Below are 54464 nucleotides of genomic sequence, written 5' to 3'. Positions count from 1 at the left end.
ATCAGAACATATGATTTCAAACACTCAAGCCCTGTCAGCCCCCGGTAAGCAATGTGGGGAACTGAAAACTGATAACTGATAACTGATAACTCACTCCCATGTGCATCCAAACAGCCCTACAACAGAAAATAGCCAATCTCACCAACGACGGTGAGACCATAGCCATGTTCCTTGTGGACACCTTGCAAAGCGACAGCTATGCCATCAAGACCTGCCACAAGCTGGACGCCGCACGTATGCTAACTAAGTACGGCTTCGCGCAAGTCGAAGGCAAAGTCATACCCTTCGACCCAACCGGCGACGAACCATCAACCGACAACTCTGAACTGATAACTGATAACTCTAAACTGACACCCACGCTCAGAGACATCGTAGCCTACCCCATTGCCCGATACATCCGAGACCGCACAAACGAAGGCGAAACCCTAGTCGAAGCCCTCTGCGACATAATCCACGACGACGGAGAATACGACAGTCAAGCAGCGCAGGGCTTCGGATACGGTGGAGTCCGCCCGCCCGCAAAGCCACACCACAAGCTCGCAGCAGCAAGCGAACTCCTGCGCCGCGCATTCGGCGAGTCCGCCAAACGCCGCAGGTCCGCATCCTACGACCCCGAAGCGGACTTAGACGACGCAGCCCCCATCAACGGACACTTGGCAAAGCTAGTCCGAGACAAGACAAACGGCGGCACGGAAGCCGCAGAACTCCTCATACGCATAGCCGAAGACGACCGCAGCGATGGTGACTGGACAGCCGCGCACCGCGTAGCAGCCGCGCGTGAACTGCTCCACCGCGCCTACGACCTCAACTACGAAGCCGTAAGCTGGGAGCATGTGCAGGCATACAAGCAAGCCACCGACTTCGCAGACGAAGGCGCGACCCTAGAACACGCCCGCATTCAAGCCGGACGCAACGCGCTGCTCCGCGAATTCAACGAGGCATACGAGTCCGGCGACGAAGAGGCAGCACAAGAAGCCGAGGACAAGTACAACGCCTACAACCGCTACATCACCGAAGGCAAAAACCCCGAAGACGCAATGGCATTCGCCACCTGCGGTCCCAACGACCCCGACCCCGAAGACGAGCAAGACAAACTCGACGGCAATCTGACCCGCTACAACCTCGTAGGGGCGACCGGCCGATCGTCCCACACCGCCGCAGCCCAAATCCCCACTCCCAAACTAACCGTTCCCATCAACAATCGCAGCCCCTAAAAACGCTATCGCTCACGAGGCGATTTCACAAACCCTTAATGTTGTCATTCCGCGCTGTTTTTGTCATTCCGAACGCAGTGAGGCATCTAAAGTCGTTGCATGCAGACCTGTTTCCGACTTTAGATTTCTCGCTTCGCTCGAAATGACAAGGATAAATTGCATTTGTGAAATCGTCCTGCTCACAACCACGCCCTGACAAACTCATGCCCCTTGTGTTATACTTTGCCTAATTGGTGTGCATCGTTACGCTACGCATTGTTACGCAGCATGCGCCGCCCATCCCCTCGCTGCAATGACACACGGAGGAAATACACTTGGCTTATGTAACCTTACGCGAAGGCGAAGATCCCGAGGCGCTGCTTAGGCGCTTCCAGACTACTATGCAGCGCTCCGGCATTCTCCGCGAGCTGCGCAACCGGCGCTTCTTCCGCTCCAAGGGCGAGCAGACACGCCTCGATAAGCAGCGCAGCCTACGCCGCATTCGCCGCCGCCGCGTCCGATAGCCGCGTCTCCGCGACTACCACAACTGCATGCCAATACCGAGAATGTACTCGCAAAGCCGCCTTGTGTTTCCCCCTTGCACAGGGCGGTTTGCTTTTGTGCCTTCCCATTTATAAACTTTCATCCACACACACCCGCACGGGAGACTGCGCCATGACCGCCACGCCCACCGACCACTATATCGATGTCAACGGACTGACCATCCACTACCTCGACTGGGGCGGCGACTCGCCGCGTAACCTGCTGCTGGTGCACGGTCAGGGCGGCAACGCGCACAACTGGGACCACATCGCCCGCGAGTTGCGCAACGAATTCCGTGTCATCGCGCTCGACCAGCGCGGACACGGCGATTCTTCCCACACTCGCGAGGGATACGCCGTAACCGCGTTCGCCGAAGATCTCGCCGCATTCGCAGAGGCTATCGGCATCGTGCCGTGCGACTATGTCGGCGCATCGCTCGGCGCGCGCAACGCCATCCCATACGCCGGCGACAACCCGACGCACCTCAAGCACCTAATCTGCTTAGACTACGGTCCGGAAATGAGCACGGTGTCCGCGCAGAAGCAGATTGGCGGCATGAACCGCCGACCGCTCGGCTGGCGCAGCATCGACGAGTATGTGGAACACAGCATGCAGGCGAACCCGCGTCCGTCCGCGGAGTACTACCGCACCACCGCGCAGCACGGCTTTCGGCTCAACTACGCGGGTAAGTATGTCCCCAAGCAAGACCCCGACCTGTTCTGGATTAACGGCAGCTTCGGCGCGAACGAAGTGCCGCTGCTGTGGGAGAAATGGGCGCAAATTCGCTGTCCCATTCTGGAACTCAAAGGTGCCGAAAGCGACTTCCTCTCCCCCGAAATCGTGGCGAGAATGCGCGAATTGCAGCCGTCCCTGCAATTCATCGAAGTGCCGGACTCGGGACATCCCGTAGCATCCGACAACCCGAACTTCCTGCTAGCCGAACTGCGCCGCTTCCTGGTGGACTAGGCGGAACGCAGAAATTGCTTTCCCCAACTTCGCAGACAAATCTGTCTCAAAAAAGACTCTTTTTCGCTTGCGTATCAAGTACATAAGTGCTAATATCTCGGTAGTCCAATGTAGGAGCGCCTAATGGCTGACGCTATGTTTTACTGCCGTAGCAGTGAGCGAATGACAGAAATAGAAAATGACTCTATCGCTCTGACGGTGACCTCTCCACCTTATTGGAACGCCATCGAATACGATATTCATGCCAATGGAGATGGCAGCGAATGGTATCGTACTTGGAATTAAGATAATGATATGCTGTCAATCAAATCTCCTTGGGCAGACACCTTTGACAGATTCGTTGACTCAATCCAAGAGTCAGCAATCATAACTGCTCCGTTTATTACTCGTCAGCCTGTTGAACGGTTAGTTCGGCAATTGCGTAAGCCTCAGTCAGTGCAATTAGACTTACTAACCAATCTTGATGAACGCAACTTGTCTGGTGGACTAGTGGACAGCGCTGCTTTATCCTGGCTGTGTGAGCAAATTCCCCAAACCACTGTACGACATCTGCGCTATTTGCATGCCAAAGCTTATGTTGCAGACAACCATACCGCCATTGTTACGTCTGCGAACCTTACTTCTGGCGGACTATGGCGCAACTACGAACTAGGCGTTTCCATCACTGATTCGCAAGAAGTTAGAGAACTGTCGGACGATTTGCGAGAATACGGCGAATTCGGTGTATTAGTTCCGATGGATGCCTTGGTTGAACTGGATGCCCTGGCGCGTAGGGCTCGGCGATACAAAGAGGCTTCAGATGACACAGGTGATTCCATATCAGAATATGACAAAGCCATTGATGAGATTAGCGAGCGCCTGGCGGAGTTGCGAACCAACACTGAAGAATTCGCGGTCAACCCCAAAGCGTCCACCAATGCCAAGTTTGCCGATGCTGTAAGGTATATCCTGAAACGGAACGGTCCACTACCTACGGCTAAAATTAATCTTCTTGTTCAAGAATTGATGCCCGAATGGTGCGATGACAATGTTGACCGCGTAATTAGGGGTGTTTCATTTGGCAGAAAATGGAAGCATCAGGTTCGCAATGCCCAAGTTCAGTTGCGACGTGAAGGCGTCATCGTTCGGGAAGGCAAAGTCTGGAGGTTGGTATGATATGGGAGTAGCAAAAATGTCGCACCGAGAAATTACTCATTCACTCGTGGAGATAATCCACTATAGCTATTTGCATCCCGCAGACGAAGGTAAAGACGCCGTATATGCGTTCACACACAGTCAAGAGATAAACAACATATGCGCTGACATTTTGCCGCCGTATGCTGTAACTCCTGTGGACAAAGAAACCTTGAAAAATGCCATGTCTGCCTACGCCCAAAGGCGCAACATCAGCACGGAGGATGAAGCGCAAATTCGCGCATGGCTGGACAACATGCCTGAAGAAGTCGCCATTATTGAACGAGAGCCTTAGGCAACTGCGTGCCGCCAGTGAAGCCGTAACTATGGAAATACTGCAAAGAACGGCGGCGGGACGGGCGATTTTCCCTCGCTTGCGGATTTCATCTAAATATGATTATGAACGATACGAGCCACCGCAACCGTCGCCGCCTTCGATCGCACCTTCGGCACAATAATCTCGCCGCCGGATGCCAGCAGCGCCGCAGGTTCAGCCACGCCAACGATGCCCAGCAATCGCTGCGATGCGGACGCAGGCGACGGACCCGGCGTCGTGTTCAGCTCGTCGGCTTCGTAATGCAGCACGGGAACGCCCAGACGCTCGGCAAGCATGTTGATACCCGTCTCATCGCGCTTTAATTCTGCGGTGGCGATGCAGCGAATGCTCCCGATCGCCAGCCCTTGCGCCGAGAATGTGTCGCGCAGCAACGCATCGACTTCGGCGAAATCCACGCCGCGCCGGCTGCCAATCCCCACGACAAGACTGCGCGGCCTGTACACGACTAGCGTCCTGTGTCCCTGCGCCGCGACCTGCTCGGACACATCCACGCGGTCGCTTATCACGAGCGCATTCGGAAACGCCGCCAGCGCGTCTATCGTGTCGCAAACGGTTATGTTCGAAGGCAGCAGGCTGTTCGCGTCCCACCAATCACGCTCGCCGGAGTCTTGGTAAACTCCGACAGGTTCGCCGTTCACCACCGCCGCACTCGCCCGCGTAACCATCAGCGAACTCGCCTCGATGCGCCAGCCTAACTCAGCGCCCAGCAGGTCAACGGCTATGGTGTTCAGCGCATGCGACGCCGATGTGATGACCGCAGTTGCGTCAATCGCGCGCGCGACTTGCTCCGCAAGGATGTCCGCGCCGCCGACATGCCCGGACAGCAGACTCACCGCGAAACGGCCGCCGTCGTCCACGCACACGACGGCACAGTCCGAATGCTTGTCTTCGATGTGCGCCGCGAGCAGCCTGACCGCCGCGCCGACGGGCATCATCAGCACGAGCCGATCGCACTCGCCAAACAGCCGCGCCACCACTGGCCGCGCCGGCAAATCAAACGCCACGCCGCCATCAACATCATCCGCGAACCGCCGCGCCACATGCAGCACAGCGCCATCCCCTAGTGCATCTCGAATCCGCGCCGCAATCGCCGCGCCGCGCCGCGATATGGCAACTATCGCCGTGTCAGCCATTGCTCGCGCGATGATGCACCGCTTCGCTTTTGGCGAAATCTACGGCGCGGCGGTATAGGTGCGTGTAGTTGGACGAATACAGGTGAGATGTCGCTGCCGTGCCTGCCGCTTCGAGCTGCCGTATGTCCGTGTCGAACGCCGCGCCTACCAGCACCAGCGCTTGCAGCGTTATGCCCGCGCGCTTGACCTTCGGCGCGATGTCGCCCAGCGTTCCGGTGATGACCAACTCGTCCTCCCAGCCTACGCGATAGACCACCGCGACCGGCGTATCGTCGTGGTATGCGCCGCCCGCCTTCAGCTCACTGACGACCTTGTTTATACGAGTGATGCTGAGGAACAGTACCAGAGTACATCCGTGCGCCGCGAGGTCGCGCAGCTCCTCACCGCTTGGCATTGCCACTCGACCCTCCAGCCGCGTGAATATCACCGTCTGCGACACTTCCGGCACGGTGAACTCGGTCTTCAGCACTGCCGCCGCCGCGAATGCCGCGCTGACACCGGGCACTATTTCGTAGTCCACCCCCGCTGATTCCAACAGGCGCATCTGTTCCAACACCGCGCCGTAGATGGACGGGTCGCCGCTCTGCACACGCGCGACGAGCTTGCCCTCACGTGCCGCCGCTATCATCGTCTCGGTGATTTCGTCCAGCGTCATCGTCTTGCTGCCGATAATCCGCGCGCCGTGCTTGGCGCCATCACACACAGACGGATGCACCAGCGAATCCGCGTAGATAATCACATCCGCCGAGTCGATAATGCGCTTCGCCTTCAGCGTCAGCAGCTCCGGGTCGCCCGGACCGCCGCCAATAAAAAAGACCTTGCCTTCGCCCAGAATATCCATCCTGCCTAACCGTCCTGCCCATCCTGTTCATCGATGCTGGCTTTGCTGAGTATCAGCATCGAGAAGTAGTCCGTTTCCGATGGCGATATATCTTGCAGGCTGAACTCGACCCGCTCTCGTGGCGTGGTTGCCCTTCGCACGAACACGCAGCGGCTCAGCTCGCCGTCCGCTTCCAGTTGCGACACCGCTGCCATCGCCCTGCGGTTCACCTTCATCAGCACCACCGTGTCGTTGCGCGCCAGCACATCGCGCAGGTCGTCGATGCCGTACATCGCGGGCAGCACGGCGAGCCGTTCCGCATGCGACACGAGCGGAATCTTCGCGCGAGACGCGGACGCCGTGATGGATGTTACGCCCGGCACCACCTCGATCGGGATATCCGGATACAGCGCCTGAACCTTCACCATCACATACATAAAGGAGCCGTACAGCAGCGGGTCGCCCTGCGTCAGGAACGCCACATCCTCGCCGCCCAGCAGGTAGCCCGAGATGCGCTCGGCGGCTTCCGTCCACACATCATCCGACGTGCCGCCCATCACGACCTCGGCGTATATCAGCCGCTGCCACGATTCATCGATGTGGTGTCGCGCCACCGTGAGCGCGAGGCTATCCTCGCTGCCAACAGCCTGCGGCGTGAACACAACCGGCGAGTCCCGCAGCACGCGCACCGCCTTCAATGTCAGAAGTTCCGGATCCCCCGGCCCCACGCCAACCCCATACAAGCAGCCTATCTTATCCACCTTGCCCATCCTGCCTATCTATCTTGCCTATCCAGCCTGTTTATTCTGTCCATCCGTGTCAATCCCCGTAATGATAAACACCGGGTTCTGCGCCGCCATCCTCGTCGTGCCGTCGGGCAGCGCACTGCCACGCGACGCGCTTATCATCGTCGTTTCCACATCAAAGCCTAGCGAGACAAGGCAAGCCCGCGCAGTCTGCACGCGCTCGATTGCCGCAAGGTTAACCACTATACGCCCGCCCGCTTTCAATCGAGATACAGCGCATTCCAATATGTCCGCGATCTTGCTGCCTCCGCCGCCCACAAACACGCAGTCCGGCGCAGGCAGCCCGCCAAGCGCATCCGGCGCCTCGCCTACTTCCACTACGATATTCGAAGGTCCGAGATTCGCGATATTATGCCGCAGCATTTCCAGGCACTCGCCGTCTCGTTCTACCGCGTACACCGTGCCTTCGGACGCGATGAGCGCCGCTTCGAGCGCGACCGAACCGCTGCCCGCACCAACATCCCACACGACGCTGTTACGCCTCAATCCCAGCTTGTACAAGCTCACCGCGCGCACTTCCGACTTGGTGATGAGTCCACGAACAGGGCGTTTCTGCGCGAATGCCTCGTCCGGCAGACCGAGCGGACGATTTGCAGAACTATCGCCCGTAATTCTCGCGCCGTTGCCAGCGTGCGCCTTAGCCATCTGACGCAGCCGTGAGCGGAATGCCCGCCGCAGATGTGCTCGCCTTGCCAAGGATGCCGCCCTCGAAGTCGAAGCACATCGCGTCGATAATCAGGTCGTTCGCGCGGTCGCGTAGGTCGGCATCGCGGGAGTGCATCTTGTCGTTCAAGTAGCGGCGCGCCTCGTCGCACACGCGCTCGCACATCAGGTCGAACACCTGCATCGCGCCGTGTTCCAGCGCAATCTCCTGAAAGTGCCTGCCGCTTGCCGCATCGCGCATCAGCGCCTGCACATCGTCGCTCGCGCCGCACTCAGCCGCAAGCGATGCGAGGAACGCAGGATCGACCTTGTTGCCGGCAACATGCGTAACGAAGTAACCCATGGCAATCTTAGAGAACTTGCCAACCATGCCGACCAGCGTCGCGCGTGGGATACCGTTCAGCACGCACCGTTCCAGCGCCGAGCCGGTGAATATGCCCACATTCACATACGCCATATCTTCCAGCACGAGCCAGCGCTTGGCGAACAGCTCGGACTGCGTACCGGTGGTGATGACCATATGCGGTAGATTGTTCGCCGCCGCGACATTGATGGCGACATTCACGCTCGCCCGCCAAGCGGCAGTGGAGAACGGCTGCACCACGCCCGTAGTTCCGAGTATGGATATGCCGTCAACAATGCCCAAACGCGGGTTGTCAGTCTTCTTGGCGATTTCCCTTCCGCCTGGGACGGATATTTCCACAATGAACGAGTCCGCACTGCCCATGCTCTTCGCGGCATTCTGTACGGATTGCGTAATCATGCGGCGCGGCACGCGGGTTATCGACGGATCGCCGACAGGTATGCCCGTTCCCGGCTTCGTAACCGTGCCCACGCCCTCGCCGCCTAGCAGTGTTACGCAAGCGCCGTCAGCGCCACTCGCACCGTTCACACTTCTATTGACGCCTACACCACTCTCGCCACCTGCGCTGTCAATGCGACTTGCGGTGTCATCCGCCCAAACTCTCGCGCAAATCTCCGCGCCCGATGTTACATCCGGGTCGTCTCCGCCATCCTTTATCACGGAACAGGTCGCGCTGGACGCAGAACCGTTCTTGTCAATCTCGCACCGCTCAATCTGAAATGTGGCGTCCTTGCCGATGGGCAGACGGATGGTAACCTCGCTGACGGGTTCGTCGGATAGCAACGCTAGCGTGGCGGCTTTCGCGGCTGCCGCGGCACACGCGCCCGTCGTATAGCCGGTTCGCATGCCGCGCCTTCGCACCGTCGGGCGGCTGTAATCGCTTTCTCGCCTTGCCATCTTGCTATACCACGCTAATCGTATGCCGCGTCGAGGATGCGCCGTGCCGTAAGCTCAACCAGCCCATCGTCCACGCCGAGCGTTGGCGTAACGGCGAACCCAACGCCAGGATACTTCCGCTCCAGCGTCTTCACGCCACCGACGATGTTCCTCGTCAGTATCAGCCCGGGGAAGAAGATGTACGGCACGCAGGTGACGGACGCCGCGCCTTGCCGTTCCACCAAGTCCGCCACCGCCTCTTCCATCGTAGGCGGGCCGAAGTGCGACTGCGCCACCGCCACCGCAAAGCCCGCGCCGAGCTGCTCTTCGAGCATGCGCCCCATCTCGTACAGCCACAGGTGGTCTTCAGCCTGCGATCGTGTGCCGGCTTTGACTAGCATCACACCCATAGGTGCGCCTGTCGTGCCCGTTGTGATCGAACCTGCACTGCCGTTCCGCTGTGCCACTTGCGCCTGAACACGCTGCCTGATTATTTCCACCAGCGCCGGGTCAGCTCCGAACACCGCAGTCGCCTTGATGCGGATGTGCGGGTATTCTTCCAGCGAGCGTTCTATCCCTTCTGCGAGGTCTTCCGTGCTGTGCGTGCCTTGCCCAAGCAGGAATGGCATAACGGTAATGTCGGTGCAGCCGTCTGCCACCAAACCCGCGACTGCCTTGGGCAAATCCGGCTGGATGAACTCCATGCACGCCATCCTGACCTTGGCGTTATCTTCACCGAGGTGGGATTGCAGACGCCGCACCATCTCGCGCAGACCGTCTATCGTGTGGTTGCCGCGCTGACTGCCGTGAGCAAGCAGCACCACGCCCCAACCGGCGCCCGGCGATGCGCCGTTCCGTCTGCCGGATTTCATATTCTCAGATGTCATTTCGGCGGCTCTCGCGTTCCCTGTCTCGCTGGTCATATTGCATCTTCCATAGTCAAGGATAGCAGAGCATTCAGCGTCGCCGCCGCCGCGCTGCTGCCGCCGCGATTGCCCAGAATCGTGATATGCGGCACGGAGCGCTTGGCAAGTTCGTCTTTCGACTCGGCGCAAGCGACAAAGCCTACGGGCATGCCGATTATAAGCGCCGGTGTAGCCTTGCCTTCGTCCACGCAGTCTAGGAGTGCGAGCAACGCCGTCGGAGCGTTGCCCACGGCGACGACCGCGCCGTCAATCTGCGGTATCAGCTCGCGTATAGCGGCTGCGGAGCGCGTGATACCCTCCCGTTTCGCGCGCTCCGCAACGCTGGGTGCGTCTATCATAGTGGTAATCGGATTGCCGGTGCGTCTCAGCAGCGCTTTCGATGTGCCCACTTCAACCATACGCACATCGGTAACGATGGTGGCGCCGGCGCGGATTGCCGCCGTGCCTCGCTCGACGGCGCCGTCGCTGAACCGTACCGACCCGACAATCTGCGGCTCGCCCTCAGCGCGCACGATGCGCCCGAGCACATACCGCTCGCGCACCGTCAGATGCGGCGTCGGAGGCATAGCGTCTTCGACCATCTCAAGGCTGCGCCGGTCAATCTCATCCGGAGTAAGCCCAAATCGTTGCAGCAGCGTCAAATCTAACTCGCTCCGCCGGTCATCACGTCGCCAAGCGTTGTGCGTTGCCATCGTGCATCATCAATCGCCATCAAGCGCGCATCTCTGAAACTGCCGTACATAATATCACGCTTTCCCCCGCAAAACACGGAACGCGGAGGCAAGCGTGGGAATTTGATAAGTTATTCCCTGTCAATCCTATCCTGACTATCCTGTACATCAATGTTAATTTCCCTGTCCACTTTGACGCGCGACACGGCGAATAATGTAAAATATAAAACATGCTCAACCTACTACGCCCCAGACGCGACGAACAAGATAAGCGCTTCCATCCACCATCCCTCGTCGTCGGCTTGGGAAACCCCGGTCCCGAATACGCCGGCACACGACACAACGCAGGCTTCTGGTGCATCGACGCGCTGGCGAACAAGCATGGCATCACGCTTGAACGGCGGCACAGGTCGTCTATCATCGGCGAGGGCGAGATTGACAGCCGGCGCGTCATTCTGGTCAAGCCGCGTACATTCGTCAACCGCAGCGGCGCGGCTGTCCGCTATCTGACGGCACGCTACAGTATGCCGATGGACAAGCTGCTGGTTGTGTGCGACGACATTAACCTGCCGCCGGGCAAGATCCGCATGCGGCGCAAGGGCAGCGCGGGCGGACACAACGGCATCAAATCCATCATCGAAGCGACAGGATCCCAAGATTTCCCGCGTCTCCGCATAGGTGTAGGTCGCCCGCCCGAAGGCGCAGGACACGCGGGGCAGATTGAGCATGTCATAGGCACCATGGAAGCCAACGAACGCGAGGTCGTGGACGGAACCGTAGCCCGCGCCGCCGACGCCATCGCCTGCCTGCTATCCGAAGGCATCGACGAAGCGATGAGCCGGTATAACTGATGGGCAGGATGCGTTCAGTTTGACAAGATAGCGACGAACTACAAACCACGATAAAGGACAGTGAATTGAAATTCGGCTTGTTTTTGGAATGGCCCAACCCGACGCTGCGCAATTGGAAGACGCTCTTTGAGGAGGGCGTGCAGCAGGTGCAGTACTCGGAGGAGATGGGCTTCGACTACTGCCTCATTGCCGAGCACCACTTCACGAATTACGGCAACTCGCCCGCGCCACTGATGCAGGCGCTCTACATTGGGCAGCGCACGCGGCGCATCAAAGTCGGCACCGCGTCCGTTATCCTGCCCGTGTGGCAGCCGCTGCGCCTCGCCGAAGAGATCGCCGTGCTCGACAATCTCATCGACGGCAGGCTTATGTGCGGCATCGGCAGGGGCTATCAGGGTTACGAGATGGCAGGCTTCGGCAGTGAGCTCGGTGAGTCGCGTACTAAGTTCCAAGAGACATTCGAGGTGCTGCTGAAGGCGTGGACATCGGACGAATCGTTCACATACGACGGTGAGTATGTCCGCATCGAAAATCCGATAACCGTGTTCCCCAAGCCGATGCAAAAACCGCACCCGCCGCTGTGGATTTCCGGCACGAGCGTGGAATCCATGCAGCTCGCAGCGCAGCACGACATGTTGCCATTATCGTCGAGCAACCTAGGCATGGATGGCGTGAAACGGCAGCTCGGCTCGTATTTGCAGGCTCGCAAGGCGGCGGGAAAGCCGCTCGGAATTGCAGCAGATGGCAGCACATCGCTCGCCCTGCAATGCATGACGCATGTCGCGCCGACTGACGAAGAGGCGCTCGAGGCGCTGCCCTATGTGCGCTGGCAGACTCGCGCCCAGCGCGGCTTAAACCGCCACGATGTGACGAACGGCAAGGCGGACGCAAGCCCATTCGACGGCGAGCTAGACGATGATGCGTTCTTGGACAGGCTGTATTTCGGCAGCCCTGAGACGGTCATCGAGAAGTTCCGCCGCGCCGCGGACGCAGGAGCGACGCACATCAGCAATTGGATGATGTTCGGCGGCATCGAGCACGAAAAGCTGATGCGCTCCGTCCGCCTGATGGGCGAAGAAGTGCTACCCGCCCTGCGAGACTACCATCCGCCTGTCACCCTCTACGCCGAGCTCCTAGAGCAGCCACCCATAACCACCGAAGAACTACAACGCGCCCGCTTTGCCCCCGGCAGCACACAGAGGTAGAGTCCCGTCCCTCTCAAGGCGAAGGTAAGAGCCTGCCCTCGCGAAAGCGGGGGATGGGGACAGGACTGCATAACTGGATGGATGATGTAATTATGTTAAAAGTCGGCACAATAGCCCCAGACTTCACTCTGACACTAGACTCCGGCGACACCTTCATCTTGTCCGAACATCGCGGTCAAAATGTCGTGATATTCTTCTTCCCGCGCGCAGGCACACGCGGCTGAAGCATAGAAGCCGCGGAGTTCCGCGACAGCCACGACAACATCGCGCAATCCGATGCCGTCGTCCTAGGCATCAGCACGGACACGTCCGCCGCGCTCGACGCCTTCGCACGCGAACTCGGCTTGCCATATAGCCTGGCGTCTGACCGTACCGGCGAAGTACGCCGCCTCTACGACGTCCAACGCCGCTTTGGGCTAGGCACATCCCGCGTAACCTATGTCATAGACTCTTCTGGCAAAATCCAAAGCGCCCACCACAACGAATTCGCCATAAAAAGCCACGCCCACCACTCGATTGAGATATTGCAGGCGCTGCGCGACGCCTAGCCGCACGCTCATCAAGATAGAAGGCACGGGATGCAAACTGACAGGCTGCATGATAAACGGGATGAACAATATAGATCAAAGCCAATCTCATCCCGTCATATCCTGTACATCAAGGGCTTTCGGCTATTGTGTTCCTCCGCTATGTTATTTCTCGCTTCGATAAATCTGAAATCGCTGACTATGGGCTGTCTTGCTCACACAGCGATTTTAGACCCTTCACTTCATTCAGAGTGCCATCGAAAGCCCCTGTCCTGTGCATAGATTTAAGTGCCCTGTGTGCTAAAATGTGAGGCAAATACCCGCTAGGAGATTTGCGATGACAATTGGCGAACTGAACGATACCGCACGCGCGCTTGTCGCGCCTGCCAAGGGCATTCTCGCCGCAGACGAGAGCACCAACACCATCAAGCGCCGGTTCGACTCCATCAATGTCGAATCCACCGAGCAGAGCCGCCGCGACTACCGCGAGATGCTGTTCCGCACGCCGGGAGCGAACGAGTACATCAGCGGCGTCATTCTGTACGACGAAACGCTGCGACAGCGCGGCGCGGACGGCACGCCTATAGTGGACGTCCTGCAAGAGCAGGGCGTCATACCCGGCATAAAGGTTGACCGCAGCACCAATCCGCTCGCCAACACCGAGGGCGAACTCATTACCGACGGCTTGGACGGCTTGCGCGACCGACTCGCCGAGTACTACGAAATCGGCGCGCGCTTTACAAAGTGGCGCGCGGTCATCACCATCGGCAACAACATCCCCAGCCAATACTGCATCGACGCCAACGCGCACCTGCTCGGGCGGTTCGCCGCGCTCAGCCAAGAAGCCGGGCTTGTGCCCATCGTCGAGCCGGAGACGCTGATGGACGGCGAGCATAGCATCGAACGCTGCCACGACGTTACGCTGAACGCGCTGCACGCACTATACGACCAGCTCGCGCGGCAGCGTGTCGATTTGCGCGGCACATTGCTGAAGCCGAACATGGTCCTGTCCGGCAAGGACGCCGACGACCGCGCGAACGCCCAAGAAGTCGCGGAGCGCACTCTGGACTGCCTTATGCGCGAAGTGCCGGCTGCCGTGCCCGGCATCGTCTTCCTGAGCGGCGGGCAGAGCGACGACGAAGCCACCGAAAATCTCGACGCCATAAACCGCGCCGCAGCCGGCATGAACACGCCGTGGGAACTCAGCTTCTCATACGGACGCGGCTTGCAGGCGGCGCCGTTGCAGGCGTGGGGCGGCAGCGCGGCGAACACGGAGGCGGCGCAGCAAGAATACTACCGCCGCGCGATGCTAACCAGCGCAGCAAGGCAAGGCAAGTACACGCCCGACATGGGAAGCTAGCCCGATGCCCAAGTTCGACCCGTCCGATGCCGCAGCCCGCATAGCCGCCGACATAGACGCGCTGCCAAGCAAGACGACCGCAGCCGTGCGCAAAGTTCGCCACGAACATAGCCGCGCGCTGAAGACGGTGGACGCTGCGGTTGTCATTGATGTCACACGCACGCTATTGGCGCGAGACGATCGTGCGGATGCCGTTGCGGATGTCAGCGCAAACGGTGCAGCGGGCAGTACGACGCATGTTGTGCGAACAGACTTGAGCGGCAGGCGGAGGTGGATTGCTTATGAACTCATCCGCAACCACAAAGCCGCGTTCGAGAGCGTTGACGATGCGCTGCTTAATGAAATTGGCGCAGGCATTGACACATGGGACAGCGTTGACGCATTCGCGCGCACTCTGGCAGGACCGGCTTGGCTGCAGGGCTTGGCGAGCGATGCGTTGATATGCGAATGGTCGCTGTCCAATGACCTTTGGTGGCGCCGCGCCGCGCTCGTGTGCACGGTCGCGCTAAATATGCGCTCGCACGGCGGCACGGGCGATACGGGACGCACGCTTGCGATATGCAAGACGCTCGCCGCAGACCATGAAGATATGGTGGTAAAGGCGCTGTCGTGGGCGTTGCGCGAACTGGTGTGGCACGATGCAGCCGCCGTCCAAGCGTTCTTGGACACACACGCTGACCGCCTCGCCGCCCGCGTGAAGCGTGAAGTGCGCAACAAACTTAGAACAGGATTGAAGAACCCACGACGATGACCACGGACAAACTGCTAATCGCCACACACAACAAAGGCAAGCTCGCCGAACTGCGAAAGCTGCTGCGAGACGTGCCGTTAGAACTGCTTTCGCTCACGGATGTGGGCATAGACTTGGATGTTGACGAGACAGGTGATACGCTGGAGAAGAACGCCGTGCTGAAGGCGACCACCTACGCGCGGCTCGCCGGCATTCGCACGCTCGCGGACGACTCAGGCTTGGAAGTGGACGCGCTGGGCGGCGCTCCCGGCGTGCACTCCGCGCGATACGCAGGACCCGGCGCGACCGATGCCGACCGCATAGCGAAGATGCTCAGCAATCTTGCTGTGCATCCGCAGCCGTGGACAGCGAGATTCCGTTGTGTCATAGCAATCGCCACGCCGGACGGCGATGTCGAATTGCATGATGGCGCGTGCGAGGGCGTCATCATATCGACCCCGCGCGGCGAAAACGGCTTCGGCTACGACCCGGCGTTCTTGCTGCTGGAGCAAAATCGCACAATGTCGGAGCTGTCAGATTCCGAAAAGAACGCCGTCAGCCACAGAGGGATTGCCGCGCGCAAGGTTGCAATGGCATTGAATTAGCATGGATGCGCAGGATAAGACGGGCTTGCGGGCGTAGGGTATAATGTCATTATGACCACTATTACTGACACCCATACTGACACACAGACAATTGCCGTGCTGGACAAGTTCCGGCGGCCCCTGCGCGATTTGCGGATCTCGGTTACCGACCGATGCAACTTTCGATGCACATACTGCATGCCGGCTGAGATATTCGGCGAACGCTACGAATTTCTGCCGCGCGCGGACTTGCTGAGTTTCGAGGAGATAGCGCGGCTGACGCGAATCTTCGTGAGTCTTGGCGTTGTCAAGGTGCGACTGACCGGCGGCGAACCGCTCGTGCGCGCCGAGATAGAGAAGCTCGTTGCGATGCTGGCGAACATCGATGGCATCGGCGACCTGACGATGACCACCAACGCCTACCTGCTGCCGCAAAAGGCGACCGCGCTGCGCAACGCGGGCTTGCACCGGCTCAGTGTGAGCCTCGACACGCTGGATGACGCGATATTCCGCGAGATGAACGGTCGCGGATTCGGTGTGGCGCGCGTACTGGAAGGAATCGCCGCGGCAGAGGACGCCGGCTTCCGTCCCATCAAGGTTAACGCCGTAGTGCAAAAGGGAGTCAATGACCACACCTTGGTGGACCTGGCGCGCTACTTCCGAGAGCATGGCCACATCATGCGCTTCATTGAGTACATGGATGTGGGCAACCTCAATGGCTGGCGTCTCGACGATGTGGTGTCCGCAGAAGAGATTGTCGCGCGCATAGACGCCGAGATGCCGCTCGAACCGGCAGAGCGCAACTATCGTGGCGAGGTCGCCAATCGCTACCGATACAAGGACGGCGGCGGCGAAATCGGCGTAATTGCCTCAGTAACGCAACCCTTCTGCGGAGATTGCACTCGCCTGCGCCTTTCGCCCGAGGGCACGCTCTTCACATGCCTGTTCGGCGTCAACGGCACGGACCTGCGAACTCCCATGCGTGATGGCGCGGATGACGCCGAACTCACCAACATCATTCGTGGCACATGGAGCGTCCGCACCGACCGCTACTCCGAAGAGCGCTCCTCCATGACCGACGAACTCAGAACCCTCCGCAAGAAAGTCGAGATGTACCACATCGGCGGATAGTGGTCACATCCAGCGATTCTATGTCAGACAGAGTTGTCATCTATACGGACGGCGCATGCTCCGGCAATCCGGGGCCCGGCGGCTATGGCGCCGTACTGCAATACGGCGACAGTAGCAAGGAACTCAGCAGAGGATTTCGCAAGACCACAAACAACCGCATGGAGTTGCTTGCCGTCATCGAAGGATTGAAGGCGCTCAAGCGTCCCTGCGAAGTGACCGTATTCAGCGATTCCAAGTACATCGTGGACGCTGTGAATAAGGGCTGGGCGCGACGCTGGCAGGCGAATGGCTGGAAGCGCAACAAGAGGGAAAGGGCGCTCAACCCCGACCTATGGGCGCAATTACTGGACTTGTTGAACACGCACGATGTAAACCTGCAATGGGTAAAAGGGCACGCCGGCAACCCCGGCAACGAGCGCGCCGATGCCCTAGCCGTAGCCGCGTCGCGCGGGGATGTCTTGCCTATAGATACGGGCTACGAGTCAGGGAGTTAAGACAATGACCGAACGACGCCTAACCCACATTGACCAAAGCGGCAACGCGAGTATGGTTGATGTGAGCGCCAAGCCGGACACCGAGCGCATCGCGATCGCTGCAGGCAGCGTGGTGATGCGGCCTGAAACGCTGCGCCTCGTCGCCGACAACGCCTTCGACAAGGGCGATGTGCTTGCTGTAGCCCGAATAGCGGGCATTATGGGCGCAAAGCAGACATCGACTCTCATCCCGCTCTGCCACCCGCTTCCCCTCAGCCGCATCGCCGTCGATTTTGAATTAGACTCGGACGCCAACGCCGTGAACATCACCGCCGAGGCTAAGACCACCGGCAAAACGGGCGTCGAAATGGAAGCGCTAACCGCCGTCAGCATAGCCGCCCTGACCATCTACGACATGTGCAAAGCAGTAGATCGCGCCATGCAAATCGAATCAGTGCGCCTAATAAGAAAGAGCGGTGGGCAGAGCGGCGACTTTTACAACGAATAAGCCCGCAGCCAGTCGCTTGAAAACACGCCGTCCGGGTCGTACTCCCTCTTCTTCGCCAAGAATTCCGGGAACTGCGGGTAGCAGCGTGCAAGCTGCTGCTGCGTAGCGAACTTGTTGTATGTCAGGAAGTAGCTGCCGCCACGCTCGGTGGCTAGGTCGATTAGCGCTCGCAGCGCGTCCGCCGTCTGCGCTATGCCCGCGTCGGTGTGATCCACATGCAGGTTGAATACGACGCAGGCGTAATGCCGCCTAGCCCAATTCAGAAATGTCTCGTCGTCGCGCTCGATTAGCCGTATCGTGCCATAGATGACATTCGCCTTGCGCCGGTTCAATTCTCGCGCGGCGGCGTCCATGAAGTCCGCTAGAGACGGCAGCGGAACATACAGCTCGGTGATAGTCTCGGTGCCCTTCACCGGCGAGTTCAAGATGGCGTCCAACTCGCGGTGATAGTCGTCTATGTACTGGCTCAGCTGGAATGTGTCGCTGTCGTATGTCTGCCCGTCCGTGCTCATGTAAAAGCCTGCGTACTGCTCAAATGCGCGCGCCTTGTCCGCGTGCGACAGATACAGTAGCCCGCGCCAATCCTGTTCGCTGAGCATATTGAGCGGCTGCGGCGCGTCCAACTCCGGCTTCGGCGCATCATATTCCGGCATGGGAATGTAGCACGACATCACGCCGTCGCGCAGGAAACACGGCGATGTCTCGTCCGTCTTGTACTGGAAATCGCCGTATGTGAAGCCGTCCGCGATGCGCTGCCTGAACAGCGATTCGAGCCTGTCGATGGTCGTAATTTCCACGACGCGGCGCACTCTGTGGGCGAGCTGTAGCCGCAGCGTAACCTCGTATATCACGCCGAACAGGCCATAGCCGCCGATGGCAAGACTGAACAGCTCGGCATTCTCCGCGCGGCTGCAATGGCGCAAGCCACCGGCCGCGTCCACCACATCGAACGACTCGACATCCTGCACGATGGGCTTGTATGTCAGCCCGCGACCATGTCCATTTGCCGCCAGCGCGCCGCCGATGCTCAGCCTGTCCGCGCCAGTCTGCTTCTGCACGATGCTCCAGCGCCGTTGCTGCCCATGCTGCATATCGCGCAGTCCGCTCACGAGGTCCGACCACATGATGCCCGCTTCAACACGCAGCAATCCGCGTTCGGAATCCAGAGAGATAATGCGATTCAAGCCGCGCATATCCAACAGCGTGCCGCCATCAAGGAACTGCTGCCCGCCCATGGCATGCCGCCCGCCGGCAACACTGAGACTGCCCCCTTCATCCCGCACAGCAGCAACCACCCGCTGCAACTCCGCAGCCGACCCCGGCCTCACTACCCGCCGCATCTCCGTCTCATTCAGCTGCGAGTGAACATCATTCACTATCGGCATCGCCTATTCCTCAAAACTACCTGAACGATTCGTACCATGGATAATCGTTGCCGGAGATACGGAGGAAGAGGTTCGCACGCTATTCGCAGAGGCGGTGGAGATATGGGAAGAAGGAGAGCGGAAGGACGCAGAGCGAGCCGCGAAAACCGACGCCCATGAACGCGCCGCATCCACGTAGCCTGTGGCGCCGTCCAACCCCATTATCCTCTCCATCATGCCCATCGATGTCAGTCCACTCATGCTATACCGCGCAGTTGCTTTTGGGTGACGAAAATGCCGGCGGTTACGGCTACTAATCCTATGCCCATCATACCGACTACGGCTTGGCCGCCCAGATAGTCGATCATCAAGCCGGCCGGGAATGTGCCTAGCGGCATGAAGCCGAAGTTCAGCATGAAAATGCTCATCACGCGGCCGCGATATTCGTTGTCGGACAGTTCGATTAGCAGTGCCTGATTCAGCGACATCCGCCCTGCGTCTCCGATGCCCAGGATTACCATTATGACGGTGGCGGCGTAGTATATCGGGATAGCTGCGACCAGCAGCAACCCGATGCCCGACAGCAGGCTGGATAATATCAGAAGCATGCCGCGGTTCTTCCTGCCGATGGCGGCGACATACATCGCGCCCGCCATCGCGCCGAAGCCCATTATAGCCGTCAGCAGACCCATCGAGTCCGCTTGCTGCTTGTAAATGTCCACCACGAACACGGGCAGAATGAAGCGGAACGGCATCGCCAATATCGTCGTTAACAGCCCGACTATCAGAAGCACGACCAGAATCCGCCGCTGCGATATATACGCTATACCGTCCCAAATGTCGCGCACCATCGCCGTCTGCTTTTTAGGCGCGGTATCGCGCGGCGTGTTGATGAGGCTCGTCAGCACGACCGCGATGAAGCTGAGCGCGGCGATGACATAGTACAGGTTCCACGCGCCTGCCCAGTCGTATAGGAAGCCCGCTCCGGCCGGCGCCGCCATGGACATCGCGCTCATGCCCGCGGCGTTCAGCGCCATCGCGTTCGTCAGGCGGTTCTGCCCGACGAGCTGCGGGATGATTGCCTGTCGCGCGGGCATCATGAACGAGAACAGCGCGCCTTGCACCATCGACGAAATCATCAGGTGCTGCCACGCGATAACCTCGGTGTCTATCATCACGCCGAGCACGAGCGCCAGCAGCGCCGCCACAAGCTGCGCGCCCTGAATCAGAAGTTTGCGGTCGATCTTGTCCGCGAGCGCGCCGCCGAACAGCGGCACCGTGAGCAGCGGCACGGCGATGCCCAGGTTGATGATGCCGAGTATGGTGCCGCTGCCGGTGATTTCGTAGGCGAGGTAGCCCTGCGCGAGCATCTGCATCTGCGTGCCCGCCATCAGGAAAAGCATGCCCACCCAGAGCAGCGCGAAGTTGAAGTTGCCGAGAGACTCGAATGTGCGCCGGAAACCTGCCGAAAACGCCTGTGTTCGCGGCGTTACGGCGGGACGCCTGATTGCAATCATGTAATGCCGGCCTAGGAAGGCTACGGACGAGGATGACGCAGCGCGCCGCCCTCGTCCGTGCCATCGGTCTGGTTCGAGTTATTCTTCGACTTCTTCGTCTTCTTCACCCTCTTCCATCTCTTCGTCTTCGAGCTCGTCAATGCCGAAGTCTTCCGCTTCGACGCGTGGCGCGGCGACTCTGGCAACGAACTCGTCGCTATCGGTGAGGATCGCAACATTATCGCCGACCGAGATATCGCTGACGACGATGGATTTGTCGAAGTCGTCCAAGCCGCTGATGTCCGCCTCGATGGACACGGGTATGTCCATCGGCAGTGCCTCAACAAGCAGGCTGGTGAGCGATTGCAGCAACGTGCCGCCTTGCTGAGTAGCAGGCGCGCTGCCCACGAGCGTGATGGGCACTTCCGCGCTGATGGTCTGCGTAACATCCACGCGCATAAAGTCGATATGCAGCAGGTCTTCGGTTACGGGGTGTCGCTGCACCTCGCGCACGAAGCAGATATTCTCTTGGTCAGAGCCTTCGACCTCGATGGACACGGGGACGTTCGTGCCCACTTGCGGCAACAGGCGGCGAAGTTCGCCGGCCGTGCCTTGCAGCGACTGAGCATCAATGCCGCTGCCGTACATATGCACAGGCAATATGCCCTGCCTGCGCAGCTGCTTGACCTTCTTGCCCGTCACAGTACGCTGCGACAGGCTTAGGGAATGCACATCCATCATTTTGCGGTGCTCCTGTGTGTGTTTGGTGTGTCAGTATTTCAGCTGTTCGGTAAGTCAGTGCTGGCGGTATCGCCTAGTCTTGTGGTCGGCTGTGTCCGTTCAATTCGTAATCGTTGATGAGGTCAACCATGCGTTGGACATAGTTGCGGACAACGGGACGGTCAATAGCCATTTGATAGTCTTCTAGGTCGCCATGATGAAAGTGAACATGAAACCTTTCGGCGATGCCGAACCCTGAAACAAGCGATTCGTCGTCGTACTCAGCTGCGAGCCGCTGTGTGGCGTTCTTATTGGCTCGGTGCGAGCGGTATCCCCATCCGCGCTGCTTGGACGCGGCTATGATGGCTTGTGTCGCCGCGCCATATAGCTTCTCCGCGCCTTGCCGATCGTCTCCGCTGTCGAACTCAGCGTCCGACTGCGCCAGGAACTTGAGCGCCTGCGCCGTGTAGTCTTCCACGCTTCGTCCGTCGTTTGTGGTCATTGAGAACCGCACTTCATCTTGTTAGACATAAGGCTATCGTCAATTCGATTCATGCCCATCATAACTGCTCTCCAAGATGTTCCCATAAGCGGAATGGAGAACGGGGAGATAAACGGCAAATTCCTCTACATCAACGACATCCAATTGTAGCACAGACAGGGCATTTGCTGCCGAAAATCGCCGTCTCGCAGGCGTTCGGAATGACAAGATACTTGGGTGATTGTATAAGTGTCTCTCTACATCACACGATACGGCGCCAGCGCTGCGAAGTTAGGAGTGAAGCCGAAGCCGGGGCGGTCGGGCGCTTGCACATGACCCTCTGCGACTTCGAGTTGCTCTTCGAAGACTTTGCCGTGCATCGGGTCGAACGCGCCCGCATAGTATTCCAGTATCAGCCCGTTCGGTATCGCCGATACCAGGTGGATGTGAACTTCCTGCTTGCCATGCGGCGCGATGGGTAGGTCGTGCGCGGAAGCCAATGCCGCGACTTTCATGAACTCGCTCACGCCGCCCATTATCAGCGCATCCGGCTGTATTATCGCGGCGCAGCGGTTATTGATAAGGTCGCGGAATCCGTATCGCGTGTACTCGTTCTCGCCGGTCGCAACCGGGATGGATGTTGAGCGGCTGATGAGCCGATGACCTTCGTAGTCGTCCGGGTTCACCGGCTCCTCGAACCAGAAGACATCGTAGCGTTCCGCCTTACGCGCCAGTTCAATTGCTTCATAGTAGCGATACGCGCAGTTGGCGTCCATCAGCACCTTCACATCAGGTCCGACAGCCTCGCGCACCGTGCGGATGCGCTCCACATCTTCGTTGATGGGAGCGCCGCCTATCTTCATCTTCACCGCGTTCGAACCCATCTCGACGGCGGTCTCCATCTCGGCTGCGAGTTCGCGCAAACCTTTCCCTTCTTCGTAGTATCCGCCCGCGATATAGACGGGTATGCGGTCGGTAAAGCCGCCGAGCAACTTGTGCACGGGCGTGCCGGTCGCCTTGCCCTTGATGTCCCAGAGCGCGATGTCGATGCCGCTGATGGCTCGCGTGGACACCCCGCGTCTGCCGACGAGCTTAGGCTGCCACATCTCGTCCCAAATACGCTCGTTGTCGAACGGGTCCTTGCCGATGACGAACTGCTTCATATTGTCGAACACGCCCATCGTCATCTCGTCGGTAACATGCTCGCCGCCCATATATCCGTACCCGGTGAGGCCCGCGTCCGTCTCAATCTTGATAAGATTAAGCGCGACGGTCGGGTAAGTGTACATCCCATTGCGAATAGGCACAGGCCTGTCCCAGCGGTAAATCTCCATAGAGGCATCAGTAATTTTCATATCGTTCTCCTTCGTAATTATTCTGAAACGGTAATGCGCGCGTAATCCATCTATCTTATAGCGTTTCAATTGGAAATGCGCGTCAGCCCGAGGAACACGAGGAATTAGGCAGGATGAGCCGCTATCCGGTCATCTTGCCCATCCCGCCCATCCTGTATGTCGACGTTTGCCCGCGCCGCCAATTTCTTGCTTACAGCATTATCGTCTGCTATATTATCGTTACCTCTGGCGGGCCGGACCCAACGGCTTGCAAGCGCAGGTGGGGCTGTAGCTCATCTGGGAGAGCGCTTCAATGGCATTGAAGAGGTAAGGGGTTCGAGTCCCCTCAGCTCCACCATCAGAACGGACATGAACCGCATAGTAGACGGGGAAACGACGACTTGCTCAAAGAGCTGAAACTTGTGGCAGAGCAGTTCAAACTCATGGGAGAACTGCTCTATCTGTACACCCTGAAGTTTTTCCTAGTCATCGCAAGAGACCTGCTCGGCGGAATCGTCGCCATCGGCTATGCCAGGTCGGTGATGATATTTCTGATTGCTACGACAATCCTCGTATGGTACCTGACTCTTCTGACAAATTGATAGGAAGTGACTTCTTATCACATTCCTGAGCTTCCCGCATAACTGTCCTCATCACTTACGAGGGATGCCGATTAACCTAGAAGACCGGCAAGAGTTGAGATAGCAACGCTGCGGGAGCGCCTCACCGTGGACTTAGATGCATCCAGTCTCCGGCACAGGGCGTCGCGCGCCTGTTGACCAGGGCCAGCCGGGGTGGCCTCAACGTCATTCGACGATGTGGGGCAGGCTTGTGATCTCATTTCGAGGGAGATTCCGAACTGCAGCCCCTCGGGCCGCCGTTGTACCTAGAGGCTGGGTCCTCTGGCGCCTAAGCGAAAGTACCGAAGCAGGTTGCCGAACTACTTGCTGCGGGTCCTCTTGCGTTTAAGTGCTGGGCAGCCAATCCGCGCCGGAACGGTGAACCTACAGTGTAATTTCCCACGGCTATTTCTGACATATCGAAGTTAGCTCTAGGAACGCCCGCCACACTGTCCGCGCTGCACCCCAGGAACTAGCCGGAGCAGGCAGGGTCCCTCCACTACCTGCTCCTTTGCGCTCTTAGGCGCGTGATTATCTGGCTAGCCCCGTCATTCGCAGGTCTGCACTCCGCCCGGCTTGTCGGACACCGTGTCCAGCCAGTCGCTGAACGCCTCGGTGTTCGGGGCGCAGAGGCCCGTGTTCGCGATGGCAAGCCGTTGCAGGTTCGCCAGGTTCACGAACCCTGACGGCAGCGCGCCGCTCAAGCCCGTGTTGTCGTGCAGCGACAGCCGGGTGAGCGGCAGGCTACCCAACCCGGACGGGAGCGATCCGCTCAGGTTGTTTCTCGCCAGTCCGATGATGCTCAGGTTGGACAGGCTGCCCAGACCCGACGGTATGGCCCCGGTGAGGCTGTTGCGATTCAGCGCAAGGCGGGTGAGGTTCGACAGGTTGCCCAGTTCGGCGGGCAGGCTGCCGACCAGGTTGTTCTCGTCCAGCGCCAACTGGGTCACCTGCCCCTGGCCGTTGACGGTTACGCCGTGCCACTGGTCCAGGGACCGGTTGCTCAGCCAGTTAGTGTTGTTCGTCCAGTCGCTGCCGCCGGTGTAGAAGTAGAAGTCCCGCAGGACCTCGCGCTCGCTGTCGTCGTCGGCTACGCTGACGGCCACGGAGTCCACGGGGATGCCGTCGTACTCGTCGGCGCCGCTGGCCGCGTGGCTGATGACGGCCGAGTCGTCCACCCGGTCGTCGTCCTCGCTGACGCTGACCGTTACTGCCTGCGCCGTCTGCTAGTTGTCCGTGGTAAAGGTGAGGCTGGCCGGCTCCACCTTCACGTCGGGATTGTCGCTGGACACCACGATGACCACGTTCTCCGTAGGCTCAACGTCCAGCGTTACCGTGTAGCCAGTCGCGGGATCCCCCTCGCGGGTCGCGATGCCCGTCGTACAGGCTCACCTGGTAGTCTCCCGAGGGGAACAGGTTGCCCGCGTGGTCCTGCAACGGGCTGAGGGTGTCCACGTGATGGTAGGTCACCACCACCCGCGCCGCCCCCTCCGGCACCGGCCGCGACAGCTCCAGCAGCACCTCCGTCCAGTCGTGGCCGGTGCCGTGCCAGCCGATGGCGAGGAACACCACCTCCGTCACTTCCTTGCTGCCGTCCACCAGCACGGTGAAGGCCCCGATGTCCGGTTGTTTGAACCAGCTGATCTCCTCCCAGAACCGCAGCACTATGTCGCCGCTGGGGTCCACGGTTGACGACTCCAGCACCGGCGCCTGCGTGTCCACCACGATGTCCCAGAAGGACGGATGCACCGCCGGGTGGCCCGTGTTGCCCGCGGCATCGGTGACCGCTATCGAGCAGCCGGAGTATTCCCCGTCCGGCAACTGCGGGTAGGTGAGCCAGGTATCCGTGTCCGCCGTGGCGATTGCCGCCGGCGTTGCGTCGCCGCAGTTGCCGCCGTAAACCACGGTTCCGGGCTCCGAGGAGGAAATCACCACCTCGGGGGTGTAGTCGTTGGTGGGGCTCATCACCAGCTCTACCGGAGTCACCTCCGGCGCTATCCGGTCGATGCTGAACTGGTAGTCAACCTCGGCGGAGCGCCCGTCCTCCATGCTGGCCGCCACGGCCACCGTCACCGCGCCCTCTGGCAGGGAGTCGGCGGGTATGACGACGCTCCACTCCCCGGTCTCCGGGTCGGCGGTGGTGGTGGCAAGTACCTGGCCGTCGTAGCTCACCGAGACGCTGGCGCCCGGGGTTGCCTTGCCGGTCAGCGCGATGCCGTCCTCCGCTTCCGCAGCGTTGATGAGGGTGTCATACCCTTCTCCAATGGCCGTTTCGGTGACCGCCACCGGCTCGACCTCCACCTCGATGGTGAAGGTCAACTCGGCCGTCTCGCCGTCGTCGTCCGTGGCGGTGTAGGTGTACTCCGTCTCCGCTTGGGACTCGGTAGGCGTGCCGCTGATAGTGCGGGCCGCCGCGTCGAATGCCAAGCCCGCAGGCAGGTCGAGCGTCAGCGCGTAGGCCAGCGCCCCGTCGCCGCCTGTGGCTTCGGGTAGCGTCAGCGTGCCAACGTCCGCGTTCTCGGTGTAGCTCTGGGCATCGATGGTTGCCGCGCCGAAGACCGGCGGGTTGTTGGCGATGGCGATGGTGAAAGTCAGCGATGCCGTGTCATCGTCGGCGTCGAAGACCGGCCTGTTTTCCGCCACTATGGACGCCTCATTGGTCACCTTGTAGGTGTACTCTATGGCGTCCTGCGGCTCCGACGGCGTGCCGCTGATAGTGCGGGACGCTGCGTCGAACGAGAGGCCCGCAGGCAACTCCGGCGTCAGCGAGTAGGTCAGCGGCGCGTCGCCGCCTGTGGCTTCGGGCAGCGTCACCGTTCCAACGTCCGCGTTCTCGGTGAAGGTCTGGGCGTCTATGGTTTCCTCGCCGAAGCCCAGCCTGTTTTCCGCCACTATGGACGCCTCATTGCTGCGACGGGCTTCCCCACCGTTCAGCAACAGGACTACCTGATAAGCGTATTCCTTCTTGTCGGTCAGGCCTGAGTCGGTGTAGGAACGGGAACTGCCGTCATAGTCCGTAACCGCCGCGCCGTCCCGGTAAAGAGCGTAGGAAACCTCCGGAGTCTTCGTCCATGCTGATTCCGTTATGTCCGGCCAACTTAGCAAAGCTTTCCAATCGTTGGAGGCCATTGCGCTCAAGGGCAGCAGCTTGCGGACCTGGTAGCCGAACTCCTGCCAGGTGGGGGTCTCGTCGCCGTTGAAGTCCGCCTTCAGGGCCGGATACTGGGACGCCGTGCCAAAGTCCCACGGGCTGTCGGGCTGGGAGTCGCCGTCCAGGTCCAGGTTCCAGCCGGAGTAGATGCCGGCGTAGCCGGTGGGGGGCATCAGCTCAGAGGTGGTCTTGCCCTCGGCGCCGGCGGTGGCGGTCTCAGTACCGTCGATGGCCCCGCTGTTGTCGGCGTCGTCGTTGCCCACGGCAACCGCTAGCCCGGAGGTCTGGGTGTCGAAGTAGCTGGCGCTGATCGTTCCACTGTTCCGTCCGGCTAGGCCGCCCACGTTGTTGCGAGTGCCGCTGACCGTTCCCGTGGCGTAGCTGGCGCTGATCGTTCCACTGTTCCGTCCGGCTAGGCCGCCCACTTGGAGAGTGCCACCGACCGTTCCCGTGGCGTAGCTGGCGCTGATCGTTCCAAGGTCGTTGTCTCCGGCCAGGCCGCCCACGTTGTTGCCAGTGCCGCTGACCGTTCCCGTGGCGTAGCTGGCGCTGATCGTTCCACCAAAGGAGTTCCATCCGACCAGGCCGCCCGGGTAGCCAGTGCCGCTGACCGTACCCGTGGCGTAGCTGGCGCTGATCGTTCCACTGTTCCGTCCGGCTAGGCCGCCCACTTGGAGAGTGCCGCTGACCGAACCCGTAGCGTAGCTGGCGCTGATGGTTCCACTGTTGTTGTATCCGGCCAGGCCGCCCACCGCGAAAGCTCCCGTAACGGATACGCCGGTCAGCCCCAGGTTCCGCACCTTGCCGCTGCTGCCAACTATGCCGAACAGGCCCACATAATCTCTGGTGGAGCGGTTGATGAACAGGTTGGCGATGGTGTGGCCGCCTCCATCGAAGACGCCGGTGAATCGGGAGTAGTTGCTGCCGATAGGCTGCCAACCCTTGCCTCTGTCGTAGTAGGCGTCGTCGGTGCGGTCGCCGGCCGTGCCGGTGTCAAAGTCCAGGTCCGCCGTCAGCTCGTAGCCGGTGCAGGTGGCGCCGCTGGGGCAGACCGAGCCGCCGTCGGCAACCGGGAAGGCGGCGGCGTAGGCTGTGTTGCTCGACGCGCCGTTGCCGTCCAGGTCGTAGCGGACGGCGTCCAGTTGCGTCAGGCTGCCTATCTCGATCAGGCCGTCGCCGTCGGCGTCGTAGTTGGACGGGTTGGTTGACGTCTGGGCCGCCGCCGGCGCGGGCAGGGCCGCCAGTCCGGCGGCAAGCAGGCCCAGGAGGAGAGCCGCCACTAGCGGCAGGGGCCTTCGCAAGAAGCTCACCCTCCTGATTTTCAGGGGTACAAATGGGCTGAATGGCAGGTTCCTTCTGTTCATCTTCATCCTTCTCTATTCCTAGTGTTCAGAGCACGGGCGGCGTTCCTAGTGGCTCCAATGCCAACGGCGACGCCCCTTCCGGTTGCGCCCGCTTGAAAATCAAGCGTTGGCCTCCACTGTTACAAACCGCCGAGGTACTGTACCACCATTCGCGCAATCTATATGTTATATTATGTTTCATTTGCATTACTTCTTATGACTTTTCCGAGATTGCGCCATAATTGCCCCCGATAGCTCGAAAATCTGAGGGCAGAGACGATGGACGTTCCGCACCTACGGAGGTGACCGCTTGAACACAGAAGACCACCGAGATGCGGAGAATGCAGCGCTGCGGGAGCGCCTCTCCCGCCTGAGCCAGGCAAGCCTGCGCATCACCGAGGACCTGGACCTGGACGCCGTGCTGCAACGGGTGGTGGACGGCGCGCGCCTGCTCACCGGGGCAAGTCGGGGAGGCCTCACAGTCATAGACGACGCGGGGCAGTTCCAGGCCTTCTTCACCTCGGCCTGACCGAGGAGGCACACCGGAACTTCACGAACCTGCCCGGAGGACCGGAGCTGTTCACCTATCTGAGCGGCCTACCCTCTGTCAGTGCCGCCGGAGCAGCAGGTAGGCGAACATGGCGGCGCCCCCCAGTGCCACCAGTGCCAGTATGATGAGCAGAGTGAGCCGCTGGCGGGGATCAGTCACCAAGCTGGCCAGGGCATCCCTGACGCGGGAGGAGAACGCGCTGTCAACCGACGGGGCGCCGGGGGCATCCAATAGCACTGCAGCCAGGGTGGGCGTCCCCGTGGCGGTGGGCGAGGGTTCCGGCGGCGCCGTCGGTATGGGCGTCGCCGTGGACGTCGGCGTGGGCGCGGGGGCGGAGTCCTGGCGCGATACGGGCGCGTCTGTCGGCTCGGGGGTGGGTGTTGCCGTAGGCGTGGGTGATGTCGTAGGCGTCGGTGTTGGTGTCGGCGTGGACGTCGGCGTTGCCGTAGGTGGCGGTGTTGGCGACGACATCGGCTCCGGGGCGGAGTCCTGGCGCGATACGGGCACGTCTGTCGGCTCGGGGGTGGGTGTTGTCATAGGCGTCGGTGTTGGCGTTGCCATCGGTGTTGGCGACGACGTAGGTGTCAGTGTCGGCGTTGCCGTCGGTGTTGGTGACGACGTGGGCTTCCGGTCGGACTCCCGGCGCGATACGGTCGTGGCCGTCGGATCGGGGGTGGGCGTTGCCGTAGGCGTCGCGGTTGGTGTCGGGGTAGGTGTCAGCGTGACCGTCGGTGTGGGTGTCGGCGTGGCCGTAGGCGGCGGTGTCGGTGTCAGCGTTGCCGTAGGAGTGAGTGTTGGCGACGACGTGGGTGTCGGTGTCGGCGTGGCCGTAGGTGTCGGTGTCAGCGTGGCAGTGGGCGTCGGGGTAGGTGTCAGCGTGACCGTCGGTGTCGGCGTTGGCGACGACGTAGGTGTAGGTGTCGGCGTGGCAGTGGGCGTCTGGGTAGGTGTCAGCGTGACCGTAGGGGTGGGTGTTGGCGACGGCGTAGGTGTCGGTGTCGGCGTTGCCATAGGTGTTGGTGGCGGTGTGGGCCTCGATGTCGGCGTTGCCACAGGTGTTGGTGGTGGTGTGGGCCTCGATGTCGGCTCCGGGCTGGGTACGGGCGTGGACATGGTCGTCACCGTCCCGCAGGCTATCACGCCCCGCAAATAAGGATACTCGCTGGCTTTGCCGAAGTTCCAGACGCTCGCGCTCCAGCCGGCGTAGATGCCGCCGTTGGTAGTGGGCGTTTGCAGCTCGGCGGTGGTCTTGCCGCTGCCTTCCGGCACGTCGCCCTGCCCCGCGCCGTCGGTCTGGCCCGTGGTCTCGGTGTCCCAGTAGCTGTTGGTCACCGTGCCGGTCTGCCAGCCGACGAGACCTCCGGCTGAGGTAGGGAACTGAGAGGTCACCCTGCCTGTGGCGTAGCTGTTCTCCACTCTGCCGCTGCCATTGTTCCAACCCACCAGGCCGGCTGCGTGCCCATCCCCGGTAACGCCTCCCGTGGCGTAGGTATTCCTCACCGCGCCGTAGTTGAGACCCACCAGGCCGGCGGTCCGCACAGCGGTTAACTGCTCGCCGCCGGAAGCCCGAGCGGTTGTTCCCTTCACTTCGGCTTTGGAGTAGCTCTTCTCGATGGTCCCGCGGTTGCTGCCCACCAAGCCGCCCACGTGGGCGTTGCCGGACACGCTGCCCGTGACACAGGTCCCGGTTATCGTGCCGCCGTTCCGGCCCACCAGTGCGCCCGACTCGGTGCGGGCGGATAGGTTCACGTTCACCAGACCCAGGTCGCGGATGACGGCTCCGCCGCCGATGGCACCAAACAGGCCCACGTACTTCCGGTCGCCCAGGCTGACGCGCAGGCCGGAAATGATGCGACCGTTGCCGTCGAAGATGGCGCGGTACTCCGCGGGATCGAAGAATTCCTCGTGATGCAGGTTCCCGCCGATGGGCGTCCACGAACCGGATAGGGTGATGTTGTTCAGCAGCTCGTAGCCCTTGCAGGCGCCGGAGCACATATCGCCCATAATCGGGGGGAAAGCCCGGGCGTATGCCGCCTCGTCAGCCTCATCGTCTGCCACGCCGTTGCCGTCCAGGTCGTAGCGGACGGCGTTCATCTGCTCCCGATTGGTGATTTCGATGAGGCCGTCTTTGTCCATGTCGTAGATTGGGGCCTCGCCGGAGGTGAGGACGGTGATGTTGAAGGGCAGTGTCACCACTTCATTGTCCTCGTCCGTTGCGGTGTACTGGTATTCGGTCGCCGTCTGCGGCGTGGTCGGCGTGCCGGAGAGGGTGCGCGCGCTGGCGTCGAACCGCAAGCCGTCCGGCGGGTCCGGCGTCAGCGTGTAGGTCAGCGCGCCGCTGCCTCCGGTAGCCGCCGGCAGGTTCAGCGTGCCGATGTCCTCGTTCACGGTGTAAACCTGGTCATCTACCGTTGCGTCGCCAAAGGTTGGAGGCGATGCGACGGTGATGGAGAAGGTCAGAGTGGCCGTATCGCTCACCGGTAAATCGTCATCCCCGGTTTGGTAATTCGGGTGCGGGTCGCATTGCACAAACCGATCGCGGTCGGAATCTCTTGCCGTCAGTATGTATTCAGTCTGCCCCAGGGGCTCGCCCGGCGTGCCCGTGATTTCCCGCGCATCCGAGTCAAACATCAGGCCCTCCGGCAGGCCGGGCGTCAGCGTGTAGGTTAGCGCGCCGTCGTCGTCCGGCATCCAGTCGGTTGCGTCGGGACGGGTTGCGGCGGGAAGGGTCAGCGTAGTAACGGGTGTGCCGACCACATAGCTCTGATCCATTACCTGCTCAGTGCCGAATGACGGGGACGTGTCGGGGACATCTTTAATCGTTACATCCGTGGTGACCAAGCGCTCCCCAGCAGTGCCCTCGGTGCCTCCGGTAATCCAAGTGTTGAGAAGGTTCACATCAGCCTGCACCGGCACTGTTTCAGCATCTTCCATATGATCGTCGTATTGCGTAATGATTTCGAAAGTGTATGTCTCCGTACCCGGGTCCAAAGTTTCGGTTTCAGCAAAAGTGTTTTCATTCTGTTGTTTGCTAAAAACCGGAATTTCGCAGAAGTCAAGAGACCCTTGTGCCAGGCCAGGACTCACAGTCTGAAAAATGGTCCGGTAAAACAGGGTCGTTTGCTGCATCACCCCGGGATGGAAGCTGACCACCACTTCGGCGGTCTCCCCCTCGTTCACCGTGTCACCCTCAATCGTCATCTCGCTGGGCCAGGGCGCGGTCGTCTGCTCGCCCAGGACCTGGGTTTCCTCTCCGCCGATCAGCACCACAACCACCCGCACCGTGTAGTCCGTACCGCCTTGCAGCCCGGTGATGTCCTGGGTGTAGGTTCCGGTATTGGGGTCGTTATCGGTTACGGTGTGCTGGTGGCTGCTGTCGTAGGCCTCATTGCCCGACTTCCACTGCACGTTGTAGCTGGTTGCATCCTGAACGTCTGTCCACGACACGACGAGTTTCTGGAGCCGATCGGAGACCGAGCCCGTCGCCGGCCGCGTCACCGTCACCTGCATCCCGGGCGGCGTTTGCGCCATGGAGACACCGAACCACGCCGGAGCCAGGAATACGGCGAGGACCGCCACGGCGGTCAGGATGATGATGGCGGGACGGAAACGGTTTATGTTATGGGACACCGTCCACTTTATTGGGCGCATTGGCTTTCTCATACGGGCCGCCTGTCCTCTGGGAGGGGGTCAGTTCGGGTGGCGTCAGTGGCGGCGACACCCCCTCCGGCTGTGCACGGTTGGAAAGCACCTGTTGTCTTCCATTACCAGCAGAAATCTACGTGAAACTATATCACCGCATATGCGACATATGGGTGATATAGTGTGATATTTCTATGATGTCTTGTAACATATCGGAAATTCTGGCATAATTGCCCTCACTAGCTCAGAATCCTGCGGGCTGAGCATGCATGCCCGCACCTACGGAGGAGACCGAATGAACCCAGAGGAACGGCACTACACGGAGATAGCAGCCCTGCGGGAGCGCCTCTCACGCCTGAGCGAGGCAAGCCTGCGCATCACCGAGGACCTGGACCTGGACACCGTCCTGCAACGAGTGGTGGACTGTGCGCGCCTGCTCACCGGTGCAAGCCGGGGCGGGCTCACCGTCATAGACGATGCGGGGCAGTTCCAGGCCTTCTTCACTTCGGGCCTGACCGAGGAGGCACACCGGGATTTCGTGAACCTGCCCGGAGGATTGGAGATCTTCGCCTACCTGGGCAGCCTGCGCGAACCCCTGCGGATAGCCGACTTCTCCGCCTATACCGAGGCGCTGGGGCTGCCGGTAATCGGTCCGCCGCTGGAACCGCTGGGCAGCTTCCTCAGCGCGCCCATCAGTTTCGAGAGCGCACGGGTGGGCAACCTCTACCTGTCGGACAAGCATGGGGAGGAGGGATTCAGCCAGGAGGACGAGGACACGCTGGTGCTCTTCGCCTCCCAGGCGGCGCTTGCCATCGCCAATGCTCGCCGCCACAGCGAGGAGCGCCGCGCCCGCGCCGACCTGGAGGCGCTGATAGACACCTCACCCGTGGGCGTTGTGGTCTTCGACGCCCTAACGGGAGCCCCTAAGTCCATCAACCGCGAGGTGAGGAGGATAGTGGACATCCTGCGGGACCCGGACCAGACGCCGGAAGACCTCTTGGAGGTGGTGACCTTCCGGCGTGCCGACGGGAGGGAAGTCTCACTGAAGGAGTTTCCCATGGCCCAGCTTCTGAGCGCCGCGAAGATGGTGCGGGCCGAGGAGATAGTCCTGCGGGTCTCCGACGGGAGACAGGTCACGGTGTTGCTCAACGCAACACCCATTCCCGGGCAGGATGGTACGGTCGAGTCGGTGGTGGTCACCATGCAGGACATGACGCCGCTGGAGGAAGTGGAGCGGCTGCGCGCCGACTTTCTGGCAATGGTGAGCCACGAGCTGCGCGCGCCCCTGACTTCTATCAAGGGCTCCGCCGCCACGGTGCTGGGTTCGACAACGGACATGGATCCCTCGCTGGTACGCCAGTTCTTTCGGATCGTAGATGACCAGGCCGACCACATGAACGAACTGGTCTCCGACCTGTTGGACGTGGCGCGCATCGAGACGGGCGCGCTGCGGGTCAGCCCCGAACCGGCGGAGGTGTCCCTGCTGGTGGACCGTGCCAGGAGCGCATTCGGCAGCGCAGGCGGCGGCAACCGCCTGGAGATCGACGTCGAGCCGGGCCTGCCTCTGGTGATGGCGGACCGGCGGCGCATCGTGCAGGTGCTGGTGAATCTGCTGACCAACGCGGCGCACCACTCCCCGCCGAGCTCGGTCATCCGGCTGGCTGCCGCGCGGGAGGAGGTTCACGTGGCGGTTACGGTGTCAGACGAGGGACGGGGCATACCGGCGGAGCGGCTGCCGCACCTGTTCCGCAAGTTCTCCGGGGGCAGGCCGGAGGAGCCGGGCGGGGACACGGGCTTAGGACTGGCAATCTGCAAGGGAATCGTGGAGGCTCACGGGGGCCGCATCCGTGCCGAGAGCGACGGCCCTGGACTTGGCGCGCGCTTCACATTCACACTTCCCACTATCGGGGAAGTCGGTAGCAGCGCCCCTGACCCGGTATCGACCCGTTCATCGCAGCGCAGGGCGGTGGAGACGGGAGGGCAGGTGCCGGTGCTGGCGGTGGACGACGACCCACAGGCACTCGCCTATGTCCGCGACGCCATCGCCGCGGCGGGCTACCGGCCGGTGGTGACCGGGGACCCGGAGGAGGCGCTGCGCCTGATGGAAGAGGAGCGGCCCCGGCTTGCCCTGCTGGACCTGATGCTGCCCGATGCCGACGGCGTGGAACTGATGGAGGCCATCCTCAAGGTGTCGGACGTGCCGGTCATCTTCATCTCTGCCTATGGGCGGGAGGAACTCATCGCCCGCGCCTTCGACCATGGGGCCGTGGACTACGTGGTCAAGCCCTTCTCTGCCACTGAGCTTGCCGCCCGCATCCGTTCTGCCCTGCGCCGGCGTGAAGTGTCCGAGCCGTCGGAACCCTATGTGTATGGAGATCTGACCGTTGACTTCGCACGGCGCAGGGCGTTTCTGGAGGGACAACCGGTGCCCCTGGTGGCGCTGGAGTACCGGCTACTGGCCGAGCTTGCGGCAAACGCCGGGCGTGTGCTGACCTACGAGCATCTGCTGGAGCGGGTCTGGGACAGAAAGAACAGCGAGGACGTACGGCCGATACGCACCATCTTGAGTAAGCTGCGCCGCAAACTGGGTGACAACGCGGACCGCCCCACCTACGTCTTCACCGAGCCACGTGTGGGCTACCGGATGCTCGCGGGGGAAACGCCGGGTGAGGAACCTCAACGCCCTGAACCGGACGCCCTTACTTCATAACGACAACAGAGCGCGCCGGGCTTTCCGCTGCGAGCGTTACTAGCGGGTGGGCGGGTCGTCGCGGCACCCCGGCAGCAGCTCGCACTAGTCGTTGTCCACGACGGTCAGCACCGCCTCTCACACTATCAGACAGAAAGCGAATTCACTGCCCTAGAAACAACTTTTCTGTCATATCTTGATTAATTGCCATTACTCTGTGTAACATTGCCCAGAGGTGCAGCCTATAGAGTTTATGACGTCCTGCTCGATGAGGGTCTTCAGTTATTGCCGAGCGTAGCTGAAGATAATCTTGAAGATGCCACACCCACAAGCGGGACGTAGCGGAATCAGATGCATAACACTTGGCAATATAACTCCCCTTGCAGTTCCACTGCTGTGCCGGCTCCTTTCATCGAGGAGTCCGCGATGTCAACTGTCGCTAACCGCGTTCTCACGCGCTGCGCAAACCCAGAGCGCGACTTTGAGAAGTCCATAATGAAGTAGCCGCCGGTCAACGACAAATACTCTGGCCGCTCCTGCTGCCTAACCGGATTATGTAACCGTAATTTTCCTGGTTCTTCTGCATATGCTCCACTTAAAGAAAGCCCTTACAACAACTGTAATTACAGCCTTGTCGATTGCCCTGATGTTAGGGGCGATGGCAGGGCTGAATGGCGTTGCGGCGCAGTCGGCGGTGGATTATGACGCGGACGATGACGGGCTGATTGAGATCGAGTGGCTGGAGCAGTTGGACGCGGTGCGGTGGGACTTGGATGGGGATGGCGTCGTGGATGATGGGGGCAATGCGGAGCGATACTTCGCTGCGTTTCCGGATGCGGCGGAGGGGATGGGCTGCTCGGAGGGCTGCCGGGGCTATGAGCTGGCGCGAGACCTGGACTTCAAGAGCGCGGGGAGCTACGCGGCGGGCGCAGTGAACAGTAAATGGACGAGCGGGAATGGGTGGCTGCCGATTGGACTCACGGTTAAGGAGGCCTTTAGAACCACTCTTGAAGGCAATGAAAGTACGATTAGACATCTGTACATCAATCGGACGGGAAATAACAGCCCACCGCTTAGTGGCCTTATTGGTCTTAATCAAGGGATCATCGGGCGAATAGGATTGGTGAACGTTGATATAACAGGCCGACAGATCGTTGGTAGTCTTGTTGGATTCAATCATTACCGCGGCACAATCACAGACCGCGGTACCATCACATCCAGTTATGTGACTGGTAGGGTTTCGAGCGACGGCGATACAGTTGGAGGGCTTGTAGGAATAAACGATGGCAGCATCACATCCAGTTATTCTACTGCCACCTTATTAGGATCAGGCAGAGGTGTCGTAGGTGGACTTGTGGGAAGTGGCGGCGGCGACATCGCACACAGTTACTCTACTAGTAGTGTCTCGAGTGGAGACAATGGCGCTGCAGGTGGGCTTATCGGAATAAATAGTGGCAGCATCCTATTCAGTTACGCCGCGGGTGACACGTCAGGGGGAAAGAGTGTTGGAGGTCTTGCGGGGAGCAATCACGGAAGTATTGAGTCTGCTTACGCTGTCGGTAACATTAGCGGAGTATCAGGTGCATGGGCTGAAATTGCTGGCGGACTTGTTGGGAATAACGGCGGTCGCATAGCAGCTAGTTACTCAATCGGTGATGTTTCCAGTAGTGAGATTTCTGGAGGGCTTGTAGGGAGGAACCGTGGTAGCGTCGTCTCAAGTTACGCCACTGGGAAAGCTACAGGTATCGTCTCTGGCGGACTTATAGCCGTCAATAGTGGAACCGTCGCGTCGTGCTACTCTGCGGGCAGTGTTTTAGGTGAGTTTGAAACAGGTGGGTTTGTAGGCAGCAATAGTGGTGGCATCAGATTCAGCTTCACCACGAGTGATGTGAGTGTATCTGGTGAAGCCGACATTGAGTTTGTGGGCGGGTTCGTCGGGCGGAACGTGGAAGGAAGCGCCATCACGGCCAGCTATTGGTTGAGAGAGTCCTCTGTCAAATTGGCGGCCGTGGGTGAAGGGTCTGCGGTTGGCATTATGGCTATGAGCGCCGAACAGTTGCAATCGCCAACGGACTACACTGGCATCTATGCCGACTGGCTCATAGACTTGGATAACTCCGATGAGGACTACGACGAAACGACGGGTGTCGATGATGTGTGGGACTTCGGCACTTCAATCCAGTATCCAGCGTTAAAGGCCGACTTGGACAATAGCGGGCATGCGAGTTGGTGGGAGTTCGGACCGCAGCACGGCAGGCCGCAGCCGACTGCAACGCCAACACCGATTGCTACCGATACGCCGACTCCGACCGCGACGGCCACGCCGAGCAGCACACCTACGATTACTCCGACACCTACGCAGACTGCGATACCTACGGAAACATCGACGCCTACTGCGACAGCGACGCATACACCTACGGCTACTCCAACTGAGACTCCGACTATGACGCCGACGCCTACGGCTACTCATACGCCGATGCCTACGGACACTCCCGCGCCGACATCTACGCCGGAGCCTACGGCGACGCCCGCGCCGCCTACGCAGACGCCGCAGGTTGTGGTCGTGGTGGTGACGGCGACGCCGGGGCCTGATGCGGATGCGCGGCAGGATGATGCGCCGACGGGCGGCGGGTGCAATTTGGTGGGCGCGGTGCCTGCGGGAGCGGGGGCCGCGAACTTGATGCTTTTGCTTGCGCCGCTTGGTGTGATTGGGGGTGTTAGGTGGCGTAGGCGACGGTGGAATTAGAATGTAACGGCAATGCCAATAGTGGCAACGCTACGGAAGGATATTCAGCGAGAAATTCATACTTTACTTGGCAAAAGGAGACGATATGCTGTTGGACAAAAACTTTCGTAGGTTTGTAGTCGCTATTTTTGATGGCGATGAACCTTCAAGTTCGGAGCCAATAGGGTCTGGGTTCTTGTACGCAGTTCGTGATACGGGTGTTCGTGAGTTGCTAGGATCTGATATTACGTCGGAATCAACTTGGAATGTATGGCTAGTTACGGCTAAGCATGTATTGGAGAATCAAAATGTAGGCTCGATGATACAAACTAGAAACTCTATACGAGTGCGAATTTATGTCGACCTTGATTACGTGATAGACGTGGATGATGATAACTGGTATAGGCATACTGATGCTGATGTGGCAGTCTATAAATTAAACTACCCTTTAAGTAAGGATGAGTTCTACAAGTGGGCGGTAGCAGGTCAGAATGACTGTCTTCGGGAAGAGATGCAAAAATATCAACTGGAAGAGAGTCAACAAGTAGTCCTTATGGGCTTTCCTTATGGTTGGGCTGAGGTAAGTCAGGATGACCCTGTGGTTCGGTTAGGAGCGATAGCACAGATTCAAGGATGGTTTAGAGAGGAGATGGACTATTTCTTAGTCGATGGGCACGGGTTTCCTGGAATGAGCGGCGGCCCCGTTGTGTCGATTCCGGACTGCCTGCATATCCTTGGTGAGTACGGTGATGATATGTCACTTAATCGCAATGTGATTGTGGGGATGATTAGCGAAAGAACATTCTCTCAGATTGAAGGTGCCGAGACGAGTGATGGGTATTCACCCCACATAGAAGAGTCGGGAGATTTGGTGCGAGTCGTACCTATGGATACGATATTCGAGACAATCCAGATGGCCATATCCGAGCTGATGTAAGTTTGCGCGATGTTTCTTGATGGCTATGACGCAGGCGAACCGCTATACGCGTACTAGGGACGAGATGCTGTCGTGTGCGGAGGCGCGATGTATCTGCATTTCGATTGCGGATCGCAAAGAATCACACTTTGGCAACTTCGCCCCTGAGTTCCGTGTCCTGTTCGCGCTGTATCATCAGCACTAGCGCGGAATAGATCAAGATGTCCAGAACCAACCCACCGAGCGCAGCGAACTCCATGAGGAAGAAGCCGAATGCCTGCGTGAGGAATATGCTTACCAGAACCGCCCGCTGGAACCAGCGAAACATCGTGAGCCTGGACCGGTGGGAGCGCCACACTCCCACTGCCACCAGTGCGGCGGAAGCGCTTGCCGAGCCGACATGCACCCATTCCATGAATGTCAGCATGGCGGCCTGAATGTCGAACGCGAATGCCGCCAATACCAACAAGATAGTAACGGCGAGCTGCGCCACCGCAAAGGCAACGAAAAGAACAATAAGCCCCGGAGTGAACCAGCGATGCAGAGCTATACGCCCGTAAAGGCGAAACAGCGCGTCCCGTACCGAAAAGTACCAGCCGGCTTCCGCCCCGCTCTTCTCAGGCGCGCTCTGCACGTAAGAGTGCAAGACACGCGCAAGTGGGCTAGCGGCATCAGACATCCGTAGCAGCTCAAGAGCTTCGCGCCTGGTTTCGGCATCAAGCTTGCCATCAGTCGAAAGCTCCAGGCGATTGAGGGCATTGGCAAGCGCTACGTCTGGACTTATCGATTCACGGCGCTTCAGTGCCTTCAGTGTCAGGAAGATTGCGATGAATATGATGTATATCAGCCCAATAGTCGGCTGGTAGAAGTAGTCGTTGTCGCTCGTAATGAACTTGCCTAGTTCGTCGATGAATGTGCCGAAGCCGATGCCCGCCAGGATGGCAGCGAACCTTTGCACTGCCTGTCCGAGACTGGAGAACAGCAAAAGCAGCGCCAAAGTCATGAAAAGCCCGCCCCAAAGCATGTGCGCGATGTGCAACCCGTCTCCACCTATCTGTGGGTATCCGGTGAGCGCCAAGAAGGCGCGTATCCCCAGCACGGACACCACACCGGCAATCAGGAAAAGCTCCAAGAGCTCGGGAGCGTTAGTATTGGCAATGTAAAAGTGACGTAGGCCCATATCTCACTTCCAACTGTGTTCAGAATTCGGGATTGCACTGAAAGTCCTTTCCAGAAGTGAAGGAGATGCTGGACTTACGGCACCTGTTTCTTAGCTGTGACGCATTCTTTTCAGCGAGTTATTACGTTCATATATTGACCAACCGCTGGAGCGCAGACCTATTCTCAGTCAAGATAACACAATCCCCGCCTGACCCCTGTTACACATCAACCACAGATGCCGGCCTGCTGCTCATCAGGAAGTGTTACTAAGATTCTTGTGATTCCAAGTGTGTCGCCTATTGGTATAGTGTCGCCTGGGTCAGTCTTGTTCGGTTCATTCTCTTCGGCAGAAGCGTACACTGACTGCCTCACCCAAACGATGCAATATTGGCGAAAACCACGTTGAAGCGTTCGCAACTGACGACTGCTGTTGCGGTATGAGCTGGACGCAGGGGCCATCCAAACTCGGCATGCTAGAATAACCATTGAAAGCACGCTGCGACAATCCGCCGTCGATTGGCGGGATGATGCCCAAAGCGATTAACATGACTCCACTTCGCTTGCGTCCGTTCACCGCTTATGCCATCCTATGTGGCGTGATGGTTCTTTCGCTTGCCGCCTGCTCCTCTGGTGCCGCTTCGCCGAAAGCATGCACCGACGGAAGCCGTGTTCTCAACGTCGGCTTCTACGCCTTCTTCACTCCCGTCAGCTACAGTGCCGACGAAGATCCCAATTCAGAGGGATTCAACACTCACGTCGGCTACGAGGCGGACCTGCTCACAGCGCTCGAGGCCATGAAGGGCACGGGGCTTTCCTTCTCCCGTCGCGGCATCGCACCTTGGGATGACATCTGGCTGCAGTCTGCGGGCCCAGATTACGACATTGTTGGCGAAGGCATCACGATTCTCGACTCCAGGCGACGCGACGCCGCAGGCAAACAGGTAGTCCTATTCACCTCCGGCCACATCGCCTTTCGCCAGTCGCTACTCGTGAGGGCAGAAGACTCGGAACGCCTAGCCTCATATGCCGACCTGACCAGTGACGTCTGAATTGGCGCCCTTGCAGGCACTACAGGAGAATTCCGCCTTCTGGAGCTTGTGGGACTTGTGGGGAAGGATGGCGTTCTCTCGCCTGGCGTGCAGGTTGACACACCGCACGGCGCGGTGGTCGCAGACGGCAGCCAGGACTACGTCATCACTTTCGCCAATGAGTCTGCCAATCTAGCGGAAAGGTCCATCATGCGTCCTCCCTCGGAGAGCATGCCCCAGGTTGTCTATCTCGGAAGTGAGACAGGCGAGGCCGACCTACTCGAAGCGCTCAGCGTGAGTTCGCCCTCGCTTGTGGCGGGACCGTCCGCGATAGGCTGTCCGGCCTCCACGCGATGAAAGCGGTTGACGATAGGACGCTGTCCTATCCATTGAAGGCGTTCGACCGGATGGCACTCTGCAGTTCGTAGCGTTGCATTCCACCACCGCTGTCGGGCATCACCTCGATGCGACCGGCGGAAACTGACATCACTGTGCCGTTGGCATCGGCTCTAACCTAATGACCACTGTCGCGAGCCACATCCACCTCAATCCCGGTGGCGACCAGAGCCGTCTGTGGATGCAGCAGAGGAACCGCCTGTCGCTGAATGTTGCAGCCCATGAGAGCGCGGTTCGCGTCGTCATGTTCGAGAAACGGAATGAGGGCGGTGGATGCGCTAACTATCTGGCAGGGAGTGAGATCGATGTAGTCGAGACGCTCTGGAGGGATCAGGAGCCAGTCCTCGCCGCACCTTGCCGCCACCTGCTCTTCTACGAACTGTCCGAGTTCGTCCAGTTCAACGGTGCATTGAGCGATGGTCAGCCGGGCCTCCTCGTCCGCGTTGAGATACACGACGGCCGCCGCGGCGTCCGATATGTAGGGACGGACTGCTAACCTGCGTTCCGGCATCGAAGAGAGCCTTTTCACCAGTTGCGGTGTCGCAATGCTGCCCTCTCTCACTAGCAGTTCTGCTTCGGCTCTTACATCCTGCCTCAGCTCACGTCCCGTCAACCCCTCGTCACGGCTGGAAATATTCTTCATCACTCGGCGCACGGGCGTAGTGAGAAGCCCGTGTCAGTCGATCTGCGCTCCCGTCGTAAGGGTGGACAGCAGTCCTATGTTCTGCCCTTCAGGCGTCTCGATGGGGCAGAGCTTTCCGTAGTGAGTGTGATGCACGTCCCGAGGGTCCACACCCGCGTTTTGCCGGTTCAGTCCTCCTGGACCGAGAGATGTCACGCGCCGCTTGTGCGTCAGCTCGGCTAGTGGATTTGTCTCATCCAGTACCTGGCAGAGCTTTGAGCCGTTGAAGAAACCGTCAAGACGCTTCATCAGGGGCGTCGTGTTCAGCAGATCCGAGGGACGCATCGGGTGGTTTCTCCCCAGTTCCAGTCGTTGACGCGCAGCCTTGCTGACCTCGTACAATCCAGTCTCGAACTCTGACTGCACCAGTTCTGCAGCCGTCCGCACACGCCTGTTAGCCAGATGGTCGATGTCGTCTGCCTCCGCGCGCTCCAGTGATACCTTGATTACATGCCCGACGATTCGCACCAGGTCGTCGCACGTAAGCAGCAGGCCTGTTTCGTCGGTTCCAAAGCGGCGGTTGAGCATGTGTCTCCCGACCGCCGACAGGCTGTAATGCTGCGGGCTGAAGAAGAGTCGCTCGATGCGGCGCTCTGCGCTCTCCCGGTTCGGTGGCGCTCCCGGCGCGACTTCGGCATAGACCTGAAAGAGAGCGTCGTCGCGGCTCCGGCAATCTCCCGCGGCGATTGTGTTGCGGATGAAGCGCCTGTTCGGATCGGTATCCGCATTCTTGAAGGCATGGGGCAGATCGTAGTCGGTCTCCAGACCGAACAAGCGCAGCACCATTAGTGCGCCCAGGCTGCTTCCATTGTTGAGCCTGATGCGTAGTTCGTCCCGTTCGTTTGTCTCAAAGCCGATCCAAGCCCCGCGGGCAGGGATGATCCGTCCTCGTCCCAGCCGTCTCCCGGACACCGGCTCGCGGTCGAAGCCGAACCAGACTCCGGGCGCGCGGACTATCTGGTGTATGACGACTCGCCGCACTCCGTTGATGATGAAACCGCCCGACGAGTCCATAAGAGGCATCCGGCAAAGCAAGAGGCGCTGCTCGGTGATTTCGCCGCTGTCCGAGTTCGCCAACGTCGCTCTGATGGTGAGCTGCGCGTCGTATGTCAGGCCGTCCGCAACACGGCTGGGCTGCGCTGCGGGGGGTCCAGCTCGGGCTGGTCGAGACTCAGCGAATAGCGGCTGTCCGCATCGCCAATGTCGGCCATATCGCGGAGGGACTACGTCATGCCGCTTTCCAGAAACTGGCGATAAGGGTCCAGCCTGAGCGACAGCAGTCCCGGCTGCACCGGCGGGGCATTCAGCCTGCCGTACTCACGCACGGGCAGACTCGATGTGATGTTGGGCCTCATAATTCAACGATACGAGTGCCCATCGTGAAGTCTCAATGACTGATGTTGGTTTGTATGTTCTAATTCCGTCTCGTTGCCACTTATCCGGCAGGGCAGTGAAGGCGAATACGATTTAATCCGCACCGATTACCTCGACGAGCCCAAGGCAGGGGTCAAGTCCCAGCATGTGGTGTGGGAGATTGTCAATCCTTTTGTTCTACTAGGCTGCAGTCGGCTGTGTGAGCTGCACCTCCGGCAGGGCTTCACTGTAAGCCGGTGAGGCCGGTGTCAGGTATCTTCTGCCGACTATCCACTCATCGTTCTGCTCGGCGAGCACAGCGCCAACCAGCCGCATCGCCGCCGATATGTTCGGGAAGATGCCGACCACATCGGTCCGTCGCCTTATCTCTTTGTTCAGCCTCTCCTGTGGATTGTTCGACCAGATCTTCTTCCAGTGCTCCATATGGAAGTGGGTGAACGCCAGTACGTCCGCTCCGGCTTCATCCAGCATTGAGGCAGCCTCAGGGAAACGCTCGGCAAGCTGCTCGACTACCTTCCCGTGCTGGATGTGCACCTCCTGCGCGGACGGCTGCTGGTAGATGCTGCGTACCATCGTCGCAACCCAGGGCTGTGTCCGCTTCGGAACCCGCGTCAGCAAGTTCGTCATAAAATGCGTGCGACAGCGCTGCCAACTTGCTCCGCCGAACACCGTAGCTATAGCATCTCTCAACCCCTGGTGTGCGTCTGAGATGACCAGTTCCACACCGGCCAGTCCTCGCGCCACCATCGAGCGCAGGAAGCTCAGCCAGAAGGCTCCATCCTCACTCGTGCCCACGTCCAGTCCGACTATCTCCCTCTTGCCCTCGGCGTTCACGGCAGTACCCACCACTACGCTCACGTTGACTATCCTGCCTTCCTCTCTGACCTTCTGCGTCAGTGCGTCCAGCCAGAGGTACGCATACGATCCTCCGTCCAGAGGCCGGCTAAGGAACTTCTCCACCACCTCGTCCAGCCCGCGGCAGATGCGCGACACCCGGCTCTTTGAGATGCCCTCGCATCCCAGCGCTTTCACAAGATCGTCAACCCTCCTGGTGCGCCCTCTACATACGCCTGCTGTATCACCGCCAGCAGCGCCTTCTCGCTCCGACGCCGCGGCTCTAACAGTGAGGGAAAGTAGCTTCCGTCCCTCAGCTTCGGTATGCGCAACTCCATCGTGCCCACTCGCGTATCCCAACTCCTAGTGCGGTATCCGTTGCGCTGGGTGACCCGATCCGGACTACGCTCGCCGTATGCAGATCCAGTCTTCACTGGCACCTCAGCGTCCATTATCCCTTGCGCGACAACACCCAGCGCCTCGAGCAGAAAATCCACGTCTCCGTCCATTCCACGCTTGCGCAACAACTCCAATAAGTCCATACTTGCTCTTGCAATCGTCGTCCTCCTCGCATCAGGCTTCTACTTCACTAAAGGATGACGCGGTGGCTTCATTTAGTCCACTCCACCTTCTCTGTTACACCAATATCTGGGACGCTACTATACCTTCTGGCAGTCGGCACAGTTACCGTTGTAAAAGACAAGAAAAATATGGAGGCATGATTTAATGGGTTCCCAGAGGCGCGCTCTATTGTCGGGCACCGGCGCACCAGGCGGATACGGTCTCATCGCCGCATTGCTGGTATCTCTGGTGCTCATGTTCGCGGTCGCATGTGAGTCGGACTCAGATGAGGATACGCCTTCCCTGCCGGTGGGTCCGGCGACCGTGCAGTCAGCCGCAGATGTTTCGGCAACCCCATCCGCAACTGAACCTAAACAGGCCACACCTGTGCCTACCCAGGCGACCGTGCCCACAGCGCAGGCGACCGCTACGGCTACGCCGAAACCGCAGAATACCGCTACACCGGCTCCGACCACGTCCCCTACGCCGGTGCCCGACAGCGAAAACGGCGACGGCGAGCTAGAGACCAGCGCAGCACCATCCGATGAAATGGCAGCAGAACTGCCACCGGAATGCCTCACGAACGGGACACTGACCGACCCGAGACTGGTTGTTTCGTGCAGCAACACCGCGATGAGTGTCCTGAATGGCGTAAAGGTAGATATCGAATTTAACATCGGCGCGCTATTCGCCGGCCTGATTCCGCAGGGCGAGGAACCACCGGGTATCAGGATGCAGGTGATCAGGGTGTCTCCGGACGAGTTCAGTATGACGATGGAGGGTCCGGAAGGTGAAATGTTGCAGTTCATCGTCACGGGCGGAGCCTTTTACGCGAACGATGGCAGAACAGACCAATGGGTCAAGACATCGCTCTCGGCGGACGATATGGCGGAGATGCTAATGTCCCTGGAGATGGTCGAGCATCAACTTCAGAATCTGGACGATCCAAGCATCGTCTGGAAGAGTGTGGAGCTAACCGAGGACAACTCAGAATATATCGTATCCTATGAGGCGACACCAGAGCAGCTCGGAGCGCAGGGACCTCCACTAGAGATACAGCTGGTCTTGAGCGCAAGTAGCTTCCTTCACCGATCGGTTTCGGTGTTGATACCTGATAATGAAGCGGGGACGGCGCATCAGTTAGCCGAACTGCGTTACAGTGGCCACAATGAGCCGCTCGAAATCACGGCGCCAGAGAATTACATCGAAGGCGAAGCGCCGCTGATGCCTCCTTCCGGGTCAGACGGCGCTGTTGGACAGTCAAGTAGGCCAGAGGTTGTCGCACTATCCAAAAACAGCGACGGCAATGTCGAGGTTACTTTCAGCGAACCGGTAACTGTAATTGGAGAGGTAGGACTCTATGTGCAGGACACCTCGACGGGGGGATGGAGCCTGCCTTACTTCGAAGGCAGCGGAACTCACACACTGACATTCAATGCCGCTGACCCGAGTATTCCTCCGCTTGTCCCCGGAGAGAGTCGCATCCTTGGGTTCACCTTCGACGCGCCGGAGTCGGATCTGGTTGGTGAGGACGGGCAGTTCGCCAATCTGGACCTTGACCAGTGGGTGTACCCTGAATAAGTCAGCGCTACGCCGACTGGCGAAGTGAGTGCTCATGCCGGCAAGCAGTATCAGGATTGATCAGAGCCCCGCTTCAACGGCGTGTCCTTTACGCTGCCAGTCACACAGAAACTCTCGCTGCAATTGGCATCTGGACTTTGGCTGCATATCTTCAGCGGTAACTTTTAGCCGGATTTGCTGGCCCTCGGCATACGGTAGCCCATCCTTGGCTCTGTGAAGATAAACATCGGATTGGCTGCATCATCGCCCAGCTTACGTCTGAGCCTGCGCATGTGAGTTCGAACAACTTGGGGATCACCGTTTCTGGGCACGCGCCAGACTCGTCGCAATAACTGATCGTGAGTCACTACTCTCCCGGCATTCAATGAGAGGAAGCGCAGCATCTCGTACTCAATGGGAGTCAGATGTACCGACTGGGCGTCTACCAGAACCTGTCGGTGCGTATAGTCGATCCTCAGGGTGCCCAGATGAAAGGCATCAGAAGGTTCGATTCTATTCGGTTCCGACTCCCTTCGCAGCGCGGCCCGGATTCTCGCTGTAAGTTCGGTTGGTGAGAAGGGTTTGAGCATATAATCTGCGGCTCCCAGGTCAAGAGCGCGCTCGATACTTTGGCTTCTGCCGTACGCAGAAAGGAAGATCGCAGGTATGTCTGAGATAGCCTGGATGTCTTGCATCAACTCCATACCGTCGGTTCCTGACAGTACCGAATCTAGCAGGACCAGCTGAGGTTCATTCGACTCTGTCAGGGCGACTGCTTCCTCAGGGTGAGACGCAAGGATCGTTACATAGCCGGCTTCGTAGAGGATATCTCTTACCTGTCTCAGTATCTGCGGGTCATCATCCACCACCAGGATGCACGCCTGTTCTTCCGCTTCGGCACGCGCCCCACCCGAAACGCCATAAAGGTCTACAGACAATTCTGAGGCGCTACGTTCAGCAACTGGAATCGTAAATGTGAACCGAGTGCCCTGTTCTTGGCCCTCACTCTCCGCCCATATCCTGCCGCCATGAGCCTCGACTATACCCTTGCAGATGGCCAGACCCAGGCCCATTCCAGTAGTCTCCCTACTGACGTTGTTACCTTCAATTCGGGAGTGCTTCCGAAACAGGTATGGCAGTTGATCGGGCATCAGGCCCCACCCGTCATCTGAAATCGAAACCGCAACGTGGAGGTTCTGATGGGCAGCAGTCACTCGAATAATAGAAAAGTCCTGCGAGTGGCGAGACGCATTGTAGAGTAGGTTGCTAACGACCTGTATAATTCGAGGCCTATCTGCCATAACAGTTGGAAGTTCCGCCGGTAGCTCGAAGCGTAGCTCGTTTCGGCCTCCGCCGCCGACAAAGGCTTTTGCCGCCTGTTCCAGGAGGGTCGCAGGGTCGGATGCTTCTGGGTTGATGGTAAGACTGCCCGACTCGATGTGTGCCATATCCAGCAGATCCGAGATCATCCTACGCATTCGATCGGCCTGGTCGTCGATAATTGTGTGGAAGTGCCGGACATCTCCGGAGTTCAGACTTCCGGACTCGTCGAGTAGCGTGGCGGCCGCTCCCTTGATGGCGGCTAGAGGCGTACGCAGCTCGTGACTGACCATACCGAGAAACTCAGCTCTCAACCTCTCGAGATACTCAATTGGTGTCATATCCTGGAGGGTTACGATCACTGATTCCATCTCACTACCCTCTGCGGAGTAAATGGGTGTGGCGTTGACCAGCACAGTCATGGGCTTACCTTCCGGCAACTGGAGGACGACTTCCTCAGCACGAATTGTTCCGCCAGAACTGACCATCTGCACGAGGGAGGTCTCTTCCATGCGAACTTCTCTGCCGTCCATCCTGCGTATGCTCAAAACATCCATAATACGTTCACGAGGGTGTTCAACCTCTCCAAGACCTGTAATGATCCGCAGTGTTTCCCTGTTGTGAGACACGGGCGCGCCGGATTTAGCATCGAATACGACAACACCCACCGGAGACGTGTTGATCAGAGCCTCAAGGTCAGATCTTGCTCGCTGTTCGTTCCTAAACCTCCGCGCGTTAGCTATCACCAGAGCCGCCTGAGCAGCAAACATCAACAGGACATCCTCATCATCGTTCGTGAACTCACTTCCTTCGACACCTCTAGCCAGGTATATGGAACCCATCCGCAGGTCTTTGTTGCGAATTGGTGCCACCAATAGGGAAGCGACATCGATTGGACTACGCAGTTCGGGTATGCCGATTGATCTCATATAGGCTGGAAGATCGACTATCCTCAGCGTCTCATTCACGCCATTGAGATGGTCAAAGAAACTCGCACTTTCAGGCAATTCAGCCAGGGTCTTATGTTCTTCCGGGGTCAGCCCGCTCGTCACAAATTCCTCTAGTTGCCCCGAGTCGTCGAGTACGGTTATCCCGCCATAACGCGCACCTGAAAGGACACGAGCGCTGTGGACAACCTCCTTGAGTACACCGTAAAAGTCGAGATCTTCATTGATGCGCAGGATCGCGCCGGTCAGTTCAATTAGCCGGTCATGCATCTCCTTCATTTCCGACGTTAGATTGTCACACGCCTTCAAGAGCCCACCTCTCTTCCAAGTACGACTACTGTATTCAGGGAGTTAATTCCGTTTCTGGGTCAGGGTACGTAAGAACCAATCCGAATTGTTATAGGAAAGACATAGAATACACCATTATTGTTATATATACGATATGTTTAGGGCGATACAATCCCAGGCACGTACTGTTTGAGCATAGTCTTGGCAATACCAATGGAGCTTTATGCAGATTGAGTATTCCATTACTGAGTCCTCTGAAATCATCCGGCAATCGCTGGAAATGGTAGAGACTGTCGCACTCGCAAAGTGCTTTCATTTATTACTGCTCAAGGAGGCAAACTCATGAACCGAGAACTTCAAGTATTCGTCAAGGATGCACTGGATGAAGGACATAGCCGCGACACGATTCGCGGCAAACTGCTTGAGGCAGGCTGGACGGACAGCGAAGTTACAGACAGTCTGCACAGTTTTGCGCCCGTCGAATTTTCTATCGCCGTTCCGAGGCCCAGACCTTACCTGTACGCACGCGAGGCGTTTCTATACATGGTGTCGTTCATTGCCTTGTACGTCTCTGCCATAAGCTTTGCCATCTTGGTATTCGGCCTTGTCGACTACAGCTTTCCCGACGCACTTGATACCGAGGGAAGATACCCTTCCAGCGAGCAGGCGACTGCCCTAGCCTCGGTAATCGTTGCGTTCCCTTTATTTCTGCTCTTAACTAGGTGGCTGGCTAAACAGGCGAGTAAGAGCCCGGAGCGCCGTCAATCCCCCGTGAGGCGTTGGTTGACCTACATCACTCTCGTTGTCGCAGCCGGTGTAATCCTTGGCGATCTGATCGCCATTTTGGCAAACCTGCTGGGAGGGGACCCGACACTACGCTTCTTACTGAAAGCGGGTGCCACTCTTCTAGTCACCGGGTGCATTTTCGGCTACTACATCTGGGACATGCGCCAGGCCGAAGTCGTGGCGCCAATACCCCAGAGCGCCTGGGCATTACGTCTCCTTGCTCCAGCCGTGGTGATCGCGGTAACGGGTTGCATCGCGTACGCGCTTTTCCTGGTAGGTTCCCCCTGGCAGCAGCGGGAGATCAGACTCGACGAGGATCGTGTAGCCCATCTGTCCAATGTTGCCGACAACGTGAATCTCTACTGGGAACTGAATGGAGAATTACCTGCGAAGTTGAACCAGCTTGCCGGTCCCCCGTACGACCTGGATAGAATACGTGATCGCGCAACAGGCGCTCCGTACGAGTACCGCACCATCGGGGGCATGGACTACGAGCTTTGTGCAGTCTTCTCAACAAGTACCGACGATCTGCCCTACGCGAATGAACGCAGCTTCTCGGAAAGAGTCTGGGATCACGATGAAGGTAAAACGTGCTTCCAGCTACGGGCTCAGGCTCCCGCAGACCGGGAATAATGGCGGTCCTGCCGGCACTACGGAGAGAACATACCCAATGACTGGAAGCAGTGAGTAGAATATTCCATTTCAGGTCAGACAGTGACGCAGCAACTACATCCCGACGGAATCACGAGATTCGACAAATAGCCTCATGGACAAACTTGCAAGTGCACAAAAACCCAGAGAAAGTAGAGGTCACCTATGGGTGAAGTCTGGTTTAGAAACGTCTCCGCCCCAATAGTGGGTACAGTCTTAGGTGCCGCCATTTTCTTCCTAGGTGGTCTGGTGTCAACTCGCCTGTACCCTCCACCACCGGAGCTGCTGGATCCACAGACCCCGGAAGCAAATGCTCTGCGAGTGGCATCGGCAGACACGAACGGCCTGCTGATCGTACTGGTGGGCTGCGTTATCGGTGGTTTCCTTGGAGGAGCCATTGCCGCTTCGGTGGCGAAGACGAGAAGGGCTTTATTTTCCTGTATAGTCGGGATTCTTCTTTCTTCGTGGGCAGTGTACGCTTTCTATGTGTTTTATCCGCAAAGACTGTGGTTCCCTATTGGGATGCTGGTAGGTTTCGCAGTCTCTTCCTTTCTCGGAGGGCTATCGAATTCCCGCCTGAGGCAGTAGCTCGTTGGGTGTAAGCGCCAAGACTAAACTGGGCGAAATCACCGAGTTGGGATTCAGCCATGCCTAAGCGGAGTTCACCTTAGTCGGAAAATCTGACAGGAAATGCGTTGACCTAAAGTTAGGGGTAGGTTGTCCAGTTTAATGACGTGGCGCCCAGGCAACTTGTATGTTCTAATAGACCCTTCAGGTATGGCAATTTGGAGGTCTAGGTGAGAAGGGCGCGTCGCCCCTCCCTTTCCTGCGGTCTTCCCTGACCTGGGGGACATCGGCCCTGCCGCACCCTGATCCAAGAAGTGAATTGTTTTTCACACACCAAAACCAAGATAAAAGGAGGAGGAGATGGTCAGCAGGCCGAACTGGTAGCTGGCGGAGGGCTGTACCTGCGGTTGTACTCATACCCCGTCGCGGGAGCCGATTCCGAGTCCATCGGCGCTGTCGCCGCATCAACGAACGGCGCCGCCGGAATGAATTCTAGCTCGGATACTTGCTGAACATCATGAACCCGTTGCTGTCGGGTGTATTGCAGCCCGCAAGGGCAGTTTCCGCCCGCACCGTCACCTGTCGCGCGCCTGCCGTTCCCCTGAGCTGCTGAATACTGTCAGCGTAGAGGACGGCACGGTTGCGTCCTGTTCCGTTATTTCCGCCACTGGAGAGGAAGGGATGCGGCCCTTCGACCCTGATGTCGTCGGCATAGAAGTCGTGAGCTTCTCCTAACTTAACGCCGTGCCATTGGAAGCCCTCCAGGAATTGCTGCGTAAACGTGAGGTATCCGTCGTATGGGTTGAATATGTCAACGTTCTCAGGACCCAGCCCTGAACCCTCCCACATCTTCCGAGCGAGACTGGCGACCGCCTCCTGATGCTCATCCAGGGTCGCCATGCTGCTCCTGCCCCTGATGTTGTGCTGTGCGTGATTAAGGACATAGACCGGCTTCTGCCTCAGGTCCCTTGCGCGCTCGGCGGTGGTGAAGATGAAGGCCGCGCAGGTATTCACCGGCCTGTCGCAATCATAGATCACCAGCGGTTCCTCGATCACGCGCCCGTTTAGGTAATCCTCGAGCGTAAGCTGATATGGCTCGTGCAGAGCGTAGAAACCCCAGGGCGTCATCAGGCCGTTTCTGCGCAAGTTCAGACAGAGGGGAGCCAGCCCGTCGTGGGACTTGCCGTACTTCTGGCAGTACTGCCGGAAGACCACCAGGTTATTAAACATCGCCCCGCTCTGGTAGCCCCATGGAATTGTGAATGCGCTGTTTCCGTGGGCTTCATTGCTGACATTCTGAGGATTGTTGTGCCCGTACCGTCCTGAAAGGTTGACCATCGGATACCACACCAGGGCGGTCTCGCATAATCCATCGCCGACCGCTTGGGCGGCCAGTCCCATCATCGGGCCGATGTAGGGCGCGTCGGACTCAAGATACTTTATGTTCCTGAAACCCAATTCCCTCTGCATCCAATCCGCCGAAGCCTTGGTCAGACCGTCTTCGCTGTCGTAGGGAGGATCGAAGTAAGGGCGGGGTGCCCAGGTCTGCTCGGCGCGGGTCTCCGGGCTCGTGATAAGCCCGTCAATGTCGTCCAGCGACAGGCCCGCGTCCGCGATTGCCTTCAGGCACGCCTCCTTGCTCAGGCCCCCGCAGCTCCTGTCAAGGCTCACCCCGTCCCATCGCCGGTCCATGTGGGACTGTCCCCAGCCTACAACGGCGACCTTGCCTCGGTGCTCCCAGACTCCCATACCTTCCCGGTCTCTCATCCAACTCGTGTCGCCAGCCATCTCGACTCCCTTATCGCAACTGCGTTCTCGAACATCTCCACAGGTCTGGCAGGACTAGCCAACCACCCGCCACTCATGTACCAGCTGCCCGGTACTCGTTTCTTCAAATATCAGCTCGACCGGCGCTCCGACCGGGACCTCGCCCGGTGGGGTGCCCGGAAGGTTCGACAGGAAGTTGATACCCGGGTCCTCGTCCAGGGTTATCACCGCGAAGTTGATGGGCTGAGCGGACCGGAACCCCTTGATGCGGGAGTCACGTATCACAAAGTACACGTCAATGTGCCCTCTGCCCCGCACCTCCTTCCACTCAAGACTGTCGGCCGACCCACATTCGTCGCACCGCCGGGTGGGCGGATATTGCAGCCTCTCGCACGAGGTGCAGATTTGCAGAACCAGCCGCCTCTCGTTGCAGGCGTCCCAGAAGGGCTTCGTCAGTTCATTGGGAACCGGCGCGGGCCTCTCCAGTGCTGGAATCGTAGACATGGCTCTTGCCTCCTGCGTCTTCGCACGCTCATCTCTCTGTCGTTGCCGACACGATCCGGCATGGATTACAAGACGATATCACAGATCGCCGGGAGTGCTAAATCGTCTAGTCGGCAGCTCCAGTCAGCGGCCCGCGGCGCATGAAGTGTCTGCGAGACTCAGCTCTCGGCGGAAAGACGGGATCGCCCCTGGCAGCCGTATCTCGCGCACCTTGGGTGCCGCCGGTGGCGCAGGCTCGACATTGTGCTCGCTGTAAATCGATAGGTGCTTCATCATCTCAACGGCGTGCTGCTCGTTCGCGTGAGCTTTGACTGTCATGACGCAAGAAATGTGTATATTTTCTTGCATCGTGAGAGATCTGAAGCCTTGAGCACATCGCCTGATGCGCGGATTATAATTGAAGCAGGCGTGCGAGGCTACGGCCCGTCCACGTAGTCCATCTCAATTTACTCTCAATTATTGCATCGAGCCGATGCGTCATATATTATTGGCGTCGGTCTTAAACTGTGATAAATGTCGTGAACTCAGGAAAGCCGCACAGAGATGCAGGAGGTGAAACTCAGATGGCGAATGTGATACACAGGGCTGAATTGAGCAAGATGGTAGCGGAACGACTGGGAATCAGTCAGGCCGCCGCCGCCGATGCCACTTCGGCTGTATTAGACAGCATTGGACAAGCGCTTTCTGAGAACGACCGTGTGACTCTAACTGGGTTCGGCACATTCTCGGTGAAGGAGAGAGCCGCCCGCCAGATGCGTGCGATAGCGGGAGAGAATGCGGGGCAGATGATTGATGTGCCGGCCCGCAAATATGTTGCCTTCAAAGCCGGAAACACCCTTGAGCAGACTGTACGAGGCGGTCATCAATAACCATCCTCAGTTGCCGCCGGAGCAGTAAATTTCTGCCCCTTGTTGCATGCGACCGGACAAACCGTGCCGGAGAGCGTGGCTTTCTCGGGTGGCAATTCGGCTCGCACGCTCCTGGGAGGAGGAATGGTTTTGAGAGAACCCGTGTTTCGCCTGTAGGGCGGTATCAAGCCTGGAGAGGAGGTCGAGCACTCGGACTTCTTCACATAGGGGCTCGGTGGTCGCCCTGCCGGGAGGATGTTTACCTTGAGGGGAGCTCTACCAGCCGTCTGGGAGATTCCAGAGCCGTTGTCAGTTCATC

The 54464-nt window shown here is 59.1% G+C and carries 45 protein-coding genes, 1 tRNA gene and 4 pseudogenes; 27 read left to right on the top strand and 23 right to left on the bottom strand.

Going from position 1 to position 54464, the window contains the following annotated elements:
• Positions 1-98 precede the first annotated feature (98 nt).
• The 5 genes from F4X57_10525 (at position 99) to F4X57_10505 (ending at position 4170) form a co-directional block, all read left to right on the top strand.
• Positions 99-1214: a hypothetical protein gene (locus F4X57_10525; protein MYC07585.1), complete on the top strand. Its 1116-nt coding sequence runs from the start codon at positions 99-101 to the stop codon at positions 1212-1214.
• Positions 1215-1522: 308 nt separating this feature from the next.
• Positions 1523-1717, top strand: coding sequence for a 30S ribosomal protein S21 (gene rpsU, locus F4X57_10520; protein ID MYC07584.1), 195 nt, complete (start codon positions 1523-1525; stop codon positions 1715-1717).
• Positions 1718-1868: 151 nt separating this feature from the next.
• Positions 1869-2702 carry an alpha/beta hydrolase gene (locus tag F4X57_10515; GenBank protein MYC07583.1) on the top strand — a complete coding sequence of 278 codons (834 nt, stop codon included), beginning with the start codon at positions 1869-1871 and terminating at the stop codon, positions 2700-2702.
• Between the two features lie 294 nt (positions 2703-2996).
• Positions 2997-3857, top strand: a complete 861-nt coding sequence (locus tag F4X57_10510) for a hypothetical protein (protein ID MYC07582.1) — start codon at positions 2997-2999, stop codon at positions 3855-3857.
• A gap of 1 nt (position 3858) precedes the next feature.
• Positions 3859-4170, top strand: a complete 312-nt coding sequence (locus F4X57_10505; GenBank protein ID MYC07581.1) for a hypothetical protein — start codon at positions 3859-3861, stop codon at positions 4168-4170.
• A gap of 92 nt (positions 4171-4262) precedes the next feature.
• Here the strand turns inward: F4X57_10505 and F4X57_10500 are convergent, their stop codons facing one another.
• The 7 genes from F4X57_10500 to F4X57_10470 are packed head-to-tail and all read right to left on the bottom strand — an operon-like array spanning position 4263 to position 10492.
• Positions 4263-5345: a cobalamin biosynthesis protein CbiG gene (locus F4X57_10500; protein ID MYC07580.1), complete on the bottom strand. Its 1083-nt coding sequence runs from the start codon at positions 5343-5345 to the stop codon at positions 4263-4265.
• Positions 5338-6186 carry a precorrin-4 C(11)-methyltransferase gene (gene cobM / locus F4X57_10495; protein ID MYC07579.1) on the bottom strand — a complete coding sequence of 283 codons (849 nt, stop codon included), beginning with the start codon at positions 6184-6186 and terminating at the stop codon, positions 5338-5340. The genes F4X57_10500 and cobM overlap by 8 nt, the downstream gene beginning before the upstream one ends.
• A gap of 5 nt (positions 6187-6191) precedes the next feature.
• Positions 6192-6935 (bottom strand): precorrin-2 C(20)-methyltransferase, encoded by a 744-nt coding sequence (gene cobI, locus F4X57_10490; protein ID MYC07578.1) that lies wholly within the window; start codon positions 6933-6935, stop codon positions 6192-6194.
• Positions 6936-6953: 18 nt separating this feature from the next.
• Complete coding sequence (cbiT, locus tag F4X57_10485; GenBank protein ID MYC07577.1) at positions 6954-7616, bottom strand: precorrin-6Y C5,15-methyltransferase (decarboxylating) subunit CbiT; 663 nt, start codon at positions 7614-7616, stop codon at positions 6954-6956.
• On the bottom strand, positions 7609-8895 hold the full coding sequence (locus F4X57_10480; GenBank protein MYC07576.1) for a cobalt-precorrin-5B (C(1))-methyltransferase: 1287 nt from the start codon (positions 8893-8895) through the stop codon (positions 7609-7611). Before F4X57_10480 ends, cbiT begins: the two co-directional genes overlap by 8 nt.
• 14 nt (positions 8896-8909) lie before the next feature.
• The gene (locus F4X57_10475; GenBank protein MYC07575.1) at positions 8910-9797 is read right to left on the bottom strand and encodes a sirohydrochlorin chelatase; all 888 of its coding nucleotides are present in this window, start codon (positions 9795-9797) and stop codon (positions 8910-8912) included.
• On the bottom strand, positions 9794-10492 hold the full coding sequence (locus F4X57_10470) for a precorrin-8X methylmutase (GenBank protein MYC07574.1): 699 nt from the start codon (positions 10490-10492) through the stop codon (positions 9794-9796). Before F4X57_10470 ends, F4X57_10475 begins: the two co-directional genes overlap by 4 nt.
• Before the next feature lie 209 nt (positions 10493-10701).
• Between F4X57_10470 and F4X57_10465 the strand changes: the two genes are divergently transcribed.
• The 10 genes from F4X57_10465 to moaC all read left to right on the top strand — a co-directional run bounded on the left by F4X57_10465 (position 10702) and on the right by moaC (position 17840).
• Positions 10702-11322 carry an aminoacyl-tRNA hydrolase gene (locus tag F4X57_10465; protein MYC07573.1) on the top strand — a complete coding sequence of 207 codons (621 nt, stop codon included), beginning with the start codon at positions 10702-10704 and terminating at the stop codon, positions 11320-11322.
• Between the two features lie 50 nt (positions 11323-11372).
• Positions 11373-12527 carry an LLM class flavin-dependent oxidoreductase gene (locus F4X57_10460; GenBank protein ID MYC07572.1) on the top strand — a complete coding sequence of 385 codons (1155 nt, stop codon included), beginning with the start codon at positions 11373-11375 and terminating at the stop codon, positions 12525-12527.
• A gap of 53 nt (positions 12528-12580) precedes the next feature.
• Entirely contained in the window at positions 12581-12751 is a 171-nt protein-coding gene (locus F4X57_10455; protein ID MYC07571.1) for a redoxin domain-containing protein, read from the top strand.
• Positions 12752-12754: 3 nt separating this feature from the next.
• The gene (locus tag F4X57_10450; protein MYC07570.1) at positions 12755-13075 is read left to right on the top strand and encodes a redoxin domain-containing protein; all 321 of its coding nucleotides are present in this window, start codon (positions 12755-12757) and stop codon (positions 13073-13075) included.
• A gap of 316 nt (positions 13076-13391) precedes the next feature.
• A complete protein-coding gene (locus F4X57_10445; GenBank protein MYC07569.1) occupies positions 13392-14414 on the top strand; it encodes a fructose-bisphosphate aldolase class I in 1023 nt (340 codons plus the stop codon).
• A gap of 4 nt (positions 14415-14418) precedes the next feature.
• Positions 14419-15165: a DNA alkylation repair protein gene (locus F4X57_10440; GenBank protein MYC07568.1), complete on the top strand. Its 747-nt coding sequence runs from the start codon at positions 14419-14421 to the stop codon at positions 15163-15165.
• Positions 15162-15749: an RdgB/HAM1 family non-canonical purine NTP pyrophosphatase gene (rdgB, locus tag F4X57_10435; protein MYC07567.1), complete on the top strand. Its 588-nt coding sequence runs from the start codon at positions 15162-15164 to the stop codon at positions 15747-15749. Before F4X57_10440 ends, rdgB begins: the two co-directional genes overlap by 4 nt.
• A gap of 51 nt (positions 15750-15800) precedes the next feature.
• Complete coding sequence (gene moaA, locus F4X57_10430; protein ID MYC07566.1) at positions 15801-16859, top strand: GTP 3',8-cyclase MoaA; 1059 nt, start codon at positions 15801-15803, stop codon at positions 16857-16859.
• Between the two features lie 20 nt (positions 16860-16879).
• Complete coding sequence (rnhA, locus tag F4X57_10425) at positions 16880-17353, top strand: ribonuclease HI (protein MYC07565.1); 474 nt, start codon at positions 16880-16882, stop codon at positions 17351-17353.
• A gap of 4 nt (positions 17354-17357) precedes the next feature.
• Entirely contained in the window at positions 17358-17840 is a 483-nt protein-coding gene (gene moaC / locus F4X57_10420; protein ID MYC07564.1) for a cyclic pyranopterin monophosphate synthase MoaC, read from the top strand.
• Here the strand turns inward: moaC and F4X57_10415 are convergent.
• From F4X57_10415 to F4X57_10395, 5 genes are all read right to left on the bottom strand, one after another.
• Complete coding sequence (locus F4X57_10415; GenBank protein ID MYC07563.1) at positions 17828-19225, bottom strand: FAD-binding oxidoreductase; 1398 nt, start codon at positions 19223-19225, stop codon at positions 17828-17830. The two genes, moaC and F4X57_10415, sit on opposite strands and share 13 nt — an antisense overlap.
• Before the next feature lie 236 nt (positions 19226-19461).
• Positions 19462-20721: an MFS transporter gene (locus F4X57_10410; GenBank protein MYC07562.1), complete on the bottom strand. Its 1260-nt coding sequence runs from the start codon at positions 20719-20721 to the stop codon at positions 19462-19464.
• A 78-nt stretch (positions 20722-20799) separates the two neighbouring features.
• Positions 20800-21441 carry a 50S ribosomal protein L25 gene (locus F4X57_10405; protein ID MYC07561.1) on the bottom strand — a complete coding sequence of 214 codons (642 nt, stop codon included), beginning with the start codon at positions 21439-21441 and terminating at the stop codon, positions 20800-20802.
• A 73-nt stretch (positions 21442-21514) separates the two neighbouring features.
• Entirely contained in the window at positions 21515-21922 is a 408-nt protein-coding gene (locus F4X57_10400) for a hypothetical protein (GenBank protein ID MYC07560.1), read from the bottom strand.
• Between the two features lie 236 nt (positions 21923-22158).
• The gene (locus F4X57_10395) at positions 22159-23256 is read right to left on the bottom strand and encodes a mandelate racemase/muconate lactonizing enzyme family protein (GenBank protein ID MYC07559.1); all 1098 of its coding nucleotides are present in this window, start codon (positions 23254-23256) and stop codon (positions 22159-22161) included.
• Positions 23257-23517: 261 nt separating this feature from the next.
• On the opposite strand from F4X57_10395, the gene F4X57_10390 reads away from it, so the two are divergent.
• A tRNA-Ala gene (locus tag F4X57_10390) sits at positions 23518-23593 on the top strand.
• Between the two features lie 64 nt (positions 23594-23657).
• Complete coding sequence (locus F4X57_10385; GenBank protein ID MYC07558.1) at positions 23658-23837, top strand: hypothetical protein; 180 nt, start codon at positions 23658-23660, stop codon at positions 23835-23837.
• A 566-nt stretch (positions 23838-24403) separates the two neighbouring features.
• On the opposite strand, the gene F4X57_10380 is transcribed toward F4X57_10385, so the two are convergent.
• Together F4X57_10380 and F4X57_10375 are read right to left on the bottom strand one after the other, a co-directional pair.
• Positions 24404-25033, bottom strand: coding sequence for a hypothetical protein (locus tag F4X57_10380; GenBank protein MYC07557.1), 630 nt, complete (start codon positions 25031-25033; stop codon positions 24404-24406).
• Between the two features lie 139 nt (positions 25034-25172).
• On the bottom strand, positions 25173-28307 hold the full coding sequence (locus F4X57_10375; protein MYC07556.1) for a hypothetical protein: 3135 nt from the start codon (positions 28305-28307) through the stop codon (positions 25173-25175).
• A 352-nt stretch (positions 28308-28659) separates the two neighbouring features.
• Here F4X57_10375 and F4X57_10370 point away from each other — a divergent pair, with 352 nt between their 5' ends.
• Complete coding sequence (locus F4X57_10370; protein ID MYC07555.1) at positions 28660-28878, top strand: hypothetical protein; 219 nt, start codon at positions 28660-28662, stop codon at positions 28876-28878.
• A gap of 369 nt (positions 28879-29247) precedes the next feature.
• Here F4X57_10370 and F4X57_10365 read toward each other — a convergent pair.
• A pseudogene (locus F4X57_10365) lies at positions 29248-29931 on the bottom strand (type VI secretion system tip protein VgrG).
• 2875 nt (positions 29932-32806) lie between these two features.
• Between F4X57_10365 and F4X57_10360 the strand changes: the two are divergent.
• The 4 genes and pseudogenes from F4X57_10360 to F4X57_10345 all read left to right on the top strand — a co-directional run bounded on the left by F4X57_10360 (position 32807) and on the right by F4X57_10345 (position 38892).
• Positions 32807-35251, top strand: coding sequence for a response regulator (locus tag F4X57_10360; GenBank protein MYC07554.1), 2445 nt, complete (start codon positions 32807-32809; stop codon positions 35249-35251).
• Between the two features lie 501 nt (positions 35252-35752).
• A pseudogene (locus F4X57_10355) lies at positions 35753-35935 on the top strand (hypothetical protein).
• A gap of 1552 nt (positions 35936-37487) precedes the next feature.
• Positions 37488-37781, top strand: a pseudogene (locus F4X57_10350) (hypothetical protein).
• A gap of 280 nt (positions 37782-38061) precedes the next feature.
• Positions 38062-38892 carry a trypsin-like peptidase domain-containing protein gene (locus tag F4X57_10345; GenBank protein ID MYC07553.1) on the top strand — a complete coding sequence of 277 codons (831 nt, stop codon included), beginning with the start codon at positions 38062-38064 and terminating at the stop codon, positions 38890-38892.
• A 121-nt stretch (positions 38893-39013) separates the two neighbouring features.
• On the opposite strand, the gene F4X57_10340 is transcribed toward F4X57_10345, so the two are convergent.
• The gene (locus tag F4X57_10340; protein ID MYC07552.1) at positions 39014-40051 is read right to left on the bottom strand and encodes a hypothetical protein; all 1038 of its coding nucleotides are present in this window, start codon (positions 40049-40051) and stop codon (positions 39014-39016) included.
• Positions 40052-40517: 466 nt separating this feature from the next.
• On the opposite strand from F4X57_10340, the gene F4X57_10335 reads away from it, so the two are divergent.
• The gene (locus tag F4X57_10335; GenBank protein MYC07551.1) at positions 40518-41081 is read left to right on the top strand and encodes an amino acid ABC transporter substrate-binding protein; all 564 of its coding nucleotides are present in this window, start codon (positions 40518-40520) and stop codon (positions 41079-41081) included.
• A 57-nt stretch (positions 41082-41138) separates the two neighbouring features.
• Positions 41139-41417 (top strand): hypothetical protein, encoded by a 279-nt coding sequence (locus F4X57_10330; protein MYC07550.1) that lies wholly within the window; start codon positions 41139-41141, stop codon positions 41415-41417.
• 157 nt (positions 41418-41574) lie between these two features.
• On the opposite strand, the gene F4X57_10325 is transcribed toward F4X57_10330, so the two are convergent.
• From F4X57_10325 to F4X57_10315, 3 genes and pseudogenes are all read right to left on the bottom strand, one after another.
• On the bottom strand, positions 41575-42099 hold the full coding sequence (locus F4X57_10325) for a hypothetical protein (GenBank protein ID MYC07549.1): 525 nt from the start codon (positions 42097-42099) through the stop codon (positions 41575-41577).
• Positions 42100-42132: 33 nt separating this feature from the next.
• Positions 42133-43215: a hypothetical protein gene (locus F4X57_10320; protein ID MYC07548.1), complete on the bottom strand. Its 1083-nt coding sequence runs from the start codon at positions 43213-43215 to the stop codon at positions 42133-42135.
• A 543-nt stretch (positions 43216-43758) separates the two neighbouring features.
• A pseudogene (locus F4X57_10315) lies at positions 43759-44888 on the bottom strand (IS256 family transposase).
• Positions 44889-45072: 184 nt separating this feature from the next.
• Here F4X57_10315 and F4X57_10310 point away from each other — a divergent pair.
• A complete protein-coding gene (locus tag F4X57_10310) occupies positions 45073-46488 on the top strand; it encodes a hypothetical protein (GenBank protein MYC07547.1) in 1416 nt (471 codons plus the stop codon).
• A 164-nt stretch (positions 46489-46652) separates the two neighbouring features.
• Here the strand turns inward: F4X57_10310 and F4X57_10305 are convergent, their stop codons facing one another.
• Entirely contained in the window at positions 46653-49043 is a 2391-nt protein-coding gene (locus tag F4X57_10305; GenBank protein MYC07546.1) for a response regulator, read from the bottom strand.
• 321 nt (positions 49044-49364) lie between these two features.
• Here F4X57_10305 and F4X57_10300 point away from each other — a divergent pair, with 321 nt between their 5' ends.
• Positions 49365-50441, top strand: coding sequence for a hypothetical protein (locus F4X57_10300; protein ID MYC07545.1), 1077 nt, complete (start codon positions 49365-49367; stop codon positions 50439-50441).
• A gap of 1077 nt (positions 50442-51518) precedes the next feature.
• Here F4X57_10300 and F4X57_10295 read toward each other — a convergent pair.
• From F4X57_10295 to F4X57_10285, 3 genes are all read right to left on the bottom strand, one after another.
• Entirely contained in the window at positions 51519-52718 is a 1200-nt protein-coding gene (locus F4X57_10295; GenBank protein MYC07544.1) for a thiolase family protein, read from the bottom strand.
• Between the two features lie 150 nt (positions 52719-52868).
• A complete protein-coding gene (locus F4X57_10290) occupies positions 52869-53279 on the bottom strand; it encodes a hypothetical protein (GenBank protein ID MYC07543.1) in 411 nt (136 codons plus the stop codon).
• Between the two features lie 141 nt (positions 53280-53420).
• Positions 53421-53615: a hypothetical protein gene (locus tag F4X57_10285; protein ID MYC07542.1), complete on the bottom strand. Its 195-nt coding sequence runs from the start codon at positions 53613-53615 to the stop codon at positions 53421-53423.
• A 257-nt stretch (positions 53616-53872) separates the two neighbouring features.
• Here F4X57_10285 and F4X57_10280 point away from each other — a divergent pair, with 257 nt between their 5' ends.
• Positions 53873-54166: an HU family DNA-binding protein gene (locus F4X57_10280; protein MYC07541.1), complete on the top strand. Its 294-nt coding sequence runs from the start codon at positions 53873-53875 to the stop codon at positions 54164-54166.
• The last annotated feature ends 298 nt before the right edge of the window (positions 54167-54464 follow it).

Source organism: Chloroflexota bacterium (assembly GCA_009840355.1).
Taxonomy (GTDB): Bacteria; Chloroflexota; Dehalococcoidia; order Lucifugimonadales; family JADFKI01; genus Bin90.
Note: the sequence above shows the minus strand (reverse complement) of the source record. Positions and strands in the feature narration are given on the sequence as shown.

What these genes read in the sequence shown, in the direction of transcription:
- F4X57_10455 (MYC07571.1), top strand. Translation starts at nt 12,581, where the DNA reads ATGGGGACAGGACTGCATAACTGGATGGATGATGTAATTATGTTAAAA.
- F4X57_10440 (MYC07568.1), top strand. Translation starts at nt 14,419, where the DNA reads ATGCCCAAGTTCGACCCGTCCGATGCCGCAGCCCGCATAGCCGCCGAC.
- F4X57_10400 (MYC07560.1), bottom strand. Translation starts at nt 21,922, where the DNA reads ATGACCACAAACGACGGACGAAGCGTGGAAGACTACACGGCGCAGGCG.
- F4X57_10465 (MYC07573.1), top strand. Translation starts at nt 10,702, where the DNA reads ATGCTCAACCTACTACGCCCCAGACGCGACGAACAAGATAAGCGCTTC.
- cobI (MYC07578.1), bottom strand. Translation starts at nt 6,935, where the DNA reads ATGGGCAAGGTGGATAAGATAGGCTGCTTGTATGGGGTTGGCGTGGGG.
- rdgB (MYC07567.1), top strand. Translation starts at nt 15,162, where the DNA reads ATGACCACGGACAAACTGCTAATCGCCACACACAACAAAGGCAAGCTC.
- F4X57_10470 (MYC07574.1), bottom strand. Translation starts at nt 10,492, where the DNA reads ATGGCAACGCACAACGCTTGGCGACGTGATGACCGGCGGAGCGAGTTA.
- F4X57_10285 (MYC07542.1), bottom strand. Translation starts at nt 53,615, where the DNA reads ATGACAGTCAAAGCTCACGCGAACGAGCAGCACGCCGTTGAGATGATG.
- F4X57_10340 (MYC07552.1), bottom strand. Translation starts at nt 40,051, where the DNA reads ATGGGCCTACGTCACTTTTACATTGCCAATACTAACGCTCCCGAGCTC.
- F4X57_10525 (MYC07585.1), top strand. Translation starts at nt 99, where the DNA reads ATGTGCATCCAAACAGCCCTACAACAGAAAATAGCCAATCTCACCAAC.
- rnhA (MYC07565.1), top strand. Translation starts at nt 16,880, where the DNA reads ATGTCAGACAGAGTTGTCATCTATACGGACGGCGCATGCTCCGGCAAT.
- F4X57_10415 (MYC07563.1), bottom strand. Translation starts at nt 19,225, where the DNA reads ATGCCGATAGTGAATGATGTTCACTCGCAGCTGAATGAGACGGAGATG.
- F4X57_10395 (MYC07559.1), bottom strand. Translation starts at nt 23,256, where the DNA reads ATGAAAATTACTGATGCCTCTATGGAGATTTACCGCTGGGACAGGCCT.
- F4X57_10300 (MYC07545.1), top strand. Translation starts at nt 49,365, where the DNA reads ATGAACCGAGAACTTCAAGTATTCGTCAAGGATGCACTGGATGAAGGA.
- F4X57_10410 (MYC07562.1), bottom strand. Translation starts at nt 20,721, where the DNA reads ATGATTGCAATCAGGCGTCCCGCCGTAACGCCGCGAACACAGGCGTTT.
- F4X57_10475 (MYC07575.1), bottom strand. Translation starts at nt 9,797, where the DNA reads ATGACCAGCGAGACAGGGAACGCGAGAGCCGCCGAAATGACATCTGAG.
- moaC (MYC07564.1), top strand. Translation starts at nt 17,358, where the DNA reads ATGACCGAACGACGCCTAACCCACATTGACCAAAGCGGCAACGCGAGT.
- F4X57_10500 (MYC07580.1), bottom strand. Translation starts at nt 5,345, where the DNA reads ATGGCTGACACGGCGATAGTTGCCATATCGCGGCGCGGCGCGGCGATT.
- F4X57_10310 (MYC07547.1), top strand. Translation starts at nt 45,073, where the DNA reads ATGGGTTCCCAGAGGCGCGCTCTATTGTCGGGCACCGGCGCACCAGGC.
- F4X57_10345 (MYC07553.1), top strand. Translation starts at nt 38,062, where the DNA reads ATGCTGTTGGACAAAAACTTTCGTAGGTTTGTAGTCGCTATTTTTGAT.
- F4X57_10480 (MYC07576.1), bottom strand. Translation starts at nt 8,895, where the DNA reads ATGGCAAGGCGAGAAAGCGATTACAGCCGCCCGACGGTGCGAAGGCGC.
- F4X57_10445 (MYC07569.1), top strand. Translation starts at nt 13,392, where the DNA reads ATGACAATTGGCGAACTGAACGATACCGCACGCGCGCTTGTCGCGCCT.
- F4X57_10405 (MYC07561.1), bottom strand. Translation starts at nt 21,441, where the DNA reads ATGATGGATGTGCATTCCCTAAGCCTGTCGCAGCGTACTGTGACGGGC.
- F4X57_10295 (MYC07544.1), bottom strand. Translation starts at nt 52,718, where the DNA reads ATGGACCGGCGATGGGACGGGGTGAGCCTTGACAGGAGCTGCGGGGGC.
- cbiT (MYC07577.1), bottom strand. Translation starts at nt 7,616, where the DNA reads ATGGCTAAGGCGCACGCTGGCAACGGCGCGAGAATTACGGGCGATAGT.
- F4X57_10510 (MYC07582.1), top strand. Translation starts at nt 2,997, where the DNA reads ATGCTGTCAATCAAATCTCCTTGGGCAGACACCTTTGACAGATTCGTT.
- F4X57_10505 (MYC07581.1), top strand. Translation starts at nt 3,859, where the DNA reads ATGGGAGTAGCAAAAATGTCGCACCGAGAAATTACTCATTCACTCGTG.
- moaA (MYC07566.1), top strand. Translation starts at nt 15,801, where the DNA reads ATGACCACTATTACTGACACCCATACTGACACACAGACAATTGCCGTG.
- F4X57_10325 (MYC07549.1), bottom strand. Translation starts at nt 42,099, where the DNA reads ATGAAGAATATTTCCAGCCGTGACGAGGGGTTGACGGGACGTGAGCTG.
- cobM (MYC07579.1), bottom strand. Translation starts at nt 6,186, where the DNA reads ATGGATATTCTGGGCGAAGGCAAGGTCTTTTTTATTGGCGGCGGTCCG.
- F4X57_10515 (MYC07583.1), top strand. Translation starts at nt 1,869, where the DNA reads ATGACCGCCACGCCCACCGACCACTATATCGATGTCAACGGACTGACC.
- F4X57_10360 (MYC07554.1), top strand. Translation starts at nt 32,807, where the DNA reads ATGCATGCCCGCACCTACGGAGGAGACCGAATGAACCCAGAGGAACGG.